This is a genomic window from Anaerotignum neopropionicum, assembly GCF_001571775.1.
Lineage (GTDB): Bacteria > Bacillota > Clostridia > Lachnospirales > Anaerotignaceae > Chakrabartyella > Chakrabartyella neopropionicum.
Window position 1 is genome coordinate 1 of sequence record NZ_LRVM01000008.1, and the last position, 53,329, is coordinate 53,329.

At 41.4% G+C, this 53,329-nt stretch carries 74 protein-coding genes, 3 tRNA genes and 1 riboswitch (1 of these 78 cut by a window edge); of the genes, 64 read left to right on the forward strand and 13 right to left on the reverse strand.

The genetic code is table 11. The features are described from left to right. Positions 1-302 precede the first annotated feature (302 nt). The 12 genes from CLNEO_RS11225 to panD all read left to right on the forward strand — a co-directional run bounded on the left by CLNEO_RS11225 (position 303) and on the right by panD (position 8,074). Entirely contained in the window at positions 303-1,382 is a 1,080-nt protein-coding gene (locus CLNEO_RS11225) for a copper amine oxidase N-terminal domain-containing protein (protein ID WP_066088886.1), read from the forward strand. Between the two features lie 173 nt (positions 1,383-1,555). Further along, positions 1,556-1,894, forward strand: a complete 339-nt coding sequence (locus CLNEO_RS11230) for a PadR family transcriptional regulator (RefSeq protein ID WP_242864202.1) — start codon at positions 1,556-1,558, stop codon at positions 1,892-1,894. Continuing rightward, entirely contained in the window at positions 1,881-2,597 is a 717-nt protein-coding gene (locus CLNEO_RS11235; protein WP_066088892.1) for a permease prefix domain 1-containing protein, read from the forward strand. The genes CLNEO_RS11230 and CLNEO_RS11235 overlap by 14 nt, the downstream gene beginning before the upstream one ends. Next, on the forward strand, positions 2,587-3,204 hold the full coding sequence (locus CLNEO_RS11240; protein ID WP_066088896.1) for a hypothetical protein: 618 nt from the start codon (positions 2,587-2,589) through the stop codon (positions 3,202-3,204). Before CLNEO_RS11235 ends, CLNEO_RS11240 begins: the two co-directional genes overlap by 11 nt. 331 nt (positions 3,205-3,535) lie before the next feature. Beyond that, positions 3,536-3,619 (forward strand) — tRNA-Leu (locus CLNEO_RS11245). Between the two features lie 23 nt (positions 3,620-3,642). After that, positions 3,643-3,718: transfer RNA gene (locus tag CLNEO_RS11250), tRNA-Phe, on the forward strand. Between the two features lie 3 nt (positions 3,719-3,721). Next, positions 3,722-3,793: transfer RNA gene (locus CLNEO_RS11255), tRNA-Gly, on the forward strand. A 309-nt stretch (positions 3,794-4,102) separates the two neighbouring features. Beyond that, positions 4,103-4,312 (forward strand): FeoA family protein, encoded by a 210-nt coding sequence (locus tag CLNEO_RS11260; RefSeq protein ID WP_066088899.1) that lies wholly within the window; start codon positions 4,103-4,105, stop codon positions 4,310-4,312. A 12-nt stretch (positions 4,313-4,324) separates the two neighbouring features. Next, a complete protein-coding gene (locus CLNEO_RS11265; RefSeq protein ID WP_066088902.1) occupies positions 4,325-4,546 on the forward strand; it encodes a FeoA family protein in 222 nt (73 codons plus the stop codon). Between the two features lie 71 nt (positions 4,547-4,617). Then, entirely contained in the window at positions 4,618-6,786 is a 2,169-nt protein-coding gene (gene feoB / locus CLNEO_RS11270; protein WP_066088905.1) for a ferrous iron transport protein B, read from the forward strand. Between the two features lie 17 nt (positions 6,787-6,803). Continuing rightward, on the forward strand, positions 6,804-6,938 hold the full coding sequence (locus CLNEO_RS15450; RefSeq protein WP_083531987.1) for a FeoB-associated Cys-rich membrane protein: 135 nt from the start codon (positions 6,804-6,806) through the stop codon (positions 6,936-6,938). 746 nt (positions 6,939-7,684) lie between these two features. Next, entirely contained in the window at positions 7,685-8,074 is a 390-nt protein-coding gene (panD, locus tag CLNEO_RS11275) for an aspartate 1-decarboxylase (protein WP_066088908.1), read from the forward strand. Between the two features lie 224 nt (positions 8,075-8,298). Here panD and CLNEO_RS11280 read toward each other — a convergent pair whose 3' ends face one another. From CLNEO_RS11280 to CLNEO_RS11290, 3 genes are read right to left on the reverse strand one after another with little or no spacing between them, the layout of a single operon-like run. Then, positions 8,299-8,712 (reverse strand): flavodoxin, encoded by a 414-nt coding sequence (locus tag CLNEO_RS11280; protein WP_066088911.1) that lies wholly within the window; start codon positions 8,710-8,712, stop codon positions 8,299-8,301. Then, the gene (locus CLNEO_RS11285; RefSeq protein ID WP_066088914.1) at positions 8,713-9,306 is read right to left on the reverse strand and encodes a DUF3793 family protein; all 594 of its coding nucleotides are present in this window, start codon (positions 9,304-9,306) and stop codon (positions 8,713-8,715) included. Between the two features lie 31 nt (positions 9,307-9,337). Continuing rightward, the gene (locus CLNEO_RS11290) at positions 9,338-9,622 is read right to left on the reverse strand and encodes a DUF2325 domain-containing protein (protein ID WP_066088917.1); all 285 of its coding nucleotides are present in this window, start codon (positions 9,620-9,622) and stop codon (positions 9,338-9,340) included. Positions 9,623-9,794: 172 nt separating this feature from the next. Between CLNEO_RS11290 and CLNEO_RS11295 the strand changes: the two genes are divergently transcribed. From CLNEO_RS11295 to CLNEO_RS11305, 3 genes are all read left to right on the forward strand, one after another. Continuing rightward, positions 9,795-10,331, forward strand: coding sequence for a GNAT family N-acetyltransferase (locus tag CLNEO_RS11295; protein WP_066088920.1), 537 nt, complete (start codon positions 9,795-9,797; stop codon positions 10,329-10,331). Between the two features lie 70 nt (positions 10,332-10,401). Beyond that, complete coding sequence (locus CLNEO_RS11300) at positions 10,402-11,211, forward strand: GTP pyrophosphokinase (RefSeq protein ID WP_242864203.1); 810 nt, start codon at positions 10,402-10,404, stop codon at positions 11,209-11,211. 15 nt (positions 11,212-11,226) lie between these two features. Continuing rightward, complete coding sequence (locus CLNEO_RS11305) at positions 11,227-11,916, forward strand: metallophosphoesterase (RefSeq protein ID WP_066088922.1); 690 nt, start codon at positions 11,227-11,229, stop codon at positions 11,914-11,916. 298 nt (positions 11,917-12,214) lie between these two features. Here the strand turns inward: CLNEO_RS11305 and CLNEO_RS11310 are convergent, their stop codons facing one another. Both CLNEO_RS11310 and CLNEO_RS11315 read right to left on the reverse strand, forming a co-directional pair. After that, entirely contained in the window at positions 12,215-12,448 is a 234-nt protein-coding gene (locus tag CLNEO_RS11310; protein WP_066088925.1) for a hypothetical protein, read from the reverse strand. A 47-nt stretch (positions 12,449-12,495) separates the two neighbouring features. Continuing rightward, positions 12,496-13,074, reverse strand: a complete 579-nt coding sequence (locus CLNEO_RS11315; RefSeq protein WP_066088928.1) for a flavin reductase family protein — start codon at positions 13,072-13,074, stop codon at positions 12,496-12,498. A gap of 176 nt (positions 13,075-13,250) precedes the next feature. Between CLNEO_RS11315 and CLNEO_RS11320 the strand changes: the two genes are divergently transcribed. From CLNEO_RS11320 to CLNEO_RS11515, 40 genes are all read left to right on the forward strand, one after another. Continuing rightward, a complete protein-coding gene (locus tag CLNEO_RS11320) occupies positions 13,251-14,588 on the forward strand; it encodes an RsmF rRNA methyltransferase first C-terminal domain-containing protein (RefSeq protein WP_066088930.1) in 1,338 nt (445 codons plus the stop codon). Between the two features lie 105 nt (positions 14,589-14,693). Then, positions 14,694-16,160 carry a threonine synthase gene (gene thrC / locus CLNEO_RS11325; RefSeq protein WP_066088933.1) on the forward strand — a complete coding sequence of 489 codons (1,467 nt, stop codon included), beginning with the start codon at positions 14,694-14,696 and terminating at the stop codon, positions 16,158-16,160. 280 nt (positions 16,161-16,440) lie between these two features. After that, positions 16,441-17,088 carry a fructose-6-phosphate aldolase gene (fsa, locus tag CLNEO_RS11330; RefSeq protein ID WP_066088936.1) on the forward strand — a complete coding sequence of 216 codons (648 nt, stop codon included), beginning with the start codon at positions 16,441-16,443 and terminating at the stop codon, positions 17,086-17,088. A gap of 39 nt (positions 17,089-17,127) precedes the next feature. Further along, a complete protein-coding gene (gene tkt, locus CLNEO_RS11335) occupies positions 17,128-19,110 on the forward strand; it encodes a transketolase (RefSeq protein ID WP_066088939.1) in 1,983 nt (660 codons plus the stop codon). Positions 19,111-19,210: 100 nt separating this feature from the next. Then, positions 19,211-19,765: an RNA 2',3'-cyclic phosphodiesterase gene (gene thpR / locus CLNEO_RS11340; RefSeq protein WP_066088943.1), complete on the forward strand. Its 555-nt coding sequence runs from the start codon at positions 19,211-19,213 to the stop codon at positions 19,763-19,765. Positions 19,766-19,893: 128 nt separating this feature from the next. After that, a complete protein-coding gene (locus CLNEO_RS11345; protein ID WP_066089265.1) occupies positions 19,894-20,166 on the forward strand; it encodes an ACT domain-containing protein in 273 nt (90 codons plus the stop codon). A 16-nt stretch (positions 20,167-20,182) separates the two neighbouring features. Continuing rightward, the gene (locus CLNEO_RS11350) at positions 20,183-21,541 is read left to right on the forward strand and encodes a PFL family protein (RefSeq protein ID WP_066088948.1); all 1,359 of its coding nucleotides are present in this window, start codon (positions 20,183-20,185) and stop codon (positions 21,539-21,541) included. A gap of 566 nt (positions 21,542-22,107) precedes the next feature. Further along, entirely contained in the window at positions 22,108-22,422 is a 315-nt protein-coding gene (gene rpsJ / locus CLNEO_RS11355; protein WP_066088951.1) for a 30S ribosomal protein S10, read from the forward strand. Positions 22,423-22,595: 173 nt separating this feature from the next. Then, positions 22,596-23,225, forward strand: a complete 630-nt coding sequence (rplC, locus tag CLNEO_RS11360; protein WP_066088955.1) for a 50S ribosomal protein L3 — start codon at positions 22,596-22,598, stop codon at positions 23,223-23,225. 27 nt (positions 23,226-23,252) lie between these two features. Further along, positions 23,253-23,873, forward strand: coding sequence for a 50S ribosomal protein L4 (gene rplD / locus CLNEO_RS11365; RefSeq protein WP_066088957.1), 621 nt, complete (start codon positions 23,253-23,255; stop codon positions 23,871-23,873). Further along, positions 23,873-24,172 carry a 50S ribosomal protein L23 gene (rplW, locus tag CLNEO_RS11370; RefSeq protein ID WP_066088960.1) on the forward strand — a complete coding sequence of 100 codons (300 nt, stop codon included), beginning with the start codon at positions 23,873-23,875 and terminating at the stop codon, positions 24,170-24,172. The genes rplD and rplW overlap by 1 nt, the downstream gene beginning before the upstream one ends. Positions 24,173-24,252: 80 nt before the next feature. Then, complete coding sequence (gene rplB / locus CLNEO_RS11375; protein WP_066088963.1) at positions 24,253-25,083, forward strand: 50S ribosomal protein L2; 831 nt, start codon at positions 24,253-24,255, stop codon at positions 25,081-25,083. A 64-nt stretch (positions 25,084-25,147) separates the two neighbouring features. Further along, on the forward strand, positions 25,148-25,432 hold the full coding sequence (gene rpsS / locus CLNEO_RS11380) for a 30S ribosomal protein S19 (RefSeq protein WP_066088966.1): 285 nt from the start codon (positions 25,148-25,150) through the stop codon (positions 25,430-25,432). A 28-nt stretch (positions 25,433-25,460) separates the two neighbouring features. Further along, positions 25,461-25,850, forward strand: coding sequence for a 50S ribosomal protein L22 (gene rplV, locus CLNEO_RS11385; protein WP_066088970.1), 390 nt, complete (start codon positions 25,461-25,463; stop codon positions 25,848-25,850). Between the two features lie 11 nt (positions 25,851-25,861). Then, positions 25,862-26,521, forward strand: a complete 660-nt coding sequence (gene rpsC, locus CLNEO_RS11390; RefSeq protein WP_066088973.1) for a 30S ribosomal protein S3 — start codon at positions 25,862-25,864, stop codon at positions 26,519-26,521. A gap of 2 nt (positions 26,522-26,523) precedes the next feature. Further along, complete coding sequence (gene rplP / locus CLNEO_RS11395; protein ID WP_066088976.1) at positions 26,524-26,961, forward strand: 50S ribosomal protein L16; 438 nt, start codon at positions 26,524-26,526, stop codon at positions 26,959-26,961. Beyond that, a complete protein-coding gene (rpmC, locus tag CLNEO_RS11400) occupies positions 26,958-27,167 on the forward strand; it encodes a 50S ribosomal protein L29 (protein ID WP_066088980.1) in 210 nt (69 codons plus the stop codon). The genes rplP and rpmC overlap by 4 nt, the downstream gene beginning before the upstream one ends. 30 nt (positions 27,168-27,197) lie before the next feature. After that, positions 27,198-27,455, forward strand: coding sequence for a 30S ribosomal protein S17 (gene rpsQ, locus CLNEO_RS11405; protein WP_022253568.1), 258 nt, complete (start codon positions 27,198-27,200; stop codon positions 27,453-27,455). A gap of 25 nt (positions 27,456-27,480) precedes the next feature. Continuing rightward, entirely contained in the window at positions 27,481-27,849 is a 369-nt protein-coding gene (gene rplN / locus CLNEO_RS11410) for a 50S ribosomal protein L14 (protein ID WP_066088983.1), read from the forward strand. Between the two features lie 13 nt (positions 27,850-27,862). Next, the gene (gene rplX / locus CLNEO_RS11415; RefSeq protein WP_066088986.1) at positions 27,863-28,174 is read left to right on the forward strand and encodes a 50S ribosomal protein L24; all 312 of its coding nucleotides are present in this window, start codon (positions 27,863-27,865) and stop codon (positions 28,172-28,174) included. Between the two features lie 21 nt (positions 28,175-28,195). Further along, positions 28,196-28,735, forward strand: a complete 540-nt coding sequence (gene rplE, locus CLNEO_RS11420; protein WP_066088989.1) for a 50S ribosomal protein L5 — start codon at positions 28,196-28,198, stop codon at positions 28,733-28,735. A gap of 15 nt (positions 28,736-28,750) precedes the next feature. Beyond that, positions 28,751-28,936, forward strand: a complete 186-nt coding sequence (locus CLNEO_RS11425; RefSeq protein ID WP_066088992.1) for a type Z 30S ribosomal protein S14 — start codon at positions 28,751-28,753, stop codon at positions 28,934-28,936. 20 nt (positions 28,937-28,956) lie between these two features. After that, the gene (rpsH, locus tag CLNEO_RS11430) at positions 28,957-29,358 is read left to right on the forward strand and encodes a 30S ribosomal protein S8 (protein WP_066088995.1); all 402 of its coding nucleotides are present in this window, start codon (positions 28,957-28,959) and stop codon (positions 29,356-29,358) included. Between the two features lie 29 nt (positions 29,359-29,387). Further along, positions 29,388-29,930, forward strand: coding sequence for a 50S ribosomal protein L6 (rplF, locus tag CLNEO_RS11435; protein WP_066088998.1), 543 nt, complete (start codon positions 29,388-29,390; stop codon positions 29,928-29,930). Positions 29,931-29,998: 68 nt separating this feature from the next. Next, positions 29,999-30,367: a 50S ribosomal protein L18 gene (gene rplR, locus CLNEO_RS11440; RefSeq protein ID WP_066089001.1), complete on the forward strand. Its 369-nt coding sequence runs from the start codon at positions 29,999-30,001 to the stop codon at positions 30,365-30,367. Between the two features lie 18 nt (positions 30,368-30,385). Next, positions 30,386-30,889: a 30S ribosomal protein S5 gene (gene rpsE / locus CLNEO_RS11445; protein WP_066089004.1), complete on the forward strand. Its 504-nt coding sequence runs from the start codon at positions 30,386-30,388 to the stop codon at positions 30,887-30,889. A 13-nt stretch (positions 30,890-30,902) separates the two neighbouring features. Next, complete coding sequence (rpmD, locus tag CLNEO_RS11450) at positions 30,903-31,082, forward strand: 50S ribosomal protein L30 (protein ID WP_066089007.1); 180 nt, start codon at positions 30,903-30,905, stop codon at positions 31,080-31,082. A gap of 17 nt (positions 31,083-31,099) precedes the next feature. Continuing rightward, positions 31,100-31,540, forward strand: coding sequence for a 50S ribosomal protein L15 (gene rplO / locus CLNEO_RS11455; protein ID WP_066089010.1), 441 nt, complete (start codon positions 31,100-31,102; stop codon positions 31,538-31,540). Continuing rightward, positions 31,541-32,806 carry a preprotein translocase subunit SecY gene (secY, locus tag CLNEO_RS11460; protein WP_066089013.1) on the forward strand — a complete coding sequence of 422 codons (1,266 nt, stop codon included), beginning with the start codon at positions 31,541-31,543 and terminating at the stop codon, positions 32,804-32,806. Positions 32,807-32,904: 98 nt separating this feature from the next. Beyond that, positions 32,905-33,534 (forward strand): adenylate kinase, encoded by a 630-nt coding sequence (locus tag CLNEO_RS11465; protein WP_066089016.1) that lies wholly within the window; start codon positions 32,905-32,907, stop codon positions 33,532-33,534. A gap of 1 nt (position 33,535) precedes the next feature. Beyond that, positions 33,536-34,288, forward strand: coding sequence for a type I methionyl aminopeptidase (gene map / locus CLNEO_RS11470; protein WP_066089019.1), 753 nt, complete (start codon positions 33,536-33,538; stop codon positions 34,286-34,288). Between the two features lie 25 nt (positions 34,289-34,313). Continuing rightward, the gene (locus CLNEO_RS11475; RefSeq protein WP_083531989.1) at positions 34,314-34,589 is read left to right on the forward strand and encodes a KOW domain-containing RNA-binding protein; all 276 of its coding nucleotides are present in this window, start codon (positions 34,314-34,316) and stop codon (positions 34,587-34,589) included. 13 nt (positions 34,590-34,602) lie between these two features. Next, a complete protein-coding gene (gene infA / locus CLNEO_RS11480) occupies positions 34,603-34,821 on the forward strand; it encodes a translation initiation factor IF-1 (RefSeq protein WP_066089022.1) in 219 nt (72 codons plus the stop codon). A gap of 16 nt (positions 34,822-34,837) precedes the next feature. Beyond that, positions 34,838-34,951, forward strand: coding sequence for a 50S ribosomal protein L36 (gene rpmJ, locus CLNEO_RS11485; RefSeq protein WP_004034721.1), 114 nt, complete (start codon positions 34,838-34,840; stop codon positions 34,949-34,951). Positions 34,952-35,164: 213 nt separating this feature from the next. After that, a complete protein-coding gene (rpsM, locus tag CLNEO_RS11490) occupies positions 35,165-35,533 on the forward strand; it encodes a 30S ribosomal protein S13 (protein ID WP_066089026.1) in 369 nt (122 codons plus the stop codon). Positions 35,534-35,557: 24 nt separating this feature from the next. Further along, positions 35,558-35,956 carry a 30S ribosomal protein S11 gene (gene rpsK / locus CLNEO_RS11495; RefSeq protein WP_066089029.1) on the forward strand — a complete coding sequence of 133 codons (399 nt, stop codon included), beginning with the start codon at positions 35,558-35,560 and terminating at the stop codon, positions 35,954-35,956. Between the two features lie 20 nt (positions 35,957-35,976). Beyond that, a complete protein-coding gene (gene rpsD / locus CLNEO_RS11500) occupies positions 35,977-36,579 on the forward strand; it encodes a 30S ribosomal protein S4 (protein WP_066089032.1) in 603 nt (200 codons plus the stop codon). A gap of 90 nt (positions 36,580-36,669) precedes the next feature. Beyond that, positions 36,670-37,629, forward strand: a complete 960-nt coding sequence (locus CLNEO_RS11505) for a DNA-directed RNA polymerase subunit alpha (RefSeq protein WP_066089035.1) — start codon at positions 36,670-36,672, stop codon at positions 37,627-37,629. Between the two features lie 108 nt (positions 37,630-37,737). Continuing rightward, complete coding sequence (locus CLNEO_RS11510; protein WP_066089038.1) at positions 37,738-38,280, forward strand: bL17 family ribosomal protein; 543 nt, start codon at positions 37,738-37,740, stop codon at positions 38,278-38,280. Positions 38,281-38,479: 199 nt separating this feature from the next. After that, positions 38,480-38,860 carry a hypothetical protein gene (locus tag CLNEO_RS11515; protein ID WP_066089041.1) on the forward strand — a complete coding sequence of 127 codons (381 nt, stop codon included), beginning with the start codon at positions 38,480-38,482 and terminating at the stop codon, positions 38,858-38,860. A gap of 283 nt (positions 38,861-39,143) precedes the next feature. Here the strand turns inward: CLNEO_RS11515 and CLNEO_RS11520 are convergent, their stop codons facing one another. Beyond that, a complete protein-coding gene (locus CLNEO_RS11520; protein ID WP_066089044.1) occupies positions 39,144-39,323 on the reverse strand; it encodes a hypothetical protein in 180 nt (59 codons plus the stop codon). A gap of 363 nt (positions 39,324-39,686) precedes the next feature. Here CLNEO_RS11520 and CLNEO_RS11525 point away from each other — a divergent pair, with 363 nt between their 5' ends. From CLNEO_RS11525 to rpsI, 6 genes are all read left to right on the forward strand, one after another. Then, positions 39,687-40,553 (forward strand): energy-coupling factor transporter ATPase, encoded by an 867-nt coding sequence (locus tag CLNEO_RS11525; protein ID WP_066089047.1) that lies wholly within the window; start codon positions 39,687-39,689, stop codon positions 40,551-40,553. After that, positions 40,529-41,386, forward strand: a complete 858-nt coding sequence (locus tag CLNEO_RS11530) for an energy-coupling factor transporter ATPase (protein ID WP_066089050.1) — start codon at positions 40,529-40,531, stop codon at positions 41,384-41,386. Before CLNEO_RS11525 ends, CLNEO_RS11530 begins: the two co-directional genes overlap by 25 nt. Then, positions 41,383-42,207, forward strand: coding sequence for an energy-coupling factor transporter transmembrane component T family protein (locus tag CLNEO_RS11535; RefSeq protein WP_066089053.1), 825 nt, complete (start codon positions 41,383-41,385; stop codon positions 42,205-42,207). Before CLNEO_RS11530 ends, CLNEO_RS11535 begins: the two co-directional genes overlap by 4 nt. 94 nt (positions 42,208-42,301) lie before the next feature. Next, positions 42,302-43,078: a tRNA pseudouridine(38-40) synthase TruA gene (gene truA / locus CLNEO_RS11540; RefSeq protein ID WP_066089056.1), complete on the forward strand. Its 777-nt coding sequence runs from the start codon at positions 42,302-42,304 to the stop codon at positions 43,076-43,078. A 183-nt stretch (positions 43,079-43,261) separates the two neighbouring features. Continuing rightward, positions 43,262-43,699, forward strand: a complete 438-nt coding sequence (rplM, locus tag CLNEO_RS11545) for a 50S ribosomal protein L13 (RefSeq protein ID WP_066089059.1) — start codon at positions 43,262-43,264, stop codon at positions 43,697-43,699. 18 nt (positions 43,700-43,717) lie between these two features. After that, entirely contained in the window at positions 43,718-44,110 is a 393-nt protein-coding gene (rpsI, locus tag CLNEO_RS11550) for a 30S ribosomal protein S9 (RefSeq protein ID WP_066089061.1), read from the forward strand. A gap of 213 nt (positions 44,111-44,323) precedes the next feature. On the opposite strand, the gene CLNEO_RS11555 is transcribed toward rpsI, so the two are convergent. From CLNEO_RS11555 to CLNEO_RS11585, 7 genes are all read right to left on the reverse strand, one after another. Continuing rightward, entirely contained in the window at positions 44,324-44,752 is a 429-nt protein-coding gene (locus CLNEO_RS11555; RefSeq protein WP_066089064.1) for an aspartate carbamoyltransferase regulatory subunit, read from the reverse strand. Position 44,753: 1 nt separating this feature from the next. Next, entirely contained in the window at positions 44,754-45,668 is a 915-nt protein-coding gene (pyrB, locus tag CLNEO_RS11560; protein ID WP_066089067.1) for an aspartate carbamoyltransferase, read from the reverse strand. Beyond that, positions 45,665-46,303, reverse strand: coding sequence for an orotate phosphoribosyltransferase (gene pyrE, locus CLNEO_RS11565; RefSeq protein WP_066089070.1), 639 nt, complete (start codon positions 46,301-46,303; stop codon positions 45,665-45,667). Before pyrE ends, pyrB begins: the two co-directional genes overlap by 4 nt. After that, positions 46,303-47,010 carry an orotidine-5'-phosphate decarboxylase gene (pyrF, locus tag CLNEO_RS11570; protein WP_066089073.1) on the reverse strand — a complete coding sequence of 236 codons (708 nt, stop codon included), beginning with the start codon at positions 47,008-47,010 and terminating at the stop codon, positions 46,303-46,305. The genes pyrE and pyrF overlap by 1 nt, the downstream gene beginning before the upstream one ends. Next, positions 47,007-47,921, reverse strand: coding sequence for a dihydroorotate dehydrogenase (locus CLNEO_RS11575; protein ID WP_066089076.1), 915 nt, complete (start codon positions 47,919-47,921; stop codon positions 47,007-47,009). The genes pyrF and CLNEO_RS11575 overlap by 4 nt, the downstream gene beginning before the upstream one ends. Next, the gene (locus tag CLNEO_RS11580) at positions 47,915-48,649 is read right to left on the reverse strand and encodes a dihydroorotate dehydrogenase electron transfer subunit (RefSeq protein ID WP_066089079.1); all 735 of its coding nucleotides are present in this window, start codon (positions 48,647-48,649) and stop codon (positions 47,915-47,917) included. The genes CLNEO_RS11575 and CLNEO_RS11580 overlap by 7 nt, the downstream gene beginning before the upstream one ends. A gap of 300 nt (positions 48,650-48,949) precedes the next feature. Next, positions 48,950-50,218, reverse strand: a complete 1,269-nt coding sequence (locus CLNEO_RS11585; protein ID WP_066089082.1) for a dihydroorotase — start codon at positions 50,216-50,218, stop codon at positions 48,950-48,952. A 168-nt stretch (positions 50,219-50,386) separates the two neighbouring features. After that, positions 50,387-50,547: riboswitch (ZMP/ZTP riboswitch) on the forward strand. Between the two features lie 73 nt (positions 50,548-50,620). On the opposite strand from CLNEO_RS11585, the gene purE reads away from it, so the two are divergent. The 3 genes from purE to purF form a co-directional block, all read left to right on the forward strand. Beyond that, positions 50,621-51,115, forward strand: a complete 495-nt coding sequence (gene purE, locus CLNEO_RS11590; protein WP_066089085.1) for a 5-(carboxyamino)imidazole ribonucleotide mutase — start codon at positions 50,621-50,623, stop codon at positions 51,113-51,115. Positions 51,116-51,211: 96 nt separating this feature from the next. Beyond that, on the forward strand, positions 51,212-51,922 hold the full coding sequence (gene purC / locus CLNEO_RS11595) for a phosphoribosylaminoimidazolesuccinocarboxamide synthase (RefSeq protein WP_066089088.1): 711 nt from the start codon (positions 51,212-51,214) through the stop codon (positions 51,920-51,922). A 39-nt stretch (positions 51,923-51,961) separates the two neighbouring features. Beyond that, on the forward strand, positions 51,962-53,329 hold the 5' portion of the coding sequence (gene purF, locus CLNEO_RS11600; RefSeq protein WP_066089091.1) for an amidophosphoribosyltransferase. Its footprint extends 93 nt past the window's final position; only the first 1,368 of its 1,461 coding nucleotides appear in the window; its start codon is at positions 51,962-51,964; the stop codon falls past the right edge of the window.

The window sequence follows — 53,329 nt, forward strand, 5'->3', positions numbered from 1 at the left end:
AGAATACATTGACCCGTTTACGGGTGAGCAAGTGAGCACAGGCAAGAAGTAAACTGCTTTAGCAGTAGCCAGAGAATAAGAAACGGTTGGCAAACCGTTCAATGCATCTTTAGATGCAAGTTGGTAAAAGCCCCTTCTAGGGGCAGAGCAAACCACCAGCTGAGCTGGTGGTGATGATTGTAAACATTAAGGAGCTTACTTGGAAAAGTGTAGTAATAGATGGGCTTGATTTATATGGATCATTGTACTATTATTATATAGTGACAAAAACTGCTATGAATAGCGATGAAAGGATGATAATAATGAAGAAAAAATTAGTTTTAAGTCTAACAAGTATTTTTGTATGCTTGTCTTTGGTTCCAGCTTTTGCTGCTAACAAAACCAATGCGCAATTAAGAGGTGATTTTGCCATTGAAATTGATGGAGTGGAGTGTGTTTTTACTCGTACAGATGGTAGTGTTGCATTACCTATTTTATATAATGATACCACATACCTGCCTTTGCGTGCCATTGGAGAAATTATGGGCAAGAATGTAAATTGGGATGAAACAAGCAAAACCATTACCCTCAGCGGGAATAGGGATGAAACAGCCCAAACAACGGCAGATGCACAGCCCGAAGTAGCTACGGAGGGCGTTGTTGTGCAAGAAAGACAGGATTTTATAATTTCTGTCGATGGTACTGTAAATGAATTTAAAACTTCTACCGGGGATAAAATCAACCCTATTGTATATAATGGCTCAACCTACTTACCCTTGCGTGCCGTTGGTCAGATTATGGGGAAGGATGTAGCTTGGGATAATGCAGCAAAGAAAATAACCCTTACCCCTGCTGATAGCGCTGTAACGGATGCGGACACCTTTAAAGCGGAGGAAAAGGGGGAGAAAGAGCTTGAAAAAAATGATATTGGTATGGGGAAAGCGAAGGAAATCGCAGTTTCCAATGCCAATTTGAATGAAAAAGATGTTAGCTTTGTGAATACAAAGATGGAAGAAGTAGAAGGAAAAAAGGCATATGTTGTTCAGTTCTACTATGGAACGAACGAATATAGCTATAAAATTGATGCACAAGCAGGTACGATTTTGTCGGTTGGTGCTGAAATTGAAGGCTTTGATGTACTGAAAGACGGTAAATTTATCAATTCAGAAAAGGCAGAGAAGGCAGCCTTAACCCGTGCCAATGTGAAAAATAGTGAAGCCACTTTCACTTTAGTGGAATTAAATCAGCATGGGGATAAGATTATTTATAAGGTAGCTTTTTACACAGAAAGTGCAGCGTATGAATGCACTATTGATGCAACAAGTAGTGAGGTTTTGAATTTTGATATGGTGGAAAAAGAAGGGAAAACGGAAAACAGTAAAGAAAAGAACAAAAACAAATAGATGGCGTAATATAGTATGATGAATCGTCAACCTTCTATTTTTCGGTGTAGGCACCGAAAAATAGAAGGTTTTTTTAAAAAAACAAACACACAGATTAGACTTGACATACTTAGAATATCTAGGTAATATATACCTAGATATTCTAAGTAAAAAAGAAGGGAGAGGTATTGAGGATGGACAAGGGATTGATTGGTGGTAGCACTGTTTTAATGCTGCTTTCCTTATTGCAGGAAAAAGAATACTATGGCTATGAGATTATTAAGGAAATTGAGCAAAGAAGCAATTGTATTTTTCAATTTAAAGAAGGTACTTTGTATCCTGTTTTGCATCGCATGGAAAGTCAAGGTCTGGTGAAATCCTATAAGGCGACGGCAGAAACGGGGAAGGAAAGAAAATATTATCAAATTACGGTGAAAGGGAAAACACAGCTTGCGAAAGAAAAAGAGCAGTGGAATGCTTTCACCATTTCAGTAAAAAAGGTATTAGGGGGTGCGGGGTATGCGTGTCCCTGACTGGGAGGAGTATCTCAAACAAATTTTGTCCCATGTAAAATTTAAATATGACCATAACCATATCTACTTTGAGCTTAAAAATCATATGGAGGATCGGTATGACGAGTTTGTTTCAGAGGGAATGGAGGAGGAACAGGCAAGGGAAACTGTATTAGCCTGTATGGGGGATGCAGATGAAATTGGAGAGGAGCTGAACAAAGCCCACTCGCCATTTCTTGGCTGGATTTGGAGAGTATTAAAAGACGCATTGATTTTATTGGTTATTTTAAATTTTCTTCCTGCGCTTTCGTTAATTACTTCTGGTTTTATCTCTGTTTTTGAATCCTATGACGAGAAAAGCGATAGTCTTTTGGTTTATTCCATTGACGTGGGTTATAGAGAGAAAATATATGATACAACGGTTATTATTGATAAAATATTGTATTATGAGGATCATACCCTAGAAGTTCGCTATGCTACATGGACGAATCCTTTTTCGGACAGCATTAAATGGAGTTCTTCCATCGGTGTTACTATATATGATGAGCAAGGGAAAATACAAGCAAACGGAAATGGATGGAAAAGCGGAAGTTATTATGGTAGAGGACAAAAATATTGTGAAAATATACCTCTGGATGCAACAAAAGCGGTGATTTCCTATGGAATAGAAAATGAAATCCCCATTGACTTAAAGGAAGGGCGGGTGATGGCTAATGAATCGTAAAAAAGAATTAATTATTTTTGTTATCTTGATTCCATTACTGTTGCTATCCTTTATGCGGCTGGGAGGATATTATTTTTCTGCGGAAGATGTATTTTATGCCTGTGAAAAAGGGCTGCATTATGGGCCTTCGGAAAAAATATTAGCCGAATATGAGTTTGAAGATAGCGGAAAACTAATTGTGGGAAAATGGAAAGAGAATCTTTCGGCAATTTCCGTTGACCGCGCCTTCGGTGTTCTATGGAAGTTAAAAAGCGGAGGAATAACCGGGTTTATCTCCTGTGAAAAAGTGGTTACAGCAAATATATTTCGTGGCGGCAAGGTAATGGGGCTTGCTTCACAAAAAGAAATTAGAGAGGTTTATTGCAGAATTGAGTATGGCGATTACGGAAATGACGAAAATCCAAGTATACAGGAAATGACCATGACGGTGGATCAGGATGGCTTTTTTTATGGCATCTGGTCAACGCAAATTCAGGATGATACCTTTCAATATATTGCCTATATAGAGGGCAGAAATGCCTATGGAGAGGTGATATACCGTGATGGCATGTCTCCTGAGGGGAAACCCTATCTTGATGGTGTACTCATTGAAAATACAGAGAATTAGGTATGCCTTGCCGTACTTCGTGGGTAGAGTGAAAAGGACCCTTTTTATTGCGGCAGCGAATAGACTAAGTGAGTGCGTTTATTGCAGGGTTTTTCTTTTAATATGAAATATTTCACCACCAACTGCCTGCATTCCACGAGGTCTGGCCTTTTTTAGAATAGTAAATTGGCATATTTTATTGAAACCCTATACTTTTTACTTGAAAATAGAATGAAAGTAGTGCAGGATTTGGTATACATTGCGTTTAACGCGGAAAAATACAGAAAAAAGTATTGACAAATTAGGCTGTCTTTGATATATTAAATGAGCGGTTTAAAACGAGTAACTATTTGCCCGAGTGGCGGAATTGGCAGACGCACAGGACTTAAAATCCTGCGGGGTAACACCCGTACCGGTTCGACCCCGGTCTCGGGCATAACCGCTTAAAAAACAATATGTGCCCAGATAGCTCAGTCGGTAGAGCAGAGGACTGAAAATCCTCGTGTCACTGGTTCGATTCCGGTTCTGGGCACCATTTGCGCGAGTGGCTCAGTGGTAGAGCATCGCCTTGCCAAGGCGAGGGTCGCGAGTTCGAATCTCGTCTCGCGCTTAAAAAGTGTCTGAATGGACACTTTTTTTTATGCATTGAAAACTTTACTTTGGATATTTGATTAAAAAATGTTTGGTTTTGGGGAGTTTAGAACCCTCCTTTCCTTATTTGATGTAGCTGAACAAATTTCCAAGGTGAAAATTTAATTTTTGTAAACACAAGTATTTGCTTAATTGGTTATTTGCCTTATGAAATTTATGAATCTGGTTTTATTAATGGAAAATGAAGATAAAGCTTGACGAAAAGAGTTAGGCGTGGTAAACTTTTATTAAAGTTAGCTAAGAGTAACAGTGAATAGGAGGGATCAAGATGCCACTTACATTAGCAGGTGCTGGAGTTCCACAAATAATTAAGCATATTGGTGGAAAGGATGAATTGCAACGGTTTTTGGCTTCCCTTGGATTTATTGCAGGAAGCCAAGTAACTGTAATTTCCGAATATAACGGAAATGTGATTGTAAATGTAAAAGAATCCAGAGTTGCAATTAGCAAGTCCATGGCTTGCAGAATCATAGTATAAGGAAGGGATGACATGAGAACATTACGAGAAGCAAAAGTAGGAGAACGGATTTCTGTGCTGAAAATCACAGGAGAAGGTCCTGTAAAGCGTAGAATTATGGACATGGGTATCACAAAAGGTGTAGAGGTTTTTGTACGCAAGGTTGCACCTTTGGGTGATCCCGTTGAGGTTACAGTAAGAGGGTATGAGCTTTCTTTAAGAAAAGCTGATGCACAGATGGTTGTAATTGAGTAAGCTTTAGTTAAAAGTTAGTGAATACTAATTTTTAGAAACGTTAGCAAACACTAACACTAAGGAGGATTATTATGTCAGTAAAAATTGCCCTAGCCGGAAATCCTAACAGTGGAAAGACAACGCTGTTTAATGCTTTGACCGGCTCGAATCAATTTGTCGGCAACTGGCCCGGCGTTACAGTTGAAAAAAAAGAAGGAAAATTAAAAGGACACAAGGAGGTAGTCATTACAGACTTACCTGGTATTTATTCCTTATCGCCGTATACCTTGGAGGAGGTTGTGGCAAGGAATTATCTAATTCAAGAGAGACCCGATGCAATTTTAAATATTGTGGATGGCACAAACCTTGAAAGAAATTTGTATCTTACAACCCAATTATTAGAATTAGGAATTCCTATGGTAATTGCCGTTAACATGATGGATGTGGTGAATAAAAACGGGGATTCTATTCAAATAAAGCAGTTGGCGGAAAAATTAGGGTGTCCTATTTTAGAAATTTCTGCGCTGAAGGCAACCGGAATTAAGGAAGCAGCGCAAGCGGCGTTACAAGCGGCAACACAAGTCTCGGCTTGCAAGGTACATAATTTTTCCACTCAAGTTGAGGAAGCCTTATCTGCAATCACCAACCGTTTGCCTCAGGAAATCAACGAAAATCAAAAGCGTTTTTATGCAATAAAGCTATTTGAAAGAGATGAAAAAATTCTCCAGGGTAATATGTCAGCTGCTGCATTTGAGGACATCATTGCTAAAGTTGAAAAAGAGTTGGATGATGATAGCGAAAGCATTATTACCAATGAGAGATACATTTATATTGGTGAGATGATAAAGGGGTGCTATAAGAAGCACAGCAAAGGGAATCTATCCACCTCTGACCGCATAGACAGAATTGTTACCAATCGTTGGCTGGCATTGCCTATTTTTGCGTTAGTCATGTTTTTGGTTTATTATGTTTCTGTTACAACAATTGGGTCCTATGCAACGGAGTGGGCAAACGAAGGTGTCTTTGGGGAAGGCTGGGAATTGTTTGGTGCTACCATACCAGGCATTCCTGTAGTTGTTGGTGATTTTTTGGCTAGTATTAATTGTGCAGATTGGCTGCAAGGACTTATTTTAGACGGTATTATTGGCGGTGTTGGTGCTGTATTGGGCTTTGTTCCGCAGATGCTTGTGTTATTTATTTTCTTAGCATTTTTGGAGGCTTGCGGCTATATGGCGCGTGTTGCATTTATTATGGATCGTATTTTCCGCCGCTTTGGTTTGTCGGGAAAATCTTTCATTCCTATGTTAATTGGTTCAGGCTGCAGTGTTCCTGGTATTATGGCCTCCAGAACCATTGAAAGCGACAGAGATCGTAAAATGACAATTATCACTACCTCGTTCATCCCTTGTGGTGCAAAACTTCCCGTAATCGCTTTGATTGCTGGTGCGCTTTTCGGTGGTGCATCATGGGTTGCACCGAGTGCTTATTTTTTAGGGATTATAGCGGTTATTATTTCAGGTATTATTCTTAAAAAAACAAAGATGTTTGTTGGAGACGCCGTTCCCTTTGTAATGGAGTTGCCTGCGTATCATATGCCTACGGTTTCAAACGTATTGCGCAGCATGTGGGAAAGAGGTTGGTCTTTTATCAAAAAAGCAGGTACAATCATTCTCCTTTCTGCTATTTTTATTTGGTTTACATCTAATTTTGGATTTGTAGATGGCTCTTTTGGTATGGTAGAAGATTTGAGTGATGGTTTCCTTGCTACTATTGGTAATGCAGTTGCGTGGATCTTTGCACCTTTGGGTTGGGGTAACTGGAAGACAGCAGTGGCAACAATTATGGGTTTGGTAGCAAAAGAAAATGTAGTAAATACCTTCGGTGTTCTTTTTGGCTTTGCAGAAGTTGCAGAGGATGGCTCAGAGATTTGGGACACCTTAGCTGCAAGCTTTACACAGGTTTCTGCATATAGCTTCTTGGTATTCAACTTATTGTGTGCACCTTGCTTTGCGGCAATCGGCGCGATCAAGAGAGAAATGAACAACACAAAATGGACATGGTTCGCCATTGGATATCAAACAATTTTTGCTTATGCCGTTTCCTTCTGCGTATATCAGATTGGCGCAGTAATTACAGGAGAATTGGTGTTTGGTATTGGAACAGTAATTGCTATTTTGGTAGTCATCGGTTTTTTGTTCCTGCTGCTTCGTTCAAATACAAAGGCCCCAAATAGCAAGGTTTCGGTGAGTATTCCCGGTTAAAAAAGGAGGTTGTTGTTATGACTCCAGGAACGATCGTTGTTGGATTAGTATTGATAGGAATTGTGGTTGCGATTGTATGGCATTTGAGAAAAGAGAAAGGCTGTGGTTGCGGCGGGGATTGTTCCTCTTGCAGTCATTGCGATCATTCCTAAAATATAGGCTTTACTGAAAAAAAAGAGGAGACTGCTGTTTTAATGATAGTAGTCCCCTCTTTTGAATTTATGTCAACAAAGTGAGTAACAAAAGTAGGACTTTATGCCGCACCCTGTACCCAAAGACTGTTTAATTTATTTAGACATTGTGATTACATAATGTGTATTATTAATTGATTATTGTTTAAGAATAAAATAATATTTTGAATAACCCATTAAGATAGATATAATACGTCTAAATGTAATAGAAAAAATGTAATAGAAAAAGCTGAATTATATCTAATATCACTATACTGCATATGCTTGCAGATGGGAGATGAAAAGGTAGAGGATCAGCAAATGGTTGTAAAAGAACTTTGCTAAAAAGTTATGCTTACAATAAGAATATGAAATGATTTAGTCTTGACCAAGCAAAAGCGGCAGGAACCCCAAATAAATCCATTTTACAATGTATATAAATAGATAATTGGATAAAGTTATCGTTTCGTTTTTATGGAGCTTATTGTTGCTAGACAGTAGATTTTTCTATTGTCCAAACTGGAGCTCCATTTATTTTTGTGTAGATGAGCATCTGTAGAAAAATATTGGAGGTGGTAGTTTTTGAATTTGACAGATAAATGGAAAAGACTGCAGTACTTTTTGTTTGGTAAAATATGAAAGATTGAATTGTTGACTTTTTAGTTAGAATAATTTTTGGTACCCAAAATAACTAACACAAAACTGGTTGAAATGGAAGGAAGATTAATATGAAGCTTACTATGTTAAAAGGGAAAATACATCGTGCAAAAGTAGTACAGGCGGAACTGGATTATGTTGGAAGTATCACGGTGGATGAAGATTTATTAGATGCTGCCTGTATTTTAGAATATGAGAAGGTATGTATCGTAGATATTAATAATGGTCAACGTATTGAAACATATACAATTGCTGGAGAACGTGGCTCAGGGTTAATCTGCTTGAATGGTGCAGCGGCAAGATGCGTACAGGTTAACGATAAAATTATTATTATGGCATATATTCAGCTTACACCAGAAGAAGCAAAAGAATTTAGACCGAGTGTTGTATTTGTTGATGAGGATAATAATATTATTCGCAAAAGTATTTATGAGAAACATGGGTTGCTAAAGGATTTATAAAATATGGAAATTTATATAAGAACTTTTTATAAAGTCCAAGGAATATGGAAGTGACATACCAAAAACTTTTATTAAAATCGCATAGCTATGCATTTTTAGAAGGTCAAGGGTGAAACCCTTGTGAGAGTTTGAGGGCAAAGCCCTCAAGGCTTTGACTTTATCAACATAATAAGGCACCTGAATTCAGGCGCCTTAAAGGAAAAGGATCGAATATGAGATATTTCTTAATATGCCGCAAATTCTTGGCCAAGGGCTAAGCAACGAGCCTTGCCATCTGCATCGGGAAATCCACAAATAATCAAGCCTTCGTTCAAAAGATTAATACCAGCTTTTTCGCATCTTGCACACCAATCGCGCATCCACTGGCCATCACCCCAGCCATAAGAACCAAACAGAGCAACCTTTTTGCCTTTTAAGCCACCCTCGATAGAGGAAAAGAAAGGTTCAAATTCACCTTCTTCTAAAACCTCATCGCCCATAGAAGGACAACCTAAAGCAATCTTATCATAGTCGCTGATGTTGCCGCTGAACGCATCTACAGAAAAGATTTCTGTGTCCGCCCCCAAACCTTGAGCGATCTCTTTTGCCATAACTTCGGTATTGCCTGTTCCACTCCAATAAATAACAGCACTTTTCATTTACAAAACCTCCTGTAATGTTTGTTTTGCTTCTAATAAAGAGAGAATTGGAATCCCTTCGGAAGCCTGATGTAATAATTTTTTTCTGCAATTTGTATATTGTTGGAAAGTTGCTACGGCGGCTTTTTCGTCACCGTAGACCTTCCAATAGCCACAGAGCTTATAGTTCTGCCCCTTTTCCTCAATGAAGGCAAAAACATCCTCCGACGGATAGCCTAAAAAAAAGCCGATTTCATGGGGGAAATCATTACACTTTTGAATACGCCGGCGAAGGAAAGCCAAAGTATTCACTAAAGCAGCTTCTTGATTTACATCTAGGGGATAGCCAGTTTTTATTAGAAAATCCTTGATTTTAGGATTGCTAAAGTATTCCAGCAGTTTTTCTTTTCTGTAAACCAGGAAAAATACACGTTTGCTGCAGCAGTAAAGATATTGCAATGAAATACCTTTTTTCTCCAGCTGTTCTTGATAGGCTGCCACTTCATTTTTTAGATTTTGCAAGCAAGGTAAGGGTAGAGAAAAAAGATTTGCTTGCTTAAGACCGTATAGGGTAGGGGCACCGTGATAAAGCATCTGCATTTCAAAATCAGACATAAGCCAACCTCCTTCGTTAGCTAAGGCTAACTTAAGCCTGACAGTAGGAACTAAGTATCTTGTTTAAAGCAGAAGAAGAAGAGCTGTGAGAGCGAGCAATGGTAATTTGATTACGCTCAGCTTCTTGCACTGCACCTGCTACCATTATGTGTGATACTGTACTGGTAAAAAGGACAATTAAATCTGCCTGGCCAATTTGACTGCGAAAGTTCCCCGGCATTTGGGTGAAAACCTTGCTTTTGCAATTATATTTTTTACAAATATCCATATATTGACGAACCATACGGTCGTGACCGCCTACTATAACAACGCTCATAATATACCTCCAAAAATAAATTTAGTTAGTTTTAACTAACTATATGACTATGCTACCATTATCACCAGCAATTGTCAAGGCTTTTTTGAAAAGTTTACGATGGATTTTAAAAACGGGATAATATGGATTGCTTCATATAAATATGCTATAATAATCAAAAGGAGAGATCATTATGTTTCAGACAGAAAGACTAATTTTACGCAGTTTAACAAAAGAGGATGCAACGGATCTTTTTGCATATAGCAAGGACGAGACGGTAGGTAAAAATGCGGGGTGGAAGCCCCACGAAAGCCTGGATGAGTCAAAGCAAATACTTGAGGAAGTGTTTTTGGACAAGGAAGATGTGTTTGGAATTATAGAAAAACAGTCTGGAAGGTTGATAGGCACGGTGGGGTTTATGCCTGATCTTACCAGAACGAATGATAATGCAAGAATGCTTGGTTATGCCATTGGCAGGGATTATTGGGGTAAGGGCTTTATGACAGAGGCAGTGCAGGCGCTTTTATCCTATGGCTTTTTAGAAAAGGGATATGGTATCATTTCTGTTTCCCATTATTCGGACAATTTTCGTTCACAAAGAGTAATTGAAAAATGCGGGTTTCAATTTGAAGGCGTACAGCGACAAAGTGAACTGCGTTATGATGGCGTGCTGATGGACAAAAAGTGGTATTCTTTGACCGCAGAGGAATTTTGTCAAACTATGAAATAAAGATGAAGATTTTGGTATATTGTTTCAATACTAAATTTAGGGATTTTCAAGTAAAATAAGAGTCAGTGCGATGAAAAGAGGTGTTGTTGTGGAAATAGTCAACTGGAAAGAGCTTTTATATCCTTATGAACAAGCGATGGACGAATTGCTTTTAAAATTTCGCTATTTAGACAAGGAATGCAGGCATTTGGGAATATATTCCCCCATTGACTCGGTAACGGGGCGCTTGAAAAAACCTGCAAGTATTTTAGAAAAGGCAGGAAAGAAGCAGATACCGCCGGAAGAAATTGAAGAAAAGATAGAGGATATTACAGGCATTCGAATTCTTTGTCAGTTTGTTGAGGATATTGAAAAAGTCGTGGGGATGGTTCGTGGCAGAAAAGATATGACAGTTGTGGAGGAGCGGGATTACATCACTAAAACCAAAGCCAGCGGTTATCGAAGCTACCATATGATTATACGGTATCCCCTAAGTACAGCCTTGGGACCAAAGGAGGTACTGGCGGAAATTCAAATTCGTACCAATGCTATGAATTTTTGGGCTACGGCGGAGCATTCTCTTAGGTATAAATATAGCGGTAATATTCCTGAGAGTTTGCAGCAAAGGCTGATAAATTGTGCGGAGGCCGCATTTCATCTGGATCAGGAAATGTCAACAATCCGTGGGGAGATTACCAATGCACAGCGTTTAAACGAAATCAAGGGAAACTTGGTTACAAACATTTTGGATAATATTCAAAATCTGTATTTTGAAACAAAATTAGAGCAGATGGATGAAATCAACAAGGAATTTGTTGAAATTTGGAATAAAGAAGACATCGATGAGCTGAAGGCCTTTAACGAAAAGCTAAATGTATTGGCAGAGGTTTATCGGGTGTAAAAAAGGAGCGACAGCATGGGGTTATTTGCAATTGCGGATCTTCATTTTAGCTTTTCGGTAGAGAAACCGATGAGTATTTTTGGCGCCAATTGGGAAGGCCATAGTGAGAAGATTATACATAGCTGGAAGCGAGAAATTCAAGAAGAGGACACTGTTTTGCTGCCTGGAGATATTTCCTGGGCTATGAAAGAGGAAGATGCTGCGGCAGATTTGGAGGCAATTCAAAGCCTGCCCGGGCGAAAAATTTTCTTGGAAGGAAATCATGATTATTGGTGGAAGTCTGCTTCTAGATTGGAGAGAGAATATAAGGGCATGCGGTTTTTAAAAAATGATTGTGACCGTTATGAGAATATTTTTATCTGCGGCACAAGAGGCTGGCTGTGCCCAAATGATAGCCGTTTTACCCCACAGGATAAAAAGCTTTACGAAAGAGAGCAAAATAGGCTTAGGCTTTCCTTAGAAAGCGCCATGAGGAAAGGTGCAAAAGAAATTCTTTTGATGATGCATTTTCCACCTGTTAATGACAAGCAGGAGAATTCTGCTTTTTTGGAGATCATGGGGGAGTACCCCATTAAACAGGTGGTATATGGGCATTTACACGGAAAGCCCAGTCATGACAGCGGCATTCAGGGAGAGTGGGCGGGAATCAAGTTCCATTTGGTTTCTGCGGATTATCTGAACTTTTGTCCCAAAAAAATATTGTAAAAGTAAATTTAAAGACGGCTATTATTTTCAATAGCCGTCATCTTGAAGACAAACCTTGGCGTTGCCCACTTATTGCCCAAGATAGGGAAGACAGCAAACTAGCCTTTGCGTAGCAAAAGTGATGACTGCCTACTTGTTTTTTGAAAAAAGCAAGACCAAAAAATATTACAAAACCCGCATAGTCTGCGGGTTTAAATGGGTCAAGGGTGAAACCCTTGTGGGTGTTTGAGGGCAAAGCGCTCAAGGTTTTGACTTTGTATTCGCGGTGACGGCTATTGTTTATCAATAGCCGTTTGTTTTAATCTTCGTAGACATTTGCAGCTTCAACAATCCGCTTTTTCAATGTTCGTACGTCATAATTCTCTTCCAAATCCAATTCTAAGGAAAAGCTTTCTAATTCGTCTTCATCTACAAGATAGGTTGCTTCAAAGGCTGAAGTTAAATCATCTTCAAATAATATTTCCCCATCGATGGCCCAGCTATCATCGCCTTTATCCATAGAATAGATATTGACTTCAGTGATTCGTAACATTGCAAAAAATCCTCCCTTAAAATAAATAATACATTTTGGTTCTTATGTTATGATTTTTTTGTTTTTTTCGGCTTTTTTATGGAATAGCCAAAGGTTCCCAATTGCTCACCTAGGGTGAAATATGCGCCATGTGAATAGCAGACAGGCTGTGTGTCATTAAAGTGAAATTTACCTGTTTCATCTAAATATTCATCGCTGACGCTAACGGAAACGACTTCTGCTAAAAACATATGATGTGTGCCCAGAGGAATAATTTCCTTCACCTTGCACTCAATGTTTACGGGACTTTCGTAGATGATGGGCGCAGCTACCTGTTCCCCTTTTTTGGCAGTAAGCTTCATTTCCTTGAATTTATCCATATCTTGCCCGCTTTTCACGCCACAAAAGTCGCAAGCATAAGCCAAGTCTTTTGTAACCAGATTAATAACAAATTCCTTGCTGTTTTTGATCAGCTCGAAGGAGTGGCGTGAGGGTCGAATGGAAACGTAGGTCATTGCAGGGTCACTATTGATGGTTCCTGTCCATGCAACAGTAATAATATTTGCATTTTCCTCCGTGCCGCAGGATACCATAACAACTGGTACAGGGTAAAGTACGGTACCCGGCTTCCATATTGCTTTTCCCATGAAACAACCTCCTTTTTTAATAAAGTATTAAAGTGACGCTATTAATCTTATACGAGAAATGTCTCTTTGTAAAGATAAAAAACGTCTGAGATTTTAAATGTTTTTTTGGCTATTTCTTGTATTCTATGCTATTTTTCAGTATGATATTAAAAAGATATTATTTTTGGAGGAAAACTATGGAATTACCCATTCAATATACGGAAAAAATGCAGCGGCTCTTAGGTGAGGAATACCCAGAATACTTGGCTTCCTTTGAAGAATCCAGATATTTTGGTTTGCGTGTAAATACTTTAAAGCTATCGATGGAGGATTTCCAAAAGAAAGCTCTTTTTTCCCTGTCGCCTGTGCCATGGTGCGAGGAGGGATTTTATTATTTGGAGAAAGAACGCCCTTCAAAGCACCCCTATTATCATGCCGGTCTATATTATTTGCAGGAGCCCAGTGCCATGAGCCCGGGAGCGATTTTGCCTATTATGCCAGGGGAACGGGTTTTGGATGTTTGTGCTGCGCCGGGAGGGAAATCCACCCAATTGGGTGCAAGACTGCAAGGAGAAGGACTTTTGATTGCCAATGATATCAGCGCGGGACGAGCGAAGGCGCTGTTAAAAAATATGGAGCTGTTTGGCATACGCAACAGCGTTGTGATGAGTGAACCGCCGGAGCGTTTAGAGGAAAGATTTTCGGGATTTTTTGATAAAATTTTAATTGACGCCCCCTGTTCTGGAGAAGGGATGTTTCGCAAGGAACCGGACATGGTGAAAAGCTGGAATGAAGAAATGCTTGCATTTTGCCAAAGAGAGCAGGAGAAAATATTGGATTCCTGCGCAGAGATGCTGCGCCCGGGAGGGATGTTGCTTTATTCCACCTGTACGTTTGCCGTTTGTGAGAATGAAAAAAGCATTTCTGATTTTTTGGAAAAGCACAAGGAGTTTTCTCTTCTTCCCATTGAAAAAAAGCATGGCTTTTCAGTAGGAATTGGGGAGCTTCAACAGTGCGCTAGATTGTATCCCCATAAAATAAAGGGAGAAGGCCATTTTCTTGCCTTGCTGCAAAAGAACGGCACGGCGGAGAAAGTTATGCTGACGGGGGAAATTGGAGAAAAAGAAAAGGATCTAGCGCCATTTTTAGAATTTCAAAAGGAAGTGCTGAAAACCAAGCTTACGGGAACCTTCAAGATTTTTGGGGAAAGCCTGTACCTTTTGCCCAAGGAAATGCCCTCTATGAAAGGACTTCGGGTATTGCGTACCGGTTGGCAGTTGGGAACGATGAAAAAAGGTCGGTTCGAGCCTTCTCAAGCCTTTGCTATGGGGATTTTTAAGGAAGAAGTGTCCAATGTGGAGGACTTTTCTTTGAAGGACGACAGGGTCATTCGGTATTTAAAGGGCGAAACCGTTGAAGCGGAAGGAAAGGACGGTTGGACCTTGGTTTGTGTCGATGGATTTCCTTTGGGCTGGGCGAAAAGACAAGGCGGTCGGCTAAAAAATAAATATGCGGTAGGATGGAAATGGGAGTAAGTGTACGCTGTTAGTGGACAAATGTATAATTGAGGTTGACAAATGGTGAAAAATTTGTAAAATAGAACTATCGTAAATTGAAGCATAAGAAAGAAGGAGAAGGTCATGGCTAATTTGACATATATCGGAACAAGGGATCAGTCCATTCGGGCAACGGCTTCACAGGCAATCTTGAGAGGGATTTGTCCCGATGGGGGGCTTTATATACCGGAAGTAATTCCCGCCATGGGAAAATCCTTGGAGGAATTAAGCAAGCTTAGTTATCAAGAGCTGGCATATGAGGTTTTAAGTCTGTTTTTGGATTTTACAGAGGACGAGCTTAAGGCTTGTATCAACGGCGCATATGATGAAAAATTTGATACAAAGGAAATTGCGCCTGTGGTTCAAAAGGGGGATGCTTTCTTTTTGGAATTATTTCACGGAAGAACCTTGGCATTTAAAGATATGGCGTTATCCATTTTACCCTATTTTATGAAAACAGCGGCAAAAAGAGAAGGAATAGACAAGGAAATCGTTATTTTAACCGCAACCTCAGGAGATACAGGAAAAGCGGCTCTGGAGGGCTTTTCTGGGGTGGAAGGAACGAAGATTATCGTATTTTTCCCAGAGGATGGCGTAAGCCCTGTGCAGAAATTGCAAATGACCACTCAGGAGGGCGAAAATACTTGTGTTGTTGGAATTTTGGGCAATTTTGACGATGCCCAAAGTGCAGTAAAAAGCATCTTTACGGACAAGGCTTTGGGGGAAGAATTGGAAGAGAAAGGATACTTATTTTCCTCAGCAAACTCCATCAATATCGGACGATTGGTTCCTCAGATTGTTTATTACTTCCACGCTTATCTGGAAGGGGTTAAGCAGGGGGCTTTAAATATGGGAGAGGAAATAAACTTTACAGTACCCACAGGGAATTTTGGAGATATTTTGGCAGGCTGGTACGCAATGAAAATGGGGCTTCCCGTTGGTCATTTTGTTTGTGCCTCCAATGATAATAAGGTGTTGTATGATTTCTTCCGTACGGGTACCTACGACAGAAACAGAGAGTTCCATGTAACGGTTTCCCCTTCCATGGATATTTTGATTTCCAGCAATCTGGAGCGTTTGCTTAGCCACATGGCAGGGCAGAACACTACAAAAGAGGATATGGCAAGGCTGAGCAAGGATGGGAAGTATTCCGTTACCATTACAGAAAAGAAAATCAGCGGTGAATTTGCTACGGAAAATGAAACTTACGGAGCAATTAAAGGCTTCTATGAAGAAACAGGCTATGTTATGGATACCCATACGGCAGTTGCTTATGCCGCTTATCAAAAATATAAAGTAGCGAGCAATGACACCAGACCAATGGTAATTGTTTCTACTGCAAGCCCTTACAAGTTTACAAAGGACGTTATGATGGCCTTAGATGAAAAATATGCCAAGGATGATCCATTTGCGTTGATGCATGTTTTGGAAAAAACAAGCGGCGTTTCTATCCCTGAACCAATCCAAGGCATTGAACATAGACCGATTTTACACAAAAATGTGTGCGAAAGGGATAAAATTAAGGAATTTGTAAAAGGATATTTATTATAAAAATTTAAATTCATTAGGAAGATTGAGTAATACTTTTTAAAACGCTGCCTTTTCTGTTATGCAGAAATGACAAGAAAAGCCCACCTTTGGGCAAAGCCTTTGCTTGCCTTTGAGAAAGTGCCGTTGTAAAGCGGAAAGCCGTTGATTTTGTTGGTTGGATGGATTACAATGTATAAGAAACGCACCCAAAGAAGCCAAAATGCGTTTTTCGAGTTTTCAGCTTAAATAACAAAGCTGAACAAAAAAGGAATCTAAAAAGCATAAAAAAGGAGATAATACCATGAAAATGTTCATCGACACAGCGAATGTGGAACACATCAGAGAGGCAAACGATTTAGGCGTTATTTGCGGCGTTACAACAAACCCTTCCCTGATTGCAAAAGAAGGCAGGGATTTTGTTGAGGTGGTAAAAGAAATTACAACAATCGTAGATGGCCCAATCAGTGCAGAGGTCATCAGCCTAGAGCATGAAGGCATGGTAACAGAAGCCAGAGAACTGGTGAAAATCCATAAAAATATTGTAATTAAAATTCCTATGACTTTGGAAGGCTTAAAGGCAGTGAAAATTTTGACGGCTGAGGGCATCAAAACAAATGTAACATTGGTTTTTTCCGCTACACAGGCATTGATGGCTGCAAGAGCAGGCGCAACTTATGTTAGCCCCTTCTTAGGCAGAGTGGACGATATCGGTGCGGTAGGTATGACTTTAATCGAAGAAATCGTTGAAATTTTCGATGTACATGGAATCCAGACAGAAATTATTGCGGCTAGTATCCGAAATCCTTTGCATGTCATTGATGCGGCAAGAGTTGGCTGCCATATTGCAACCATTCCATACAACGTATTAATTCAGATGGCAAAGCATCCTTTGACTGACCTTGGTATTGAACGTTTCTTGAAAGATTGGGAAACTGTACCTAAAAAATAATCAGACACAGCTGTTACTATTGTTTTTGGAGGTAAAAACATGAACCCTATGGATCAATTAGCGATTAACACCCTGCGGTTTCTTTCCGCAGAAGCAATTCAAAAAGCAAACAGTGGACATCCCGGCTTACCTTTGGGTGCGGCACCTATGGCGTATACCCTATGGGCAAAGGGGATGAAGATGAACCCCAAAAATCCTGCATGGGACGATCGGGATCGTTTCGTTCTTTCCGCAGGACATGGCTCTGCGTTGTTATACTCCTTACTGCACTTATTCGGCTTTGGCTTGACCATTGAAGATTTGAAAAACTTCCGTCAGAGAAATTCTTTGACCCCTGGTCACCCTGAATATAAGCATACCCTTGGTGTGGAAACCACCACAGGACCTTTGGGACAGGGAATTGCAAATGCAGTGGGTATGGCTTTGGCGGAAAGCCATTTGGCGGCAAAATTTAACACTCCCGAATTTAAAGTGGTAGACCACTATACCTTTGCTCTTTGCGGCGATGGTTGCTTGCAGGAGGGCGTTGCTTCTGAGGCGGCTTCTTTAGCAGGAACAATGGGTCTTTCTAAATTGGTTTTATTGTATGACTGCAATAAAATTACCATCGAAGGCAGCACAGACGTAGCATTTACAGAAGATGTAAAAGCACGTTTTATTGCTTACGGTTGGGATGTATTTGAAGTGGTGGATGGCAATGATGCGGATACTATTTTGGCAACCATTGAAAAGGCAAAGGCTACGGACAAGCCTGCCTTGGTAAAGGTAAATACCCAGATTGGTTACGGCGCACCCAATAAGCAGGGCAAGGCTTCTGCCCATGGCGAACCCCTTGGTGCAGATGAAATTGGTTTAGCAAAGGGAAATTTAAGCTGGACATATGCCGAGGAATTCTTCGTTCCTGAAGAAGTAAAGGCGCATATGGCTGAAATCATCGCTAACGGAGAAAAAGCAGAAGCAGCTTGGAACGAAATGTTCAAAGCTTATGGGGAAAAGAATCCGGAGCTGGCAAAGGAATATGCCGCTTGGCATACTGACGAATTGGCAGTTGATTTGTTAAATGATGAGGACTTCTGGAAAAACGAAGGGGATATCGCAACCCGTGCGGCCTCCGAAAAGGTATTGCAAAAAGTTGCCAAGGCTGTGCCCAACCTGTTCGGCGGTTCTGCCGATTTGGCACCCTCCAATAAGTCCGTTATGAAAGATAGAGAATATTACAGCAAGGAAAACCCTACGGGCTCCAATGTACACTTTGGCATTCGTGAGTTTGCAATGACTGCTATGGCAAACGGCATAGCGGTACATGGCGGTTTGCGTCCTTATGTGGCAGGTTTCTTTGTATTTGCGGATTATATGAAGGCTGGGCTTCGTATGGAATCTTTGATGGGCTTGCCTGTAATCAGTATTATGACCCACGACAGTATTGGTGTTGGTGAAGATGGCCCTACCCATCAGCCCATTGAGCATTTGGCAATGTTACGCAGTATGCCTAACTATATTGCCTTCCGTCCTTGCGATACAAGGGAGACCGCGGCTGGCTGGTATACCGCATTGACAAAAACAAACACACCTACGGCTTTGATTCTTTCTAGACAGAACTTACCCGCTTTGGAAGGCACGGGCAAAGATGCATTAAAGGGTGCTTATATTTTGAAGGACTGTGTTGGAACCCCTGATGTTTTATTGATGGCAAGTGGTTCCGAGGTAGAGCTGATTTACAAGGCTTATGATGTTCTGGCAGAAAAAGGTGTAAAAGCAAGAGTCATTAGTATGCCTAGCTGGGATTTGTTCGAGGAGCAGAGTGCAGAATACAAAGAAAGCGTTATGCCCAAGGCAGTCAGAACGAGAGTTGCTGTGGAAGCGGCGGCCGATTTTGGCTGGCACAAGTATGTTGGCTTAGACGGTGCTGTCATTGCCATGGAGGGCTTTGGTGCATCTGCGCCGGCAGGCCTGCTCTTTAAGGACTTTGGCTTTACCGTTGAAAACGTTGTGGAGAAGGCTTTCACATTGGTAAATAAATAATTTAAAACGAAAAGTAACGAGAAGCTCTCGGGGGGATGGCTGGGGATCATATGGTTTTCTCCATTCCCAAAGGGCTTTTTTATTAGGAAGGAGGGGCGATATGCGTACGTTTATCGCTATTGAGCTATCCCCTGAGGCAAGGGAGTATCTTTCTGAGATTCAGACGGAAACCCAAAAGTATTGCCGCCGAGGGAATTATACGCCCCAAGATAATTTTCATATTACCCTACATTTTTTGGGGGAGATTGAGCCGTCAGATGTTGAGTATGTGAAAGATGCCATGTTTGAAGCAGCCCAGAGACATCGGGTTTTTGATTTAAAATTAGGTCAAATCGGTTTCTTTGGAAGAGGAGAACGAGGCATTCTATGGGCGGGGCTGGACAAAAGCGATTCCCTGCAAAGATTATTTTCGGTGCTTGAAAAAAGCCTGGAACGGCAAGGCTTTGCCCGGGAAAAAAAGGGTCTTAGCCCCCATATTACTTTGGGACGTGAAGTTGAGCCGCAAAGAAGCTTTTCTGACGTACAAAAGGCAGTTGTCATGGAAGGCAAAAGCTTTAAGGTGGAAAAAATCACTTTGATGGAAAGTGTGCGGAGGGGACCGAGGCTAATTTATAAGCCCATTTATCAGCAGTTATTAAAAGGATATCAAGCATAAGCAAACTGTGCCACAGCTTTGCATTTATGTTGAATATAAAAAATATTTATTATGTAACGAAAGATAAGGCAGGTGAAAGGTGCTTTTTGTTTTTCGGATTATCAAGGAGGAAAAAGAAAATGCAGGAAATGGAAAAAGCAGTGATTACCGTATTGGGACAGGATTGTGTAGGAATTACCGCTAAGGTTTGTACGGTTTTGGCGGAAAGCAACATTAATATATTAGATATTTCCCAAACAATTGTTGGGGGCTACTTTAATATGGTGATGGTTGTGGATATTACAAGCATGAATTTTGGTTATGATGTAATTTCTGAAAAGCTTGATGCCCTGGGTAACGATATGGGGCTTAAAATCAAGATTCAGCACACGAAAATCTTTGATGCAATGCATCGCATTTAATCAGGAGGGCTGAATAATGATTAACAGAAATGAAATTTTAGAAACCAACCGCATGATTGATGATATGAACCTAGACGTTCGAACCATTACAATGGGGATTAGCCTTTTGGACTGTGCTGATGCGGATGTTGATAAATTTAACGAGAAAATTTATAACAAAATTACCACCTATGCCAAGGATTTGGTAAAGGTGGGCGATGAATTGGCAAAAAAATACGGCGTTCCCGTTGTAAATAAAAGAATTTCCATCACACCCATTGCAATTGCGGCGGCTGGGTGCAAAACGGATTCCTATGTGAGCATTGCCCAAACCTTGGATCGGGCGGCAAAAGAGGTCGGCGTGAATTTTATCGGCGGTTTTTCTGCCTTGGTGCACAAAGGCTATACGCAAAGCGACAGGAAGTTGATTGCATCTATTCCTGAAGCAATGGCTGTCACAGACAGAGTTTGTTCCTCCGTGAATATTGGAACCTCCAGAAACGGTATCAATATGGATGCCGTAAAGGAGATGGGCGAGGTTATTTTAAAGACTGCGGAAATGACAAAGGATGCGGAATGCATCGGCTGTGCAAAGCTGGTTGTGTTCTGCAACGCAGTGGAGGACAACCCCTTCATGGCAGGGGCATTCCATGGCGTCGGTGAGGCGGATTGCGCCATTAATGTTGGTGTAAGTGGCCCCGGCGTTGTGAAAAAGGCATTGGAGGAAGTGCGTGGTGCCGATTTTGAAACCCTTTGCGAAATGGTGAAACGTACTGCTTTTAAAATTACTCGTGTTGGACAGATGATTGCAAGAGAGGCTTCTGAAATTTTAAATGTACCTTTTGGTATTATTGACCTTTCCTTGGCACCAACTCCTGCTGTTGGTGATAGTATTGCTGAAATTTTCCAGGAAATGGGTTTGGCAGAACCAGGTGCTCCTGGAACAACTGCGGCTTTGGCTTTATTAAACGATAACGTAAAAAAAGGCGGCGTTATGGCATCCTCCTATGTTGGCGGGTTGAGCGGTGCGTTTATCCCTGTCAGCGAAGATCACGGCATGATTGAAGCGGCGGAAAAGGGTGCGCTGACCTTGGAGAAACTGGAAGCAATGACCTGTGTTTGCTCCGTTGGATTGGATATGATTGCCATTCCCGGAGATACCCCTGCGTCAACGATTTCCGGCATCATTGCCGATGAAGCGGCGATTGGTATGGTAAATAACAAAACAACGGCAGTTCGTCTGATTCCTGTTATCGGCAGAAAAGAGGGCGGTCATGTTGAATTTGGCGGCTTGTTGGGACATGCACCCATTATGCATGTAAATCGTTATAGTTGTGAGGACTTTATTGCCCGTGGCGGACGTATTCCAGCACCGATTCACAGCTTTAAAAATTAAATCTAAAACCGAGCGAGTCTTTCTGAAAGGCTCGCTTTTGAGGTTTTATTGTTTTATGGGTTTTATCCGTAAAAACGAGTAAAAAGTTGAATATTTGACATGAAGGGCAAGAAAAATTTTTGTTTGTTTTGCAATTGATTAAAGTAGTTTTCTTATTTTTTCATGCAGAGGTATTGTATATATACAAAAATGTTGTGCAATTTGTTCAAAAAAACAAGGTTTCATCACGCAAAATTTTATGAAAAATCAAAGAAATTTCTCGAAAAAATACGTAGAAAAGCTTGCAATTCCAAGTGTTTTCGTGTATACTAGATTCTGTTGTGACATAGAGTGTTGATGCAGAAGGTTGCCAAAAGCCTGAAAAAACAAGGTTTGCGGGTGTTTCTGCGGAGCGATGTCCAGTTCAAGAAACCGGGCGACAAGGTCACTGTGCTGAATATTAGGGATAGATTGCTCTTTTATAGGGCGATTAATCGTGTCCGCCGTTGCAGGATACACCCGGATAAGTGTGCAGTCACCACTTGTCGTGCTGAAATCAAAAGTACGAAAAGGAGGGGACTTTTTTTATGGCAAACCCAAAAATCAGAATCAGTCTCAAAGCTTACGATCACAAGTTGATCGACCAGTCTGCAGCGCAGATCATCGAAACAGCAAAGAAAACAGGAGCGCAGATCAGTGGCCCGATACCTCTTCCCACAAAGAGAGAAGTTGTGACCATCATTAGAGCGGTACACAAGTACAAAGACTCCAGAGAGCAGTTTGAGATGAGAACGCACAAGAGATTGATTGATATTCTCAGCCCTACAGCAAAGACAGCAGATGCTTTAAGCCGTCTGGATTTGCCTGCTGGCGTAGATATCACATTAAAAGTAATGAAATAATTTTTGAAGTGTGATCGGATTGCAACGAACCGAACGTATTTCTGAGAAAGAAAATATCCAAAACTGGTTTATATAAGAAGAAAACGCTAAAAATCGGCAACAGCTCTTATATGAATCTAGAATGATTACCCCGAAGGGGGCAATCCGCTGTAGAAAATTAGGAGGTGCACGGAATGAAAAAGGCTATTATAGCTAAGAAGATCGGTATGACACAGGTTTTCACTGAAAACGGCGCGTTGATACCGGTAACAGTTCTTGAAGCGGGCCCTTGCGTTGTTGTTCAGAAAAAAACAGCTGAAAACGACGGCTATGAAGCAATTCAGGTTGGTTTCGTGGATGCAAAAGCAAAACACGTTACAAAGCCTTTGCAGGGTCATTTTGACAAAGCTGGTTTAACAGCAAAGAAGTATGTAAAGGAATTCAAGTTGGAAGATGCAAGCGCATATGAAATTGGCGCTGAAATCAAAGCTGATGTATTCGTTGCAGGCGACAAGGTAGATGCAAGCGGCGTTTCCAAAGGTAAAGGCTTCCAGAGTACAATTAAGAGATATAACGCAAGCAGGGGCCCCATGGCTCATGGTTCCAAATCTCACAGAGTTACTGGTTCCATGGGTTCTTCCGCAACACCTAGCCGTGTTAAGAAGAACAAGAGAATGCCTGGTCACATGGGCAGCGAAAATGTAACAATTCAGAACCTTGAAATCGTTCGTGCTGATGCAGAAAAGAATTTAATTTTGATCAAGGGCGCAGTTCCTGGTGCAAAAGGTTCTATTCTGGTTATCAAAGACAGCGTAAAGGCTTGATAAACTTTACGAAAGGAGGAAACTAACATGGCAAATGTTGCAGTATTAAACATGAAGGGCGATCAGGTAGACACAATCGAACTGAACGACGCTATTTTCGGTATAGAGGCAAATGAACATGTAATGCATCTGGCAGTTGTTCAGTATCTGGCTAACCAGAGACAGGGCACACAGAGCACAAAGACTCGCGCGGAAGTTCGCGGTGGTGGTAGAAAACCTTGGAGACAAAAAGGTACAGGTAGAGCAAGACAAGGCTCTATTCGTTCCCCTCAGTGGGTAGGCGGTGGCGTTGTATTCGCTCCCAAGCCCAGAGATTATTCCTTCAAGCTGAATAAAAAGGTGAAGAGATTGGCGCTTCAGTCCGCTCTTTCCGTAAAAGCAGCAGAAGGCAAAATTATCGTAATGGATAATTTGACTTTGGCGGAAGTTAAGACAAAGGAAATGGCTAATGTACTTGAAAACATCAAATGCGGCAAGGCTTTGATCGTTATGGACGGTACAAATAACAATGTAATGCTTTCCGCAAGAAACATTCCTGAAGTAAAAACAGCTTCCGTTAATACAATTAACGTATATGATCTTTTGAAGTACAACACTTTGGTTGTAACAAAGGATGCGGTAGCGAAGATCGAGGAGGTGTACGCATAATGGCTGATTTGAAATATTATGACGTAATCTTGAAGCCCGTTATCACAGAAAACAGTATGTCTGTTTTGGATGAAAAGAAATATACTTTCATTGTACATCCTACAGCTACAAAGGCTCAGGTGAAGGACGCGGTTGAAAAGATGTTCGCTGGTACAAAGGTTGCTGCAGTAAACACAATGAATTACGATGGCAAGCCTAAAAGAAGAGGTGTGCACGTTGGTTCGACACCTAAGTACAAAAAAGCAGTTGTTAAATTGACAGCTGACAGCAAGGATATCGAAATCTTCCAGGGAATGTAATTTCTGGCGAGATGAAACGAAAAGCAAAACACACGGCAACGTGTAGATAGATAGAAAGAAACTCGAAAGGAGTGCAGAAGATGGCAATTAAAAGATATAAACCATATACACCATCTAGAAGACACATGACAGTGTCCGCTTTTGATGAAATTACAAAATCAACTCCTGAAAAATCTTTGGTAGTACACCTTAAGAAAAATTCAGGTAGAAATAATCAGGGTAAATTGACAGTACGTCATCACGGCGGTGGCTCCAAAATCAAATACAGATTGATAGATTTCAAGCGTAATAAAGACGGTGTTCCTGCAACAGTTCAGGCAATCGAATACGATCCTAACAGAACAGCGAACATTGCACTTATTGTTTACGCTGACGGTCAGAAATCTTATATTTTGGCTCCCGTAGGCTTACAGGTTGGCGACAAGGTAATGAATGGTCCTGATGCGGAAGTAAAGTTGGGCAACACATTGCCTATGAACAAAATTCCCGTTGGTGCCAGCATCCACAATATTGAAATGAAACCCGGCAAAGGTGGCCAGTTGGTTCGTTCCGCTGGTAATGTTGCACAGTTGATGGCAAAAGAAGGCAAGTATGCAACAGTAAAGCTTCCTTCCGGTGAAATGAGATTGCTGCCTATTGAATGTAGAGCAACAATGGGCCAGGTTGGCAATATTGATCATGAATTGATTCATATTGGTAAAGCCGGCAGAAAACGCCACATGGGCATTAGACCTACTGTAAGAGGTTCCGTAATGAACCCTAACGATCACCCTCACGGTGGTGGTGAAGGTAGAGCACCCATCGGTCGTCCATCTCCTATGACACCTTGGGGCAAGCCTGCTATGGGTTATAAAACAAGAAAGAAACATAAAGCTTCCAATAAGTATATTGTTCGCCGCAGAAACGGCTAATAGATCGGAATGTGTGAAGGTGGCGGCCTAAAACACAAAAACACGAAACAAGGAGGATTAAAACATGAGCAGATCACTCAAAAAGGGCCCTTTCGCTGATGATCATCTGTTAAAGAAGATTGATGCTATGAATGCAGCAGGCGAAAAGAATGTAATCAAAACATGGTCTCGTCGTTCTACAATTTATCCCGATATGATCGGTCATACAATCGCAGTTTACGACGGCAGAAAACATGTACCCGTATATATTACCGAAGATATGGTAGGCCACAAACTTGGTGAATTTGCATTGACAAGAAGCTACAGAGGTCATGGCAAAGACGCTGAAAAGAAATCAAGAGTTCGCTAATATCTGATAACGAAAGGAGGTTTCGTTCATGGCAAAAGGTCATAGAAGCCAAATTAAAAAAGAAAGAAACATTGCAACACAAGAAAAAAGACCCCATGCATCTGCAAAGTATGTTGGCATCCCTGCCACAAAAGCGAAGATCGTTTTGGATCAGATCAAAGGTAAGGATGTTGTTACAGCAGCGGCATTGTTAAATTATTCCCCAAGATACGCTTCCGAAATCATTGTAAAGGTTTTAAAATCCGCAATGGCGAATGCAGAAAATAACTTGGGTATGGACGTAAACAAATTGTATGTGGAAGAGGTATGTGCTGATCAGGGCCCCACAATGAAAAGAATCCGCCCTAGAGCGCAAGGCAGAGCGTATCGGATCCTGAAAAGATCCTGCCATATTTCCATCATTCTCAATGAGAGATAAGGAGGTACGAAATGGGACAGAAAGTAAATCCTCATGGATTAAGAGTCGGTATCATTAAAGATTGGGATACAAAATGGTATGCCGAGAAAGAATTCGCTGACTACCTGGTAGAGGACGTTAAAATCAGAAAGTTTATCAAAGCTAAATTATATACTTCCGGTATTTCTAAGATTGCCATCGAAAGAACAGCCGGCAGAGTAAAGGTTACAGTAAACACAGCGAAACCCGGTATTGTTATCGGTAAGAATGGTCAGGCAATTGAAGAATTGAAAAATGAAATTCAAAAACTGACAACACAAAAGGTTGCTGTAAATATTGAAGAAATCAAAAAGCCTGAGCTGGATGCACAGCTTGTAGCTGAAAATATCGCGTTGCAGCTGGAAAATCGTGTGACATTCCGTCGTGCGATGAAGCAGTCCATGGGCAGAACGATGAAGTTTGGTGCAAAAGGTATTAAAACATCCGTTAGCGGTCGTTTGGGCGGCGCTGATATGGCTCGTACAGAAAGCTATCACGATGGTACCATCCCCCTTCAGACACTGCGCGCAGACATTGACTACGGCTTTGCAGAAGCTGATACAACCTATGGTAAGCTGGGTGTAAAGGTTTGGATCTACAAAGGTGAGGTACTTCCTGTAAAAGCAGCAAAAAAGGAAGGAGGCGCTAAGTAATTATGTTAATGCCTAAAAGAGTGAAATATCGTAAGCAGCAAAGAGGCTCCATGAAGGGCAGAGCACACAGAGGCAATAAGGTGACTTATGGTGAATTTGGTATTATGGCTATGGAGCCAAGCTGGATCACAGCAAACCAGATTGAAGCAGCTCGTATTGCCATGACAAGATATATCAAACGTGGTGGTGACGTTTGGATTAAAGTGTTCCCCGATAAACCCGTATCCGCAAAGCCTATTGGCACTCGTATGGGTTCCGGTAAAGGTGCGACAGAATACTGGGTTGCAGTAGTTAAACCGGGCAGAGTAATGTTTGAAATTGGCGGCGTTGCAGAGGAAACAGCAAGAGAAGCGTTGAGACTGGCGATTCACAAGCTTCCTATCAAATGTAAAATTGTTTCCAAGGCAGAGGCGGCAGAAATGGCAGGTGATCAGCAGTGAAAACAAAAGGTTATGTTAATGAGTTGATGGGTAGGACTGCAGATGAATTACAAAGAGACCTTGTTTCTGCTAAAAAAGAATTATTCAACCTGAGATTCCAAAACGCAACGAACCAGTTGGATAATACGGCAAGAATCAAGGAAGTTCGTAAGAACATTGCAAGAATCCAGACAGTGATTACACAGATGGCTAGGAAAGCAGAATAATAATCAGGTCTATGAAAGGAGGCACTCTTTGTGGAAGAAAGAAATCTTCGTAAAACCAGAATTGGTAGAGTAGTCAGTGACAAGATGGACAAGACGATCGTTGTTGCTGTGGAAGATAAAGTAAAACACCCTTTGTATGGGAAAATCGTAAATAGAACTTACAAGCTCAAGGCGCATGATGAAAACAATGAATGTGGCATCGGCGACCGCGTAAAGGTTATGGAAACCAGACCTTTGTCTAAGGATAAAAGATGGAGACTTGTAAGCATCATCGAAAAAGCAAAATAATCCTTTTTGGAGAGGAGGCATTCATATGGTTCAACAGGAAACCAGATTAAAAGTAGCAGATAATTCCGGAGCAAAAGAACTCCTTTGCATTAGAGTATTGGGCGGCTCTACAAGAAGATATGCAGGCGTTGGCGACATTATTGTTGCTGCTGTTAAAGATGCAACACCCGGTGGCGTTGTAAAAAAGGGCGATGTTGTGAAGGCTGTTGTTGTTAGAACAGTTCACTCCATAGGCAGAGCCGACGGCAGCTATATTAAATTTGACGAGAATGCAGCAGTTATTATTAAAGAAGACAAAAACCCCAGAGGTACTCGTATTTTTGGACCCGTTGCCAGAGAGCTGAGAGAGAAACAATTCATGAAGATTCTTTCTCTGGCACCTGAAGTATTATAAGGAGGTGTGCTAGGTGGCGAACTTGAAATTGAAAAGCGGCGATAAAGTCGTTGTGACTACAGGTAAGGATAAAGGTAAGCAGGGCAATATTCTTAAGGTTGACATAAAGAATAATAAAGTCCTTGTGGAAGGCGTTAACATGGTTTCTAAGCATACAAAGCCCAATGCAAAAAATCAGCAGGGCGGTATTATTAAAAGAGAAGGTTATATTGACGCTTCCAACGTTATGTATCTGCACAATGGCAAGGCAACACGCCTTGGTGCGATGATCAAAGACGGCAAAAAAGTAAGAATTGCAAAAAAGACAGGCGAAGTTATCGACTGATCCTTGGAAAGGAGGTAAACAATGAGCAGATTAAGAGATTTTTATGAAGCAGAAGTTATTCCCGAAATGATGAAGAAATTTTCATATAAAAATAAAATGGCTGTGCCCAAGCTGGAGAAAATCATCCTGAATATGGGCGTTGGCGAGGCAAAAGAAAATGCAAAGGTTTTGGATGGCGCAGTAAAGGATATGACCATTATTTCTGGTCAGAAGCCTATTGTAACAAAGGCGAAAAAGTCTATCGCAGCATTTAAGCTTCGTGAAGGTGTAAGCATTGGTTGTAAGACTACACTGAGAGGTAGCAGAATGTATGAGTTTGCTGACAGATTGATCAACATTGCGCTTCCTCGTGTTCGTGACTTCCGTGGTGTGAAGGCAAACAGCTTTGATGGCAGAGGTAACTATACAATGGGTATCAAAGAACAGCTGATTTTCCCCGAAATCGAATATGATAAGGTTGATAAAATCAGAGGTTTAGACATCGTATTTGTTACAACAGCAAAGACTGATGAAGAAGCAAGAGAATTGCTTAAATTATTCGGCATGCCATTCGCAAAATAAAAGGGAGGGACAGAAATGGCTAAAAGATCTATGATCGTAAAGCAACAGAGAACACCAAAGTTCTCCACGAGAGCTTATACACGCTGCAGAATATGCGGTAGACCACACTCTGTGCTTAAAAAATATGGAATTTGCCGTATTTGCTTCCGTGAATTGGCATACAAAGGTCAGATTCCCGGCGTAAAGAAAGCAAGCTGGTAAACAGAAAGGAGGAATTCATAATGTCAATGAGCGACCCTATCGCAGATATGCTGACAAGAATCAGAAACGGTAACACAGCAAAACACGATACAGTAGATGTTCCTTCTTCTAAGATGAAGAAAGCAATTGCGGACATTTTAACAACAGAAGGTTATGTAAAAGGCTATGAAGTGATTGAAGATGGTGTAAAATCTACAATTCGCGTTAGCTTGAAATATGGCGCAGACAAAAACCAAAAGGTTATTACAGGTTTGAAGAGAATTTCCAAGCCTGGCCTCAGAGTTTTTGCAGGTAAGGAAGAACTGCCTAAGGTTTTGGGTGGATTGGGTGTTGCAATCATTTCCACAAGCCAGGGCTTGATGACAGATAAAGATGCGAGAAAAGCTGGCGTAGGCGGCGAAGTAATCGCTTTTATCTGGTAATGAATTAGATAAAATAGGAGGTGCAGACCATGTCAAGAATTGGTAAACTCCCTGTTGCAGTACCTGCCGGTGTTGATGTAAAAATTGGCGAAGGCAATCTGTTTACAGTGAAGGGGCCTATGGGTACTCTGGAAAGAAAATTATCCCCTGACATGCATATCGCAATGGAGGAAGGTCAGATCGTGGTAACAAGACCCAGCGATCTGAAAAAGCATAAAGCATTACACGGTTTGACAAGAACTTTGATCTTCAATATGGTTACTGGTGTAACACAGGGCTATGCAAAAGTTTTGGAAATCAACGGTGTTGGTTACAGAGCAGCAAAGTCCGGCAAGAAGTTAACACTTACTTTAGGTTATTCTCATCCTGTTGAGATGGAAGATCCTGCAGGTATTGAAACAATCGTTGAAGGTACAAACAAAATTACCGTTAAGGGTATTGATAAAGAAAAAGTTGGACAGTTTGCAGCTGAAATCAGAACAAAGCGTCCCCCTGAACCTTACAAAGGCAAAGGTATTAAATACGCTGACGAGAAGATTAGACGTAAAGTTGGTAAGACCGGTAAGAAATAATCAACGCCGGACGGCTTGAGCTATTTATATCGGAAAATGACTAATTTTGAGAAACGGAGTGAAATACTATGATTAGAAAGCCATCTCGTGCAGCGGCTCGTGTGAAAAGACACTACAGAATCCGCAACCATGTGAATGGAACTGCACAAAGACCTAGATTGGCCGTGTTCAGATCCAATAAGCATATGTACGCACAAATTATTGATGACGTTACACAGCACACATTGGTTGCGGCTTCCACCATGGAAGCTGAAGTAGCAAGCAAAGTTGAATTTACTTCTACTGTTGCTGCAGCAGCTGTTGTTGGTGAAGTGCTTGCAAAAAGAGCAGTTGACAAAGGCATTACCGAAGTTGTTTTCGACAGAGGCGGTTTCGTTTACCAAGGTAAAGTGAAAGCTTTGGCGGATGCGGCAAGAGAAGCCGGATTACAATTCTAAGGCAAGGAGGAAAGTAAGTTGAAGAGAATCGATCCAAGCACTTTAGATCTGAAAGATAAAGTAGTTACTATCAACCGTGTAACAAAGGTTGTTAAAGGTGGTCGTACATTCAGATTTGCAGCTTTGGTTGTAGTTGGCGATGGCAATGGTCACGTTGGCTGCGGTATGGGCAAAGCGGCTGAAATTCCTGATGCGATCCGTAAAGGCAAGGAAGATGCAATGAAAAACATCATTAATGTAGCAAGAAATGATGCTGACAGCATCTACCATGAGGTAAAAGGTGAATTTGGTAGCGCAAACGTATTATTGATGCCTGCTGCCGAAGGTACTGGTGTTATTGCCGGCGGCCCCGCGCGTGCGGTATTGGAATTGGCTGGTATTCGTAATATCAGAACAAAATCCTTGGGTTCTAACAATAAACGCAACGTTGTTAGCGCAACAATCGAAGGTCTGTCCAGAGCGACAACACCCGAAGCTGTTGCAAAGCTGCGTGGCATAACTGTAGAAGAACTCTTAGGTTAAGGAGGAATTGACAGTGGCTGAAATAAAAATCACATTAGTGAAATCTACAATCGGAGCAATTCCGAAACATAAAAAAACAGTTCAGGCCTTGGGGCTGAAAAAGACAAACAGCAGTGTCGTTCAGCAGGACAATGCGGCTATCAGAGGTATGATCCATCAGATTAGCCACCTTGTGAAAGTTGAAGAAATTTGATTTAAGGAGGTGCCAAAATGAACTTATGCGATTTGAGACCCGCAGAAGGCTCCAAAGAAAATGCTTGGAGACGTGGTAGAGGTCATGCAACAGGCAACGGCAAGACAGCAGGCAGAGGCCATAAAGGTCAGGGCCAGCGTTCCGGTTCCGGCGGTAAGTGCGGTTTTGAAGGTGGACAGATGCCTTTATACAGAAGACTTCCCAAAAGAGGCTTTACCTGCAGAAACAGCAAAGAAATCGTTGCAATCAATGTTAGTATGTTAAACGTGTTTGAAAATGACACGGTAGTTGATATCGATGCTTTAAAGGCCGTTGGTTTAATCAGCAACCCTAGAGATGGAGTTAAGATTCTCGGTGAGGGTGAGTTAGAGAAAAAGCTTACAATTAAAGTGAACCAGTTTAGTAAAACTGCACTTGATAAGATTGAAGCAGCCGGCGGAAAAGCAGAGGTGATTTAATTGTTTAGAATTTTCGTTAATTCTTGGAGAACGAAAGAGATTAGAAACAAGATTTTGTATACTCTAATGATTTTTGCAATTGTTAGATTGGGTACATTAATCGCACTGCCCGGTATCAATGCTGCCAGTGTAATTGCAGCAAGAGGAGCAACCGGCATTGGTACACTTTACAGTGTAATTGCCGGTGGTGCAAACTCGAGCTGGTCACTGTTTGCAATGGGTATTGGTCCTTATATTAATGCATCCATTATCATGCAGTTACTAACGATTGCGATTCCGAAGTTTGAACAGCTTTCCAAGGAAGGCCCGGAAGGGCGTAAGAAGCTACAATCCTACAGCAGATATTTGACCGTAATTTTGGCTTTGATCCAGGGATCTGGCCTCACATATACCTATCAGAATATGTATGTGTCAAATAGTTCGCTGGTTTATGTTGCTTCCGTAATATGTTTGGTTTGCGGATCCACATTTGTAATGTGGCTGGCTGAGCAGATTACAGCACGCGGTATTGGTAACGGTTCTTCTTTAATTATCTTTATCAATATCGTATCCAACTTGCCTCAGGGTATTGCCAGCATGTACTATACAATCTCTGGCTCAGGCGTAGTTGGTATTGCAAAGGTAGCAGCAATTTTGGTGGTATTGCTTATTGTTTTGGCGTTTATCGTTTGTGTAAATACCGGCGAAAGACGACTGCCTGTGCAGTACTCATCCAAAATGGCAGGCCATAAGCAGATGGGAGGAAGCAGCACAACAATGCCTATTAAGGTAAATGTTGCTGGTGTAATTTCAATCATCTTTGCAATTTCCCTTTTGCAGTTTCCTCAGCAAATCGGAAACTTTATTCCAAATAAAGGGGCTACATTTACAAAGATTATTGAGATTCTCAATATGACGCATCCCATTGGTGCATGTTTATATGTACTGCTTATCGTATTCTTCACATTCTTCTATACTTCGATCGTGATGAATCCGAACGAAATTGCAATGAATATGAAGAAAAATGGTGGGTTCATCCCTGGTATCAGACCGGGCCAGCCCACAAGTGCTTATATTACAAGAGTTTTAAACAGAATCACTTTAGTTGGTGCATTTTGTTATGCAATTTTGGCCATGGTGCCGGTTGCTTTGCAATGGATATTTAAAATTAATGTCGGCTTCGGTGGTACAACATTGATCATCGTTGTTGGTGTTGCTTTGGATATTGTAAAAGCATTGGAAAGCCAGCTGCTCATGCGCCACTACAAAGGCTTTTTGAGTGAATAATCTCAGCCAAATGGGAAATGCTTAGGCATTTCCCGAAGGTTGGGCGGGGGAGTTCTAAAAAGAGAAGGGCTATCTGTAGAAAAGAGGTAATGATTTTTATGAAATTGGTTCTCATAGGTGCGCCCGCTGCAGGAAAAGGAACACAGGCTGCACGATTGGTTAAGCATTATGGCATTGCCCACATTTCCACGGGCGATATGCTGAGAGAAGAAGTTGCAAAGGGAACTGAGTTAGGAAATCAGGCGAAAAGCATTATGGCGTCGGGTGGGTTAGTTTCCGATGAATTAATCATTGCAATTGTAAAAGAGAGAATCCAGAAGGATGACTGCAAAAACGGTTTTATTTTGGATGGTTTCCCTCGTACAGTGGTTCAAGCAGAAAAGCTTGATGAGATGGTAGCTCTGGATAAAGTAGTTTATATTAATGCACCTGACGAGGTAATGTTGGCTAGACTGACAGCAAGAGAAACTTGTCCGAAGTGCGGTGCAACCTATAACAAATTGTTTTTACCTGCAAAGGTTGCCGGTGTTTGCGATGTTTGCGGTGAAGCCCTAACACAGCGCAAAGATGATACAACCCAAGCGGGTCTAGCAAGAATCAAGACATTTCATGAGCAAAGCGAGCCTTTGGTGGCATTTTATATAAATAAAGGCATCTTATTCGAAGTGGATGGCACAAAGCCCATTGATGAGATTACAAAGGCGATCGTAGAAGGTCTGGAGAGATAATATGTCTATCACGATCAAAACAGAAAATCAGATTGGAAAAATGCGTAGAGCGGGCGAGCTTTTGGCGAAAGTTGAAGCACTGCTTGAAAAAAATGTTTTACCGGGCGTGACGACGGCCTATCTGGATCAGTTGGCAGAGGACTATATCCGCAGTCATGGAGCAGTTCCTTCATTTAAAGGCTACGGTGGATTTCCCGCAACACTTTGCACCTCGATAAACGAGGAGGTTGTGCATGGAATTCCTGGCGAGCGCATATTAAAAGAGGGAGATATCCTAAGTGTTGATATGGGCTGCATTTTAAATGGCTATCATGCAGATATGGCAAGGACTTATGCGGTTGGTGAAATTTCTGCGGAGGCAAAAAAATTGATTGAGGTGACAAAAGAAAGCTTTTTTGAAGGCATAAAATTTGCAAAAGAGGGCAATCATCTCAATGATATAGGTTCTGCCATTGAAAAATACGTAGAAAAAAATGGGTTTTCCGTTGTTCGCGCTTATGTAGGTCATGGAATCGGAACAAAGCTGCATGAATCACCGGAAATTCCGAATTTTAAAACGCTGGCCAGAGGTGTTCGTTTGCAAAAAGGAATGACCTTAGCCATTGAACCAATGGTGAATTTTGGAGATTGCAATGTTCGTGTATTAAAAGACGGATGGACTGCAGTTACCAAAGATGGCAAATACTCGGCGCATTATGAAAACACCATACTGATTACGGACGGTGAACCCGAGATTCTTACGTTACCGCGATAGACAAAAAATAATTGAGGTGATTGCGTTGGAATTTCAAGCTGGGCAAATCGTTTATTCCAAAGACGGACACGATAAGGGTCTAACAATGATGGTTCTTTCTGTTGAGGACAGATTTTTATATCTGGCAGATGGGAAAACGCGGATGCTTGCTAAGCCCAAGCGTAAAAAAATCATTCATGTTCAGCCCACCAAATATGTGGACGCAGCTATGGCGGATAAATTGATGCAGAATGCACACATTCTGGATTCGGATATTCGAAAGGCTATAAAGTTGTATCAAGAAAAAGCAGCAGACTGTTAAGGAGGTTCTTGGCTTGTCAAAAGATGACGTAATTGAAGTAGAAGGAACCATACTGGAAAAATTACCAAATGCCATGTTTCAGGTGGAGTTGGAAAATGGCCATCAGATACTGGCACACATTTCCGGGAAATTGCGTATGAATTTCATTCGTATTTTGCCGGGTGATAAAGTATTAGTTGAAATGTCTCCCTATGATCTGACAAAAGGCAGAATTATTTGGAGAGCGAAATAAGGAAGGAGCGATCACAATGAAGGTAAGACCATCTGTAAAACCTATGTGTGAAAAATGCAGAATTATTAAAAGAAAAGGTCGTGTAATGGTCATTTGTGAAAATCCAAAGCATAAACAGAAACAAGGCTGATATATATTTTATGACTTATCCAAAGGGAACACCTTTAAGAGTCGTCTATAAATCCGTCAATATACTGGGAGGAGCATACAGTTAATAGCAGAGGCGGCGCGCAGGCTGACGGCTGCTCACTCTGTTTGTAATGCCCAACGGGTATAACTTAATTTATGCGAATATTAAACGAAACGATAGTTTGATGAAAATTATAGGAGGTGCAAGATATACATGGCACGTATTGCTGGTGTAGATTTACCAAGAGAAAAACGCGTTGAAGTTGGTTTGACTTATGTTTTTGGCATTGGTCACCCTAGTGCAGTTCGTATTTTGAACGAAGCTGGTGTAGATCTGAATACAAGAGTAAGAGATTTAACCGATGATGAAGTAGCTAAAATTCGTGACGTCATTGACAAAACGCAAAGAGTTGAAGGTGACTTGAGAAGAGAAGTTGCTTTAAATATCAAACGTCTGATTGAAATCGGCTGTTACAGAGGCATCCGCCACAGAAAAGGCTTGCCTGTAAGAGGTCAAAAAACAAAGACAAACGCAAGAACCAGAAAAGGTCCTAGAAAGACCGTTGCGAATAAGAAGAAATAATTGATTTCAAAGGAGGTTTGAATAATGGCTAAAAAAACTGTGAAAAAGACAACTCGCAGACGCCGTGACAAAAGAAAAGTAGAACGTGGCCAGGCTCACATTCAGTCTACTTTTAACAATACAATCGTTACAATCACTGATGCTGTTGGCAATGCGCTTTCTTGGGCAAGTGCAGGTCAGCTGGGCTTTAGAGGCTCCAAAAAATCCACACCTTATGCAGCACAGATGGCAGCGGATACAGCTGCAAAGGCTGCATCTGACTATGGTCTGAAGACGATTGAAGTTTTTGTAAAGGGACCCGGTTCAGGCCGTGAAGCTGCAATCCGTGCATTGCAGGCTGCTGGTTTGGATGTTACTATGATTAGAGATGTAACACCCGTTCCTCACAATGGCTGTAGACCACCTAAGCGCAGAAGAGTATAATCATCAGGAGGTGTAGATAAATGGCAAGAGATAGAGTACCCGTACTGAAGAGATGCAGATCCTTAAATTTGGAGCCTGTTTTCCTTGGTATTGATAAAAAATCTAAGAAGCAAAACTTAAAAGCAAACAGAAAAATGAGCGAATACGGCCTTCAGATGAGAGAAAAGCAGAAAGCAAAATTCATCTATGGCGTTTTGGAAAAGCAGTTCAGAGGCTACTATGCACAGGCTGAAAAAATTGCGAAAAAAGAAGGTATTCCCGGTGAAAACCTGCTTATGCTTTTGGAAATGAGATTGGACAACGTAATGTTCCGTCTTGGCTATGGCAGAACAAGAAAAGAATCCAGACAGATTGTTCGTCACAAACACGTTACCGTAAACGGCAAGCCCGTTGACATTCCTTCCTACCAAGTGAAGGTTGGCGATGTGATTGAAGTGAAAGAAAAGTATAAGACTCTTCAGAGATATAAAGACGTTTTGTCTGTTACTGATGGCAGAATCGTTCCTGAATGGTTATCCGTTGACCACGATGCGTTAAGCGGTACAGTTTTGGCAAAACCCACAAGAGCACAAATTGACGTTCCTGTCGAAGAAACATTTATCGTCGAATTGTACTCCAAATAATCTGAAACGGTTGTGCAAAAAAGTCAATCAAAAAGCTGTAGGGCAAAAAACCCTGCAGCACCTTAATATAAAAAAGGGAGGTTTGAATGAGTGTTTGAATTTGAGAAACCTCGCATTGAGATTGCTGAGATGGCACCGGACGGAACTTATGGAAAGTTTGTGGTAGAGCCTTTGGAAAGAGGCTATGGCACAACATTGGGAAATTCCCTGAGAAGAATTTTACTCTCCTCTCTTCCCGGGGCTGCTGTCAGCAATGTAAAAATTGATGGTGTGCTTCATGAGTTCAGCGTAATTCCCGGCGTGAAAGAAGACGTCACAGAAATTATTCTGAATTTAAAAGGACTTGCAATTAAAAACACCAGCGAAGGTAATGAACCCAAAGTTGCATATATTGACATTGAGGGTGAAGGGGAAGTAAAAGGCTCTGATATTAAAGCCGACAGTGATATTGAGATTTTAAATCCCGATCATCACATTGCAACACTTTCTGGCGGCGCTGGCAGCAAGCTCTATATGGAAATTACCATCAACAAAGGACGCGGCTATATTGGTGCAGACAAGAATAAAAAGGATGACCAACCTATTGGCATGCTTCCTGTTGACAGCATTTTCACACCCGTTACCAGAGTGAATTTCCTTGTGGAAAATACTCGTGTTGGTCAAATTACTGACTATGACAAATTGTCTTTGGAAGTGTGGACCAATGGTACCATCGCACCTGATGATGCAGTAAGCTACGGTGCGAAGATTTTGAATGAACATCTCAACCTGTTTATTGATCTTTCCGATAATGCAAAAGACGCTTCTATTATGGTTGAAAAAGAAGAGGGTAAGAAGGAAAAGGTTCTTGAAATGAGTATTGAAGAACTTGATCTTTCTGTGCGTTCTTATAACTGCTTGAAAAGAGCAGGTATTAACACAGTAGAAGATCTAGCAAACAAAACGGAAGAAGAAATGATGAAGGTTAGAAATCTGGGACGCAAGTCTTTGGAGGAAGTATTGAACAAAATGGCAGAGCTTGGCTTGGCATTAAGACCCAGCGACGAGTAAGCCTTTGCCCGCTACTATTATTTACCGTACGATTACACTTTCACATAAGACCGATGAGCTGTGAAGTTGGGCACTATCGAACGGGGATCAACAAGGAGGATACAAACCATGCATGCATCCGGTTATAGAAAACTTGGTAAAACAACACCTCAAAGAAAGGCGTTGTTAAGAAACCAAGTAACAAATTTGCTGTACCACGGCAAAATTAAAACAACAGAAACAAGAGCCAAAGAAGTTAGAAGAATCGCTGAAAAATTGATTACCATTGCTGTGAAGGAAAAAGACAACTTTGAAGAAGTAGAAGTAACCGCAAAAGTAGCAAAGAAAGATGCTAGCGGCAAGCGTGTGAAGGAAGTTGTAAACGGCAAAAAAGTAACTGTTTATGATGAAGTAAAGAAAACAGTAAAGAAGGATAAACCTTCCAGACTTGCAGCGAGACGTCAGCTGTTGGCTTACCTTTACCCTGTAACTGAAGTTCCTGCCGATGGCAAGAAGGTTAGAAGCTTGAGCAAAGAAGTTGACATGGCAGAGAAAATGTTTGATGAAGTTGCTCCTAAGTTTGTAGGCCGCAATGGTGGTTATACAAGAATTGTAAAGCTGGGCGCAAGAAAAGGCGACGGCGCTATGGAAGTATTCATCGAATTGGTATAATTGAAGCGAATAAAAAAGTATCATCCTACCGCAAGGCTTGGGTGGTACTTTTTTTATTCTTTTATAAAATAAGTAAACGTGAAAGCATGATAATTATTGGGAAAATATACAAAAAATATGATATAATAGTGTAGGATATTTACAAAATTATAGACGGCAACCCTTTCTAAATAGAAAAACCTATATGGGGGTGTGTATTATGAAAAAAAGAAAATATGTAATTGCACTTATGGTGATTGGTTTTATTTTTCTATGGAATCAGGAGCCACCTGAGGGTACAGGAATGACAAATCGGTTTATTGGTACTTATGTTTGTGAAACAAATCCGTTTTACTATATTACTGCGTATGATGATGGGATTTTTTATTATTATTGTGAACGGGAAGGCTTATACTGTAAAGGTAATTTCAGAGAATTTGCAGAACATACCTATGAGCTGGCGGGGAAAAAAATAAATCCTCAACGAATTTTTTGCCAAGATTACACCTTTCAATATTTAGATGGAGAAGTGGATTTGAGCTTTAAGAAAATAGACGAAATTCCTATGATTGTGGAAACAGTGAGAGAGTTGGCAAAATAAGTTAGAAGGATTTTTATATAGCATCATTTATTATCGTTGCAGTAAGAACAATCTTTGAATCATTATAGAGGAGAAAGAAATTTCTTATGGCTTGAGGAGATTTCAATTGCATTCATCGGAGGTTTGTAGGTTTATTGTTAGACGTTTAGATGACACGAACTTTTGAATTTCCACTGCGATTTTTAAAGTTACTTATTAGTTTGGAAGAGAATAAGAAAAGAAAAAACCCACGCACAAAAGTTGTGTATGGGATTTTTATATATATGGAAAGGGATTTTAAATTTTAGTGAAGGATGGAGGTTAGGGTTGTATCATCTCCATAGGGTTGTTCAGTTTGAATTGCTGTGGTATCGTTTTTTCCATGATTGTCTTGGATTGCCACGGTCAGAGACATAAATATTGCAAAAGATAAGGAAAAAGCTAAGATGGATGCGCCTGTAAGTTTCAGCAGTTGTTTTTTCATAAATGTCTCTCCTTTCAAGATGAAAACTTTGTTTTTTATATTGTAGCACAAAGAAAGCGTATGTAGGTTACGGCTGGATTACGTTGTTGTTACAGCTATCTTTCTCCTGTGTTACTAATTTATTACAGTGCTTGCTTCTATGGTGTAAGAATATCATAAAAAATAGAAGATACCATTAATACAGGATTACGATGAACTTACGAAAAATCAAAGATTTTATTAAGGTGTTAGCGGTACTTTTTGTATAGGAAAGGGCTGTTTTTCTTGACTTTTTTATGGAAAAAACGTATCCTATTCATAGCTGTGAGCATTATTTGTCATAGACTTAAGAGGGTGAAAATCCTTTATAGAAAAGGTGAATTTATGAAAATGGTGAAGGCCGAAGGTCTAACATATGAATATATTAAAATGCTTGAAACAGACCATGGCACCGAGGAAGAAAAAGTATCTGCTTTAAAGGCAGTTAATTTGGAAATCGAAAAAGGCGAATTTGTGGTTGTTTTAGGACATAATGGCTCGGGAAAGTCTACGTTTGCAAAGCATATTAATGCTCTGCTGGAGCCGACCAAGGGGACTTTGTGGATCAAAGGCATGAATACGAAAAATGGTGAGCTGGTTTGGGATATTCGTCAGACTGCAGGCATGGTTTTTCAAAATCCTGATAATCAGCTGGTTGCTACGGTTGTGGAAGAGGATATTGCTTTTGGTCCTGAAAATATGGGGATCGCTCCGGCGGAAATCCGTCGTCGTGTGGATGAGGCGTTGGCCACGGTGCGTATGCAAAAATATGCGACACATTCACCATCTAAGCTTTCCGGAGGACAAAAACAGCGAATTGCTATTGCCGGCGTATTGGCGATGAAACCCGACTGTATTGTTTTGGACGAGCCCACGGCAATGCTTGACCCGGTGGGGCGTAAAGAGGTAATGGAAACGATTGAACGCTTAAATAAAGACGAGGGTATTACCATTATATTGATTACCCATTATATGGACGAGGCGGTTCGCGGTGATCGGGTTTATGTAATTGATGATGGCGAGGTAGTCATGCAGGGAAGGCCGAAGGAGATTTTTTCTCAGGTTGAACGGCTGCAGCAGTACGGTTTGGATGTGCCCCAGGTAACGGAGGTTGCCCATTTTTTGCGTATGGAAGGCATTGATATACCCCCAGATATTTTAACTGTCGAGGAAATGGTAGGTGCATTATGTCAATTAAAATTAACCACTTAACACATATATATAATTCGGGTACTGCCTTTGAAAAAAAAGCGTTAGACGATGTTTCTCTAGAAATACGAAAAGGTGAATTTGTTGGTTTAATTGGGCACACTGGCTCAGGGAAATCAACGCTAATTCAACATTTAAATGGGATTATTCCCCCGACACAGGGGGAGATTTTATTGGATGGGGAAAATATTCACAAGGACAAAGCAAAGCTGAAGGAAGTGCGCAGGCGCATAGGCTTGGCTTTTCAATATCCTGAATATCAGCTTTTTGAAATGACCGTATATAAGGATGTTGCTTTTGGCCCTACGAATATGCAATTACCGAAGGAAGAGATTCATGCCAATGTGGTTTCGGCATTGGAAACCGTTGGTATTGCGCCGGAATTGTATGAAAAGTCCCCGTTTGAATTATCCGGTGGGCAGAAACGTCGTGTTGCGATTGCGGGCGTATTGGCGATGAACCCTGAAGTCTTGATATTGGATGAGCCCACGGCTGGACTGGACCCAAAAGGTCGTGATGAAATTTTGCAGGCCATCAAGCGCCTTCATGAGGAACGAGGGATTACAGTAATTTTAGTCAGCCATAGCATGGAGGATGTTGCGAAATTGGTAGATCGCATTATTGTAATGCACGATGGGAAAATTGCAATGTTGGGAACGCCAAAAGAGGTTTTTTGCCATGTAAAGGATTTGGAATCCATGGGTTTGGCGGCGCCACAGGTGAGCTATGTTTTTACCGCTTTAAAGGAAAAAGGCTATGAAGTGCCTTTGGATGTATATACCGTTGAGGAAGCAAAAAAAGTATTATTAAATTTTGTAAAGCAGGTGAGCGTATGATTCGGGATATTACCATTGGGCAGTTTTACCCTGTGGATTCCCCAATCCATCGGTTAGATGCCAGAGTAAAGCTTACAATGACATTTATTTATATCATAACTTTGTTTATGATAAACAGTTTTATTGGGTATTTTTTTGTGATTGGGACTTTACTGGCAGTAATAAAAGTATCTAAGGTGCCGATAAAGTTTATGCTCAAGGGCATAAAAAGCATTATGCTTATTATTATATTTACGGCTTTTATTAACCTTTTTATGACACGGGGGGAACAAATTCTTTGGCAATGGGGCTTTTTGAGCTTAACCCTTGAGGGTATTTTTTTGGCGCTTAAAATGTGTATTCGGTTGGTGCTTTTGATTATTGGTTCATCTGTGTTAACATTGACCACTACGCCAATTCAATTGACAGATGCCATTGAATATATGTTACGTCCGTTCAAAAAAATTGGGGTGCCTGCCCACGAAATTGCAATGATGATGACAATAGCACTGCGCTTTATTCCCACCTTGTTGGACGAAACGGACAAAATTATGAAGGCACAGCAGGCAAGAGGGGCAGACTTTGATACTGGAAACCTAATGCAAAAGGCAAAAAGTCTAATTCCAATTCTTGTACCGCTGTTTATTTCTGCCTTTCGCCGCGCCGAGGAGTTGGCCATGGCCATGGAGGCAAGGTGCTATCATGGGGACGAAAATAGAACCAGAATGAACCGTATGACCATGCAAAGGCGGGATTATCACGCTTTGGTAATGGGATTGGTGTATATTGTAGCAATTTTCGGGTTAAGGTATGTGTCTTATTTATTACCTTTTATAATATAAATTTTATTGGAATTCAATATAAAACTTTAGTATCTAAAAACAGAAGCTGCAAAAGGCATAAATACTGCTTTATTAAAACGTTAGGAGGATCTGTGTGAAGCGTATACTGTTAACCATTGCCTACGATGGAACGAGATATAGCGGTTGGCAGAAACAATTATCACCGGAAGTTATGACTGTTGAAGGAGAACTGGAAAAGGCGTTGCGCGTGCTTTTTCGTTCTCCGGAATTAACTTGTGTTGGAGCCAGTAGAACAGATCGAGGAGTTCATGCTTTGGGACAAAGGGCAACCATAGACGTGGAAACAACAATACCGGTTGAAAAAATTCCATTGGCAATACTTCCGTTGCTTCCCCAAGATATTATCGTGGTAAAAGCGGAGGAAGTACCGTCCACGTTTCATCCCCGCTATGACTGTGTGAAAAAAACCTATGAATATCGAATTTGGAATGGGCGAATCAAAAATCCAAAGGAAAGGCTGTATTCTACGTTTGTATATTGTCCTCTTGATGTGGAAAAAATGGACTTAGCGGCAAAAAAATTCATTGGCACTTATGATTTTGCGGCTTTTTGCGCGGCAGGTAGCGCTGTTTCTTCAACGGTACGCACAATATTCGATTGTTATGTAAAGAAAGAAGGTAATTTAATAAATATTTATGTTACCGGAGATGGATTTTTATATAATATGGTTAGAATTATGGCAGGGACTTTAATGGCTGTTGGTCAGGGAAAAATCTCTCCCAATGAAATTTTGCAGATAATTTTAAGCATGGATAGACGAAATGCAGGGCAGACTGCAGAGCCGCAAGGCTTGACTTTACAGGAAATTTATTATAATTTCCAAGGGAAATCTGTTGACAGTTTGGATTGAATGTACTATAATAATAAAGCTGTATTTTATTTTGATATTAAAACCATTTGGTTTTAAATATAAGTTTCTCAAGGTGGGATCCAATAAGTTATGTGAAACACATAATGGAGATTGACCGTTTTGTTCCCGCAAAACGGCAAAGTCAACGGATCAAACAAAATAATGAATAGGGAGGTAGAAACCATGAGAACAACTTACATTGCGAAGGAATCTGATGTAGTAAAAAAGTGGTATGTAATTGATGCTGCTAACATGACTTTAGGTCGTATTTCTACGGAAATCGCAAACATTTTAAGAGGTAAGAACAAACCCCAGTATGCACCTAACGTTGATATGGGCGACTATGTTGTCGTTATCAATGCTGAAAAGGTTGCTGTAACAGGCAAAAAATTGGAACAAAAGGTATACCATCATCATTCCGGCTATACAGGTGGTTTGAAAACAACCAGACTTGATAAAATGCTGGAAACACACCCTGAAAGAGTAATTGAACATGCTGTAAAAGGTATGCTTCCTAAAAATGCTCTGGGCAGAAAAATGTTCTCTAAGCTGCATGTATATGCAGGCGCTGAACATCCCCACGCAGCACAGAAACCCGAAAATTTGGAAATTAAATTTTAATAGGAGGAGGAAAGCATAATGGCAGCAGCTAGATATTACGGTACAGGCAGAAGAAAATCTTCCGTAGCAAGAGTATATTTGGTACCAGGCAACGGTAAAATAACAGTAAATAAAAGAGATATTAATGAATATTTTGGTCTTGAAACATTGAAGCTGATCGTTCGTCAGCCTTTGGAATTAACAGCAACATCAGCTAAATTTGATGTTTTGGTTAATGTAAATGGTGGCGGTTTTACAGGTCAGGCAGGTGCAATCAGACACGGTATTTCCAGAGCTTTACTTCAGGCAGACGGCGATTACAGACCCGCTTTGAAAAAAGCAGGATTCTTAACTCGTGATCCTAGAATGAAAGAAAGAAAGAAATATGGTCTTAAGGCAGCAAGACGTGCACCTCAGTTCTCAAAGAGATAATTATTTCAACTTTATACGAAACATCAAAAACCCCGAAACATTATGTTTTCGGGGTTTTTTTAATATAATTTAGAAATTCAAAAAGCATATGAAAATGGATTATTAGTAACACGCAAGTAACCAACCAATACCTTGTGAAATTTAATGCTGGCTTTTCTGTGATTGGAAGAATAAAAGTAGGCGCCTATTCGGGTACCTACTTCTTTGCAACTCCTAAATATTTTCTCCCTTTGCCTTAGACTCACAGTAAATACAGCGATACACCCTGTTTTCGCGGTCAGTCAGCTTAAAAATATGGTCGATTTCCTGCTCCACAGAGGTAATACAACGTGGATTTTTACACCTAATTACGTTGGTCAAGCGTTCGGGCAGCTCTGGATGAAATTTCCGAACTCTCTGTCCATCCTTAATGACATTTATGGTAATATCGGGGTTAATATAGCCCAGTACATCCAAGTCCAATTCAAAATCGGCATCAATTTTAATGATATCCTTTTTCCCAATTTTACCGCTGGAAGCGTTTTTAATCAGTGCGATGGAACAATCCAAGGCTTCCAAGTTCAGCAGCTGGTAGATTTCCATGCCTTGCCCTGCTTTGATATGGTCGATCACAATACCGTTGCGAATAGAATCTATATTCATATTATTCCACCTCCAAAAGCTTCAAAATCAGTGCCATGCGGATAAATTTTCCATAAAGAACCTGCTTGAAATAGCAAGCCCGTGGGTCATCATCCACGTCAACGGAAATTTCGTTTACACGGGGAAGGGGGTGCATGATACATAGATCAGTCTTTGCCGTTGTCAGCTTTTCTTTATTTAAAATATAACTGTCCTTCAAGCGAATATAGTCTGCCTCGTTGAAGAAACGTTCTCTTTGTACACGAGTCATGTAAAGAATATCCAAGGTAGGCATTACCTTTTCTAAGCTGGTAGTGACAGTATAGGAAACACCTTTTTTATCCAAAATATCGTTAATGATATATCCGGGCAGTTTTAATTCCTCAGGGGAGATTAAGACAAAGTGAATGTTTTCATAACGGGATAATGCATGAATCAAGGAATGTACGGTTCTGCCGAATTTTAAATCACCACAAAGTCCTACGGTTAAGCTGTCAAAGCGTCCCTTTTCCCGCTGTATGGTCAAAAGGTCGGTTAGGGTTTGGGTAGGATGATTGTGTCCGCCATCTCCGGCATTGATAATCGGTACAGTGGAATGCATGGAGGCAATCATAGGCGCACCTTCTTTGGGATGGCGCATGGCAATAATATCTGCATAACAGCATACGGTACGAATGGTATCGGAAACGCTTTCCCCTTTGGCGGCTGAGCTGTTGCTTGCAGCGGAAAAACCAAGTACATTACCGCCCAATTCCATCATAGCCGCCTCAAAGCTAAGCCTTGTTCTTGTGGAAGGCTCAAAAAACAGGGTGGCCAGCTTTTTCTTTTGACATTTTTCGCTGTATTTATCGGGGTTTTCGATAATATCATTGGCAGTATCAATTAAATCGTTAATTTCTTCAATGGAAAGGTCAACAATATCAATCAAGCTTCTCATAATATCCCATCCCTCCAGCTCTCGTCGCTAGGGTTATTGCGAAAGGCAATCAATCTTTTGATGTCCGCCTGCTTGATATAACCCTCGTTTGCGGCAACCTCTGCAACAGCATCAAAATCGGAAAGGCTGATGTTTTTTACATTCGCTTCCGTCAATCGATCCAGTCCCTTTTGCATTCCATAGGTAAAGATGCTGACTACGCCAAGCACCTCTGCTCCTGCTTCACGAAGGACATTCACAACCTCAATGACACTGCCGCCTGTGGAAATCAAATCCTCCACAACAACAACCTTTTGGCCTTTTTCCAATTTACCTTCAATTTGATTATTGCGACCATGATCCTTGGCGCCGGAGCGTACATATCCCATGGGCAGGCCTAAAATATGAGCGGTAATTGCCGCATGGGCAATCCCTGCAGTACTGGTGCCCATCAAGACTTCACATTGGGGGTATTCCTTGCGGATGGTTTCGGCCAAAGCGTTTTCTACATGGTTTCTCACTTCTGGAGCGGTTAGGGTTAAGCGATTATCACAATAAATTGGGCTTTTGATACCACTTGCCCATGTAAAGGGGTCTTGGGGGCGCAGGAAAACTGCACCAATGGATAATAAGTCTTTTGCAATCAAATGCTTCATTACGCATTACCTCCTAAAAATTCTGTCAAACATCTTCTGTATGCGGCAACGGGATCCTTTGCTTGGGTAATAGGGCGGCCGACCACGATATAATCGGAGCCTAATTCCCTAGCCTTTGCGGGGGTGGCAATACGCACCTGATCCCCTGCGTCCCCGTCGGCAAAGCGCACCCCGGGGGTGATGGTAAGGAATTCCTCTCCGCAGACCTCTTTTACTTTTTTTGCTTCCCAAGGAGAGCAAACAACGCCATCTAAGCCGGCAATTTTTGTGTTTTTTGCGTAGTGCATTACGGTTTCCTCAAGGCTTTTATGAATCAAAAGGTCGTTTTGCATTCTTTCTTCACTGGTGGAGGTCAGCTGTGTAACGGCAATTAATAGGCCACGAGAGCCGTCTTTTTTTGTAAAGCCCTCTAAGGCACCCTCCATCATTGCAATGGTGCCAGAGGCATGTACGTTGCTCAAATCCACATCCAAATCGGACAAGACGGACATTGCTTTTTTAACCGTATTGGGAATGTCGTGGAGCTTTAAATCCAAGAAAATTTTATGACCTCTTGCCTTGATTTCCTTTACAATGGCAGGGCCTTCTGCGTAGAAAAGCTCCATACCGATTTTTAAGAAAGGTCTTTCCTCCTTGAAATTTTCCAAAAAAGCCATAAGGTCGGCTTTGCTGTTAAAATCGCAAGCAATAATTACGTCTTTACTCATTTGTGGGCACCTCCGATGATGTCGTTTAAATCTGTGATTCCGTATTTTTTCATAACGTGGGGCAAAGATTCAATGATGTTTTTGCAGGCAAAGGGCTCTACCAAATTTGCGGCACCAATTTGCACCGCCGTTGCCCCTGCAAGCATCATTTCCAATACATCCTCCGCGGAGGATACACCGCCCATACCAATGATGGGGATTTTTACTGCTTCGTACACCTGATAAACCATGCGTACCGCCACAGGAAAGATGGCGCTTCCCGAAAAACCGCCCATTTTATTGGCAATGATAGGTTTACCGGTTTTTAGGTCAATGCGCATACCCATGAGGGTATTGATTAAGCTGATACCATCGGCGCCTGCCTCCTCACAAGCCTTTGCAATGGCGGCAATATCCGTAACATTAGGGCTGAGCTTGATATAAACGGGCTTTGTGGTGACTGCTTTTACTGCTCTCGTTACTTCTGCCGCCGCTTCAGGGCTTGTGCCAAAGCTCATGCCGCCATGGTGTACGTTGGGACAGCTTACATTTACTTCAATGATTCCCACTTGGTCTTCTTTATCAATTTTCTCTGAGCAAAAAGCATATTCTTCCACGGAAAAGCCGCTGATATTTGCGATAACAGGCTTATGAAACACCTTTCTCATTTTCGGCAATTCTTCCCTGATGACCTTTTCTATCCCGGGATTTTGCAAGCCTACGGAGTTAATCATTCCCCCTGTGCATTCTGCAATTCTTGGGGTAGGATTCCCGAAGCGTGCCTCCCTCGTGGTACCCTTAAACGAAAAGGAGCCTAACATATTAATATCGTAAAGCTCGGCAAATTCATAGCCGTAGCCAAAGGTACCGCTGGCAGGAATTATGGGGTTATCCAAGGGAATACCGCTTAGGGTTACTTTTGTATTTACCATATGATTTCCTCCTTTTCCAAAACAGGGCCATCCTTGCAAATGCGCTTGCTGCCGTATTTTGTTTCACAGGAGCATCCCATGCACGCCCCAAAGCCACAACCCATTCTCTCCTCAAAGCTAAGCTGCCCGCTGGTTTTCGTGCAGTCGGAAAGAGCTTTTAGCATGGGTTCGGGGCCGCAGGCATAGAAATAAGTATAATCGGAAAGGTTGCTCACAATATCCGTGACAAAGCCTTTCGTACCAAGACTGCCGTCTGACGTTGCAACGAGAACCTTTGCGCCAAGATGTTCAAATTCCTCGATATAAAAGGCTTCATCTTTTGTATTAAAGCCCAAAATAACAATAGGCGTTTTCCCTTCTGCCAGGAGGTTTTTTGCCAAGCGATACATGGGCGGAACACCAACACCGCCGCCAATAAGCAAGGGACAGCTTCCGCTTTTTGTTGTGTCGTAGCCGTTGCCCAAACCCGTCAAAATGTCTAATTGGGAAGGTGGAGCCATTAATTTCATGGCTTCTGTGCCTGCGCCTACCACTTTGTATAAAATGGTGACGGTCTTATCATCATAATCGCAGACCGAAATAGGGCGGCGCAAAAACAGACCGTCTATTTTTATGTTCAAAAATTGCCCTGTCTTTGTGATGGCAGAGGTATCCCCCTCCAGTACCATGCGGTACACAGTGCTGGTCAGGGGTTCGTTTTTTAGGATTGTGAATCGTGATTGTTTCAAGAAAAGCCCTCCTTAGGGGGTGATTTTAAGCCGAAAAATCTGTTTCGAAATCGTTCATGAGAAGTTATAATTAATATTTTGGCGAAAGCCAAATTCAGACTGTCGAAAAAGTCAAAACCTTGAGGGTTTTACCCTCAAACACCCACAAGGATTTCACCCTTGACCCGTTATAAACTACATGAATATGTGGTTTGTGCAAAAGTTTTTGGGCTTGCTTTTTACAAAAAGCAAGCGGGTTTGGGCAGCGCCCAAGGTTTATCGACACACTGATTTTGGCGAAAGCCAAATTTTTTGAATCCTTTATTTCTTTTGATAAGCAATGTTACCCCTGCAAAGGGTAAGCTCGCAGCACCCGTTGACCTCTTTTCCTGCAAAGGGCGTGCTTCTGCCCATGGAGAGAAACTCCTCGGGGTTTATTGTGTACCGTTTGTTTAGATCAAATACAGTCAAATCTGCGGGTTGTCCGACTTCCAAAGGTGTGCCGATACCAAAGCGTTTTCTTGGGTTGGTATGAAGCAGCTCCACTAATTTTTCTAGGGTAAAAATGCCTGTTTGAACCAATTCGGTATACAAAACAGGGAAGGCGGTTTCTAATCCGACGATGCCCATCATGCTCCCTGCAAGACCCTTTGATTTTTCCTCGGCGGAATGGGGGGCATGGTCGGTGGCAATCATGTCGATGGTGCCGTCCATGATGCCCTCCAGTAAAGCCTGTCTGTCCACTTCACTGCGTAGGGGAGGGTTCATTTTAAAACGACCGTCCTCTTGCAGCATGCTATCATTCATCACTAAGTAGTGCGGCCCTGTTTCACAGGTAACGTCAATTCCCTCGGCCTTTGCCTTCCGGATGAGGGCAACGGATTCCTTTGTGGAAACATGGCAAACGTGATACTTACAGCCCGTTTCTTTTACCAAAGCCAAATCCCGTTCAATTTGCTTCCATTCGCTGGCGGAGCAAATGCCCTTATGCCCATGTTGTGCCGCATATTCTCCATCATGGATATAGCCGCCGTGAAGTAAGGTATTGTCCTCACAATGGGCGGCGATAATTTTTCCGTATTGACTGATTTTTTTCATGGCGGTACGCATGAAATCGTCATTTTGTACACCTCGTCCGTCATCGCTAAAGGCGCAGACATCCTTTGCAATTTCGTCGTAAGCGGCAAATGCTTCGCCCTTTTCGCCGACGGAAATCGTACCATAGGGATGAACATGAACGCAAGCATTTTTTTGAATCAAATCCAGTTGAGGTGCTAAATTTTCCCTGGAATCCGGCGTGGGAGAGAGGTTTGGCATAGCGCAAACGGTGGTGTAGCCTCCATGGGCTGCGGCCTTTGTGCCTGTTTCAATAGTTTCCTTATAAAAAAAACCCGGTTCTCTAAGATGTACGTGAACATCAATAAAACCGGGAAATACAAAGCAACCTTCCAAATCAAAAAAAATATGATTGGAAGAATAAGAAGGCTTCTCAGTGGAAATTTTAGAAATGAGGCCATCTGCGATAAATATGTTGGAAATGACGAATTTACCGTCAATAAATACATTAACATTCGGTAAAATGTAGTTCAATTGTTCCAGCTCCTTTCCGTTCAGTAGTGGGCGGCAAGTATTTCTTTACAAATTGTCAGTAGTATAGCATACGCTTTTTAATGTGTCAAGAATATATTTTGATAATTTTAATCATGGCTGAATTGACAGAAACAATTTTTGTGTGTTAGACTGAGGGTGTCAATTAAAGGGGCTTTTTATAACTGACGGATCAGTGGGAGACCACAGGGGAGTAGAAAGCTTGAATGTAAGCAGTTTAAGAGTTAAGCGGTGTTTTTTACACTGCGCCTGATAAAGAGGAATCAGTCAGGAGTTTAACACTGCTTTTGTCGACCGTCTGGGCAGTCCTGTTTCTGACAAGGGAATAGGAATGTCCTTTTTTGTGTTCAAATCATATACTATTTTAACCATTAGGAGGTTTCCATGAAAAAAATAGCGATTCTTATGGGCAGTGACAGTGACTTTCCCGTTGTGGAAAAAGCTTTAACAACCTTGGACAAGTTTGGGGTACCCTTCGAGGTACACGTTTATTCTGCCCACAGAACACCGGAAGAAGCAAGAGCCTTTGCAGTGAATGCCAGAGAAAATGGCTTTGGTGCAATCATTGCGGCAGCGGGAAAGGCGGCTCATCTTGCAGGGGCAATGGCTGCAAATACAACCCTTCCTGTCATTGGTATTCCCATCAAATCTTCAACCTTAGACGGCTTGGATGCACTTCTTTCCACTGTGCAAATGCCTGGGGGCATGCCCGTTGCAACGGTAGCTATTGACGGCGCAGAAAATGCGGCCTTATTGGCAATTCAGATTTTGGCGGTGACAGATGAAGAATTGGCCGAAAAGCTTCGTTTCGCAAGATTAGAAAATGCAAAAAATGTTTTAGAAAAAGACCGTATGTTAGCGGAAAAATATAACAAATAATAAGCTAAAGCTTGAAATAAGGATAAAAGCTTAAAATATATAATACAAATCAAAACGCCAAAAGGCAAAGATTATTCTTAGGAGGAATAAACGATCATGGAAAAAACAGTTCAGATGTATGAAGGCAAGGCAAAAAAGGTATATGCAACCAACGATGAAAATTACTGCATCGTATCCTATAAGGATGATGCAACTGCGTTCAATGGTCTGAAAAAGGGCACAATCCTTGGCAAGGGTGCCATCAATAACCGTGTAACAAACCACCTTATGAAGCTTTTGGAAAAAAGCGGAATCCCCACACATTTTGTGGAAGAGCTTTCCGACAGAGAAACCGTGGTAAAGAAAGTAACGATTGTACCTCTTGAGGTAATTGTTAGAAATATTGCAGCCGGCTCCCTGGCAAAGCGTCTTGGTTTGGCAGAAGGTACGAAAATGAAAAGCACAGTTTTGGAATACTGTTATAAAGATGACGAATTGGGCGATCCCATGATTAATGAATATCATATTCTAGCCATGGAATTTGCAACAAAAGAAGAAATTGACTTGATTGCAAAGTACTCCTTTAAAATAAACGACGTTTTAAGCCATTATTTAAAAGATGCAAATATTGAATTGATCGATTTTAAGCTAGAATTTGGAAAAACAGCTGATGGCCAAATTGTATTGGCTGATGAAATTTCCCCCGATACTTGTCGTTTTTGGGATACTGTAACAGGCGAAAAGCTTGACAAGGACAGATTCCGTCGGGACTTGGGTCATGTGGAGGATGCTTATCAGGAAGTTTTGAAGCGCTTGATGGGCGAATAATCCAATTCACAAAACAGAGCGAATAGATGAGGTGCTAACATGTGTAAGAATGAAATTCATGAGGAATGTGGTGTATTCGGCGTTTTTGGGAAAGAAACTGCCACAGTAGCGGCGACAACCTATTATGGGCTGTTTGCATTACAGCACAGAGGGCAGGAAAGCTGCGGCATTGTAGTAAACGATGATGGTGTTTTTCGCTTCCATAAGGACCCGGGCTTAGTAAATGATGTTTTTACGCCGCAGGTTATGGCATCCTTGGGGGAGGGCAATATGGCAATTGGCCATGTACGCTACGGCACAACAGGTGCCAACGACCGTACCAATGCCCAGCCTATTGTTGTGAACCATGTTAAGGGGAAATTGGCGTTGGCCCATAACGGTAATTTGGTGAATTCTTTTGAATTAAGACAGGAATTGGAATTACAAGGTTCTATTTTCCATACAACAAGTGATACAGAAGTTATTTCTTATGTGATTACCAAAGAAAGATTGAATGCACCCTCTATTGAGGAGGCGGTAAACCGTGCAATGAACCGTATCAGAGGTGCATTTTCTTTGGTGATTATGTCTGCTTCTAAAATGATAGCGGCAAGAGATGAAAACGGCTTTAGACCCTTATGCTATGGAATTACAGCAGAGGGCAGCTATGTTGTTGCATCCGAAAGCTGTGCGCTGGATGTTGTGGGTGCCACGTTTATTCGTGACATTCGTCCCGGAGAAATTGTAGTTTTTGATTGGGAGGGCGTTCGTACCATCACAGATCACTGTGATAAGGTAAAGCCTACGATTTGTATTTTTGAATATATTTATTTTTCCAGGCCAGACTCTCGTGTGGAGGGGAGAAGTGTACATGATGCAAGAGTAAGAGCGGGTGCTTGTCTTGCAATGGAGCATCCGGTGCAGGCAGATGTAGTCATTGGTGTTCCCGATTCCGGCTTAGATGCAGCCATTGGTTATGCAAGGCAGTCTGGCATTCCTTATGGCATTGGTTTTATTAAAAACAAATACATCGGACGCACGTTTATCTCACCCGGTCAGAAGGTTCGTGAGGATAAAGTGAAAATTAAATTAAATGTGATTGCGGAAACAGTAAAGGGAAAAAGGGTTGTTTTGGTTGACGATTCCATTGTAAGAGGAACAACCTCAGCGCGGATTGTAAAGCTTCTTAGGGACGCAGGAGCAACAGAGGTGCATATGCGTTCTTCGGCACCCCCTTTCCGTTACCCTTGTTTCTATGGCACTGACGTGGACTCTCAGGAGAATTTGATTGCTTGTAACCATACAATAGCAGAAATTCGAGATATGATTGGCGTGGACAGCTTGGGCTATTTAAGCCTAGACCATTTGAGTATGCTGATTGGTACCCCCAATGGTGAGGGTTACTGTGCATCCTGCTTTGATGGGAAA

What these genes read in the sequence shown, in the direction of transcription:
- CLNEO_RS11225 (WP_066088886.1), top strand. Translation starts at nt 303, where the DNA reads ATGAAGAAAAAATTAGTTTTAAGTCTAACAAGTATTTTTGTATGCTTG.
- CLNEO_RS11230 (WP_242864202.1), top strand. Translation starts at nt 1,556, where the DNA reads ATGGACAAGGGATTGATTGGTGGTAGCACTGTTTTAATGCTGCTTTCC.
- CLNEO_RS11235 (WP_066088892.1), top strand. Translation starts at nt 1,881, where the DNA reads ATGCGTGTCCCTGACTGGGAGGAGTATCTCAAACAAATTTTGTCCCAT.
- CLNEO_RS11240 (WP_066088896.1), top strand. Translation starts at nt 2,587, where the DNA reads ATGAATCGTAAAAAAGAATTAATTATTTTTGTTATCTTGATTCCATTA.
- CLNEO_RS11260 (WP_066088899.1), top strand. Translation starts at nt 4,103, where the DNA reads ATGCCACTTACATTAGCAGGTGCTGGAGTTCCACAAATAATTAAGCAT.
- CLNEO_RS11265 (WP_066088902.1), top strand. Translation starts at nt 4,325, where the DNA reads ATGAGAACATTACGAGAAGCAAAAGTAGGAGAACGGATTTCTGTGCTG.
- feoB (WP_066088905.1), top strand. Translation starts at nt 4,618, where the DNA reads ATGTCAGTAAAAATTGCCCTAGCCGGAAATCCTAACAGTGGAAAGACA.
- CLNEO_RS15450 (WP_083531987.1), top strand. Translation starts at nt 6,804, where the DNA reads ATGACTCCAGGAACGATCGTTGTTGGATTAGTATTGATAGGAATTGTG.
- panD (WP_066088908.1), top strand. Translation starts at nt 7,685, where the DNA reads ATGAAGCTTACTATGTTAAAAGGGAAAATACATCGTGCAAAAGTAGTA.
- CLNEO_RS11280 (WP_066088911.1), bottom strand. Translation starts at nt 8,712, where the DNA reads ATGAAAAGTGCTGTTATTTATTGGAGTGGAACAGGCAATACCGAAGTT.
- CLNEO_RS11285 (WP_066088914.1), bottom strand. Translation starts at nt 9,306, where the DNA reads ATGTCTGATTTTGAAATGCAGATGCTTTATCACGGTGCCCCTACCCTA.
- CLNEO_RS11290 (WP_066088917.1), bottom strand. Translation starts at nt 9,622, where the DNA reads ATGAGCGTTGTTATAGTAGGCGGTCACGACCGTATGGTTCGTCAATAT.
- CLNEO_RS11295 (WP_066088920.1), top strand. Translation starts at nt 9,795, where the DNA reads ATGTTTCAGACAGAAAGACTAATTTTACGCAGTTTAACAAAAGAGGAT.
- CLNEO_RS11300 (WP_242864203.1), top strand. Translation starts at nt 10,402, where the DNA reads ATGAAAAGAGGTGTTGTTGTGGAAATAGTCAACTGGAAAGAGCTTTTA.
- CLNEO_RS11305 (WP_066088922.1), top strand. Translation starts at nt 11,227, where the DNA reads ATGGGGTTATTTGCAATTGCGGATCTTCATTTTAGCTTTTCGGTAGAG.
- CLNEO_RS11310 (WP_066088925.1), bottom strand. Translation starts at nt 12,448, where the DNA reads ATGTTACGAATCACTGAAGTCAATATCTATTCTATGGATAAAGGCGAT.
- CLNEO_RS11315 (WP_066088928.1), bottom strand. Translation starts at nt 13,074, where the DNA reads ATGGGAAAAGCAATATGGAAGCCGGGTACCGTACTTTACCCTGTACCA.
- CLNEO_RS11320 (WP_066088930.1), top strand. Translation starts at nt 13,251, where the DNA reads ATGGAATTACCCATTCAATATACGGAAAAAATGCAGCGGCTCTTAGGT.
- thrC (WP_066088933.1), top strand. Translation starts at nt 14,694, where the DNA reads ATGGCTAATTTGACATATATCGGAACAAGGGATCAGTCCATTCGGGCA.
- fsa (WP_066088936.1), top strand. Translation starts at nt 16,441, where the DNA reads ATGAAAATGTTCATCGACACAGCGAATGTGGAACACATCAGAGAGGCA.
- tkt (WP_066088939.1), top strand. Translation starts at nt 17,128, where the DNA reads ATGAACCCTATGGATCAATTAGCGATTAACACCCTGCGGTTTCTTTCC.
- thpR (WP_066088943.1), top strand. Translation starts at nt 19,211, where the DNA reads ATGCGTACGTTTATCGCTATTGAGCTATCCCCTGAGGCAAGGGAGTAT.
- CLNEO_RS11345 (WP_066089265.1), top strand. Translation starts at nt 19,894, where the DNA reads ATGGAAAAAGCAGTGATTACCGTATTGGGACAGGATTGTGTAGGAATT.
- CLNEO_RS11350 (WP_066088948.1), top strand. Translation starts at nt 20,183, where the DNA reads ATGATTAACAGAAATGAAATTTTAGAAACCAACCGCATGATTGATGAT.
- rpsJ (WP_066088951.1), top strand. Translation starts at nt 22,108, where the DNA reads ATGGCAAACCCAAAAATCAGAATCAGTCTCAAAGCTTACGATCACAAG.
- rplC (WP_066088955.1), top strand. Translation starts at nt 22,596, where the DNA reads ATGAAAAAGGCTATTATAGCTAAGAAGATCGGTATGACACAGGTTTTC.
- rplD (WP_066088957.1), top strand. Translation starts at nt 23,253, where the DNA reads ATGGCAAATGTTGCAGTATTAAACATGAAGGGCGATCAGGTAGACACA.
- rplW (WP_066088960.1), top strand. Translation starts at nt 23,873, where the DNA reads ATGGCTGATTTGAAATATTATGACGTAATCTTGAAGCCCGTTATCACA.
- rplB (WP_066088963.1), top strand. Translation starts at nt 24,253, where the DNA reads ATGGCAATTAAAAGATATAAACCATATACACCATCTAGAAGACACATG.
- rpsS (WP_066088966.1), top strand. Translation starts at nt 25,148, where the DNA reads ATGAGCAGATCACTCAAAAAGGGCCCTTTCGCTGATGATCATCTGTTA.
- rplV (WP_066088970.1), top strand. Translation starts at nt 25,461, where the DNA reads ATGGCAAAAGGTCATAGAAGCCAAATTAAAAAAGAAAGAAACATTGCA.
- rpsC (WP_066088973.1), top strand. Translation starts at nt 25,862, where the DNA reads ATGGGACAGAAAGTAAATCCTCATGGATTAAGAGTCGGTATCATTAAA.
- rplP (WP_066088976.1), top strand. Translation starts at nt 26,524, where the DNA reads ATGTTAATGCCTAAAAGAGTGAAATATCGTAAGCAGCAAAGAGGCTCC.
- rplN (WP_066088983.1), top strand. Translation starts at nt 27,481, where the DNA reads ATGGTTCAACAGGAAACCAGATTAAAAGTAGCAGATAATTCCGGAGCA.
- rplE (WP_066088989.1), top strand. Translation starts at nt 28,196, where the DNA reads ATGAGCAGATTAAGAGATTTTTATGAAGCAGAAGTTATTCCCGAAATG.
- CLNEO_RS11425 (WP_066088992.1), top strand. Translation starts at nt 28,751, where the DNA reads ATGGCTAAAAGATCTATGATCGTAAAGCAACAGAGAACACCAAAGTTC.
- rpsH (WP_066088995.1), top strand. Translation starts at nt 28,957, where the DNA reads ATGTCAATGAGCGACCCTATCGCAGATATGCTGACAAGAATCAGAAAC.
- rplF (WP_066088998.1), top strand. Translation starts at nt 29,388, where the DNA reads ATGTCAAGAATTGGTAAACTCCCTGTTGCAGTACCTGCCGGTGTTGAT.
- rplR (WP_066089001.1), top strand. Translation starts at nt 29,999, where the DNA reads ATGATTAGAAAGCCATCTCGTGCAGCGGCTCGTGTGAAAAGACACTAC.
- rplO (WP_066089010.1), top strand. Translation starts at nt 31,100, where the DNA reads ATGAACTTATGCGATTTGAGACCCGCAGAAGGCTCCAAAGAAAATGCT.
- CLNEO_RS11465 (WP_066089016.1), top strand. Translation starts at nt 32,905, where the DNA reads ATGAAATTGGTTCTCATAGGTGCGCCCGCTGCAGGAAAAGGAACACAG.
- map (WP_066089019.1), top strand. Translation starts at nt 33,536, where the DNA reads ATGTCTATCACGATCAAAACAGAAAATCAGATTGGAAAAATGCGTAGA.
- rpmJ (WP_004034721.1), top strand. Translation starts at nt 34,838, where the DNA reads ATGAAGGTAAGACCATCTGTAAAACCTATGTGTGAAAAATGCAGAATT.
- rpsM (WP_066089026.1), top strand. Translation starts at nt 35,165, where the DNA reads ATGGCACGTATTGCTGGTGTAGATTTACCAAGAGAAAAACGCGTTGAA.
- rpsK (WP_066089029.1), top strand. Translation starts at nt 35,558, where the DNA reads ATGGCTAAAAAAACTGTGAAAAAGACAACTCGCAGACGCCGTGACAAA.
- rpsD (WP_066089032.1), top strand. Translation starts at nt 35,977, where the DNA reads ATGGCAAGAGATAGAGTACCCGTACTGAAGAGATGCAGATCCTTAAAT.
- CLNEO_RS11510 (WP_066089038.1), top strand. Translation starts at nt 37,738, where the DNA reads ATGCATGCATCCGGTTATAGAAAACTTGGTAAAACAACACCTCAAAGA.
- CLNEO_RS11515 (WP_066089041.1), top strand. Translation starts at nt 38,480, where the DNA reads ATGAAAAAAAGAAAATATGTAATTGCACTTATGGTGATTGGTTTTATT.
- CLNEO_RS11520 (WP_066089044.1), bottom strand. Translation starts at nt 39,323, where the DNA reads ATGAAAAAACAACTGCTGAAACTTACAGGCGCATCCATCTTAGCTTTT.
- CLNEO_RS11525 (WP_066089047.1), top strand. Translation starts at nt 39,687, where the DNA reads ATGAAAATGGTGAAGGCCGAAGGTCTAACATATGAATATATTAAAATG.
- CLNEO_RS11530 (WP_066089050.1), top strand. Translation starts at nt 40,529, where the DNA reads ATGTCAATTAAAATTAACCACTTAACACATATATATAATTCGGGTACT.
- CLNEO_RS11535 (WP_066089053.1), top strand. Translation starts at nt 41,383, where the DNA reads ATGATTCGGGATATTACCATTGGGCAGTTTTACCCTGTGGATTCCCCA.
- rplM (WP_066089059.1), top strand. Translation starts at nt 43,262, where the DNA reads ATGAGAACAACTTACATTGCGAAGGAATCTGATGTAGTAAAAAAGTGG.
- rpsI (WP_066089061.1), top strand. Translation starts at nt 43,718, where the DNA reads ATGGCAGCAGCTAGATATTACGGTACAGGCAGAAGAAAATCTTCCGTA.
- CLNEO_RS11555 (WP_066089064.1), bottom strand. Translation starts at nt 44,752, where the DNA reads ATGAATATAGATTCTATTCGCAACGGTATTGTGATCGACCATATCAAA.
- pyrB (WP_066089067.1), bottom strand. Translation starts at nt 45,668, where the DNA reads ATGAGAAGCTTGATTGATATTGTTGACCTTTCCATTGAAGAAATTAAC.
- pyrE (WP_066089070.1), bottom strand. Translation starts at nt 46,303, where the DNA reads ATGAAGCATTTGATTGCAAAAGACTTATTATCCATTGGTGCAGTTTTC.
- pyrF (WP_066089073.1), bottom strand. Translation starts at nt 47,010, where the DNA reads ATGAGTAAAGACGTAATTATTGCTTGCGATTTTAACAGCAAAGCCGAC.
- CLNEO_RS11575 (WP_066089076.1), bottom strand. Translation starts at nt 47,921, where the DNA reads ATGGTAAATACAAAAGTAACCCTAAGCGGTATTCCCTTGGATAACCCC.
- purE (WP_066089085.1), top strand. Translation starts at nt 50,621, where the DNA reads ATGAAAAAAATAGCGATTCTTATGGGCAGTGACAGTGACTTTCCCGTT.
- purC (WP_066089088.1), top strand. Translation starts at nt 51,212, where the DNA reads ATGGAAAAAACAGTTCAGATGTATGAAGGCAAGGCAAAAAAGGTATAT.